Raw genomic sequence first — 57671 nt, 5'->3', positions numbered from 1 at the left:
ATCACCCCCAGCCGCAACATCGACGACATCGCCGCGCGCCATGCCCACCTGCTGCCGCGACCGCTGCGCTTCCTGCTGCGCCGCATCGGCGCGTTTCACGGCCACGGCGCCACCCTGCTGAGTTACCTGCTGTTCGAGCAGGAATACTGCCGCGAGCTGATGCAGCTTGGATACCGCGATGCCATGGACTGCAGCGAGGACATTCTGCGGCTGCTCGATACCGGCGACACATCGGCGCATTCGACCACCGGCCGGCCCTCCGCCGCAACGGCGTAGACAGGCCGCGCTGCACACGTCCGGAGAAGCTTGCTATACTCCGGCCAAATCCCCGGAGAAACCGCCGCCACCGTGCCGACCGCCAATTCGACGCTTCCGTTCAGCAAGATGCACGGACTGGGCAACGATTTCGTGATCATCGACGCCGTCACCCGGCCCGTGGCGCTCACGCACGAGCAGATACGCTTCCTCGCCGACCGCCACACCGGCGTCGGCTGCGACCAGCTCCTGATGGTCGAGCCTGCCACCGACGCGCGCGCAGACTTCCGCTACCGCATCTTCAACGCAGACGGCAGCGAGTCCGGGCAATGCGGCAACGGCGCGCGCTGCTTCGCGCGCTTTGTGCGCGAACGCGGCCTGACCGCCAAAGACCAGCTCGTGCTGGAGACGAGCAGCGGGCTGCTGCGCACGCAGCTGCTGGACGGCAACCTGGTGACGGTGGACATGGGCGCGCCGCGCCTCGAACCCTCCGCCGTGCCGTTCGTCACCGAGCAGACCGGACCCATCTACAGCCTGGAGGTCGGCGGCGACCGGATCGAGATCTGCGCCGTGTCCATGGGCAATCCACATGCCGTGCTGCTGGTGGAAGATGTCACCTCCGCCCCCGTCGATCGCCTGGGACCGCTGATCGAGCATGACGCGCACTTTCCGCAGCGCGTCAACGTCGGATTCATGGAGGTCCAGGACCGCGCCCACATCCGCCTGCGCGTATTCGAGCGCGGCGCCGGCGAAACCCTGGCCTGTGGCAGCGGCGCCTGCGCGGCCGTGGTCGCGGGCCGGCTGCGCGGCCTGCTCGACGAGCGCGTCGCCGTGGAGCTGCCCGGCGGCAGCCTGTTCGTACAATGGGGGGGCGACGGCGCCAGCGTCGCCATGACCGGACCCGCCACCCTGGTATTCGAGGGAACCATCGCGCTATGAGCACTGCACATACCGAACCGGCGGGCGACCTGCAGGCACCCGCCGCGCAGGCCGTCGAAGACTACCTGCGAAGCCATCCGGATTTCTTCCTGGGACGCGACGACCTGATCCGCGCGCTCACCCTGCCGCACCCCACCGGCGGCGCCATTTCCCTGGTGGAGCGCCAGGTCGCGCTGCTGCGCGAGGAGACGCAGCGTTATCGCGCGCAATTGCAGGAGCTGGTGCAGATCGCCCGCTACAACGACGAACTGATCGCGCGCCTGCAACAGCTCACGGTGAAGCTGATGGACAGCGCGACACTGGAGGATGCGCTCGCCCTGCTCGAGACGGGCCTGCGGCAGGATTTCCATGCCGACGCGGCGACGCTGCGCCTGTTCGTCACCGACGGCGAGCTTCGCCTCGACGCCGGCGCGCATGCATTCCTGAATGTCGAGGCAATCGCGGCCGACGCCCTGACCCCTTCGCTGCAGGCGGTGGTAGCAGCCGGCAGGCCGGTGTGCGGACATCTGCCCAACGACCAGCTGGTCCAGCTGTTTCCCACCACGGCGGGCGAGATCGGTTCTGCCGCGCTGCTGCCGCTCGCCGGAAGCTCGGGCATTCCCGTCGTCGGCCTGCTCGCCATCGGCAGCCGCAGCGCGGAGCGCTTCACGCCGGAAATCGGCACCACCTATCTCAACTACATGAACGAGCTGATCGGCCGCAAGCTGGCCGCCTGCCTGCGCGACGCGCCACGCACCTGATAACAATGGACCGCTCCGGCCGGATCGAACGCTACCTGGAGATCCTGCGGGTCGAGCGCCGGTTCTCCCCGCATACCCTGGCTGGCTACCGGCGCGATCTCGCCCGGCTCGATGCGTTCTGCATCGCCGAAGGTATCGGATGCTGGCAGGACCTGACCGTGCATCACATCCGCGGCCTGGTCGCGGCGCAGCACCGGCGCGGCCTCAACGGTCGCAGCCTGCAACGCCTGCTGTCCGCCCTGCGCGGCTTCTTCGCCTGGCTGACCGGCCAGCAGGAGCTGGCGCACAATCCGGCGGTCGGCGTGCGCGCCCCGAAGTCGCCACGGCCGCTGCCGCAAACACTGGACGTCGACCGGATGGGGCAATTGCTCGACGCGCCCGCGAAGGACGATGTCCTCATCCGGCGCGATCGCGCCATCCTGGAGCTTTTCTACTCTTCCGGTCTGCGCCTGGCGGAACTGGTCAGGCTCGACCTCGCCGACCTCGATGCGCGCGACGCCACCGTGCGTGTCACCGGCAAGGGCAGCAAGACCCGCGTCGTGCCGGTGGGGCGCCATGCGCTCGCCGCGCTCGAGGCGTGGCTGGCCGAGCGCCGCACCATCCAGGGACCGGATGCGACCGCGCTGTTCGTCGGGATCGCCGGGCGGCGCGTCACCCCGCGCGGCGTGCAGTCGCGCCTCAAGGTCTGGGCGCGCCGTCAGGGACTGGACCTCAACCTCCACCCGCACATGATGCGCCACTCCTTCGCCAGCCACCTGCTCGAATCGAGCGGCGACCTGCGCGCGGTGCAGGAACTCCTCGGTCACGCCGACATCTCCACCACCCAGGTCTACACCCATCTCGACTTCCAGCATCTCGCCCAGGTCTATGACGCGGCGCACCCGCGCGCGCGCCGGCGCAGTCGCGCCTGATTTACCCGGCGATCCGCCGATGGAGGAGATGGAAACGTCTCCCTGCGGTTACAATCCATCCGCAGAGACGTGATGAATGCATGGCCGGATGCGCCAGGATCACCGGGGACCCCGCAATGAACGATGCAAACCCTGACGGGACGGAAAGCCGGATCTCGGCGCATCTCCATCAGGCCGCGGCCTTCAGCCGGCAGGGCCGGCTGGCGGAAGCGGAGGCATCATTGCGCAGGGCGCTGGCCGCGGAACCCGGCAATTTTGACGCCTTGCACCACCTGGGGATCATCCGCTTTCAACTCGGGGACAAGCACGACGCGCTGAAGCACCTCGCCCTGGCCGCGGCGCGCAAACCGGACAATTGCCTCGCCCGGTACAATCAGGGCATCGTGCTCGAGGACCTGGGGCGTTACCCGGAAGCGCTGGCATGCTACGACACGGCCATCGCCCTGGACCCGAAGCTCGCTGCGGCGCACTTCAATCGCGGCCAGGTGTACAGGAAGCTGGGACGCCTGCAGGAATCCCTGGCGAATTTCGACCGGGCGATTGCCCTGAAGCCCGATTTCGCCGAGGCGCACAACAATCGCGGCAACATCCTGCAGGACCTGGGACGCCACCACGAGGCGCTGGCCAGCTTCGATGAGGCGATCAGGCACAAACCCGACCTTGTCCTTGCGCTGCTCAACCGCGGCGGCGCCCTGCGTTCCCTCAACCGCCTGCAGGAGGCGCTCGCGGGCTTCGACCGCGCGATCCTGCTCACGCCGGGCCTTGCCGAGGCGCACAACAACCGGGGCATCTGCCTGCGCGACCTGGACCGTCCGCAGGAAGCCCTGGCGGGCTTCGACCGCGCACTCGCGCTGAAACCCGGCCTGGTCGAGGCGCATATCAACCGCGGCAACGTCCTGCGCAGCCTGAACCGGCATGAGGAAGCCCTGCTGGGTTTCGACCGGGCGATCGCCCTGAACCCCGGCCTCGCCGAGGCGCACCACAGCCGGGGCGGCGCCCTGCGTTCCCTCAACCGCCTGCAGGAGGCGCTCGCGGGCTATGACCGCGCGATCGCACTCAGGCCGGATCATGCCGAGGCGCACAGCAACCGGGGCATCTGCCTGCGCGACCTGAACCGCCAGCAGGAGGCGCTGGAAAGCCTCGACCGCGCCCTCGCGCTGAAACCCGACTCTGCCGAGGCACACAACAACCGCGGCAACGTGCTGCGCGACCTGAACCGGCCGGCGGAGGCGATCGTCAGTTACGAACAGGCGATCCGCCTCAAGCCGGACTTCGCCGAGGCCGGTATGAACCTCGGCATTCAAAAACTGCTGCTCGGTGATTATGCGGGCGGCTGGCCGCTGTACGAGTGGCGGCGGAAAACCGATCAGTTCGCGGAGTGGAGACGGACGTTCACCCGGCCCGGGTGGACGGGCGAGCAGCCGATCGCCGGCAAAACCCTGCTGTTGTACGCGGAACAGGGGCTGGGCGATGCGATCCAGTTCATGCGTTATGTCCCGCAGGTGGAGGCCCTGGGCGCCACGGTCATCCTGGAGATCCCTTCACCTCTCGCCACGCTGTCGGATACGCTGAATACCAGGGCCAGACGGATCATCAAAGGCGAGACGCCGCCGGACTTCGACCTGCATTGCCCGCTGATGAGCCTGCCGCTGGCATTCGGGACCCGCGTCGATACCATCCCGGCGGATATCCCCTACCTGGGCGTTGACCCGCGCAAGGCGGCGGACGTCCGCGCCCGGCTCGGCGCGAAGTCCGTGACGCGGATCGGTCTGGCGTGGTCGGGATACGCAGGACACCGAAACGACCGCGACCGCAGCCTTGCCCTGCGCGCGCTGGAGCCGCTGTTGCGGCTGGAGTTCGAATATCACTCGCTGCAACGCGACATCCGGCCGGACGACGCGGCCGTTCTCGCCGAATTCGCCCGGGTCCGTTCTCATCAGGACGAACTCAGGGATTTCTCCGACACGGCGGCCCTGATCTCCGAAATGGACCTGGTGATCACGGTCGACACCTCGGTGGCCCACCTGGCAGGCGCCCTCGGCAAGGCCACATGGATCATGCTCTCCACCCGGCCGGACTGGCGCTGGATGACGGCGCGGAGCGACAGCCCCTGGTATCCGTCCGCCCGCCTCTTCAGGCAGAAAAGCGCGGGTGACTGGGGCGGTGTGATCGAAGAGATTATTGCCGAGCTGCGTTCCCGGTGACCGCGTGATGTCCGGCCGGCGCCATCGATAACGGACAATCGCGCGCATGGATTCCGACGGAGACACTGGCTCTACCAGGCAGCCTCTATCCGCTGCAAGCGGCTTCTGCCTCAACCCCCCGGATTGATGCTGCGCACCTCGCTCCCGACCAGGTCGAGCAGTTGCTGCGCACCGAACGACGACAGCGGCTTTCCGTTGACGAAAAACGTCGGGGTCTGCTCCACGCCGCGGGCCTGGGCGTCGGCGATGTCCTGCTTCATGACGAGGTCGATCGCGGGTGAAGAGGCCTGGCCGCGGGCGCGCCCGACATCGAGCCCGGCCGCGCCGGCGATGTTCCACGCCTGGTCCAGGTCGGGCGCGCCGTGGACCGCCCATTCCGCCTGCCGCGCCAGCAGCGCCTCAAGCACCGGCTCAAACTGTCCCTGCATGCGCGCCGCCTCGATGATCCGCACCGCCTCGTCCGAACCCTGATGGAAGGGGGTGTATCTCATGACCAGGCGCACGTCCCCCGGGAACATCGCGAGGATCTGCTTCACGACCGGATGGAAGGCCCGGCACGCCTCGCAGGAGGGGTCGAAGAATTCGACGATGGTGACCGGCGCGTCGACGGGACCGAGCACCGGCGAGTGCGGCCGCACGAGTTCGCCGCCACCGGCTGGCGGCGCGGCCGCGCGATCGGCCCGGTGACGGTCGTAGGCCAGTACGGCGGCCATGACCGCCGCGAGAACGGCGACGATAAAGACGGGGCGCGTGAACATGGGAATCCTCCGGCGCAGGGATCGGGCGGCATGCCTCCGACGGTCCAGTATAATCGAATGGCGCGCCGCGCCCAGCCGCGGATGCCCTCGCCCGCGTGAATCCTGGGGGTGATCGCCCGCGGGGGGCGCATTTTCTGGCCGCCGCCGCCTTGGTGTACAATTGCCGGCTCCACCGCCATTCACAGCAGGGAACGGATCTTGGAACAGTACCACGGCACCACCATCCTCTCGGTACGCCGCGGCGGCCGCGTGGTGATCGGCGGCGACGGCCAGGTCTCGCTCGGCGCCACCATCATGAAGGGCAATGCACGCAAGGTGCGCAGCCTGTACAACGGGCGCGTGCTGGCCGGCTTCGCGGGCGGCACGGCGGACGCCTTCACCCTGTTCGAGCGCTTCGAGGCCAAGCTGGAAAAACACTCGGGCAACCTCGCCCGTTCCGCGGTGGAGCTCGCCAAGGACTGGCGCACCGACCGCATGCTGCGCCGGCTGGAGGCCCTGCTCGCGGTGGCGGACGCGAAGGATTCGCTGATCATCTCCGGCAACGGCGATGTCATCGAACCGGAGCACAGCCTGATGGCGATCGGCTCGGGCGGCTTCTACGCGCTCGCCGCCGCGCGCGCGCTGCTGGAGAATTCGGAGCTGGACGCGCGCGCCATCGTGCAGAAGTCGCTCACCATCGCCGCGGAGATCTGTGTGTACACAAACACAAACCTCACCATCGAAGAGCTGGCCGCAGGCTGACGGCGGGAAGCGAAACCTTATGTCCGAGATGACCCCTCGCGAGATCGTCCAGGAGCTGGACAAGCACATCATCGGCCAGGCCGCGGCCAAGCGCGCCGTCGCCATCGCGCTGCGCAACCGCTGGCGGCGCATGCAGGTGGCGGGCGAACTGCGCAACGAGATCACGCCGAAAAATATCCTGATGATCGGTCCGACCGGCGTCGGCAAGACCGAGATCGCGCGCCGCGTCGCGCGCCTCGTCAACGCCCCCTTCATCAAGGTGGAGGCGAGCAAGTTCACCGAGGTCGGCTACGTCGGCCGCGACGTCGAGTCCATCGTGCGCGACCTCGTCGACGTCGCCATCAAGATGACGCGCGAGCTCGAAATCAGGCGCGTGCGCCGCCGCGCCGAGGATCTGGCCGAGGACCGCATCCTCGATCTTCTGCTGCCCCCGGCGCGCGGCGGCGAGGCCGAGGCCGGCCCTGAATCCGGCGGGGGCGCCACGCGGCAGAAGTTCCGCAAGAAACTGCGCGAAGGCGAGCTTGATGACAAGGAGGTGGACGTCGAGCTGAGCGTGGCCTCCGTCGGGGTGGAGATCATGGCGCCGCCCGGCATGGAGGAGATGAGCAACCAGCTGCAGGGGCTGTTCCAGAACCTCGCCGGCCAGCGCACAAAGAAGCGCCGCCTGCCGATCCGCGACGCCTTCAAGCTGATCACCGACGAGGAGAGCGCCAAACTGGTCAACGAGGAGGACATCAAGACGCGCGCGCTCGAGAGCGTGGAACAGAACGGCATCGTGTTCATCGACGAGATCGACAAGATCACCCGCCGCTCCGACTCCCACGGGCCGGACGTGTCGCGCGAGGGCGTGCAGCGCGACCTGCTGCCGCTGGTAGAAGGTTGCACGGTCAACACCAAGCACGGCATGGTGAAGAGCGACCACATCCTGTTCATCGCCTCCGGCGCCTTCCACCTGAGCAAGCCGTCGGACCTGATTCCCGAACTGCAGGGGCGCCTGCCGATCCGCGTCGAACTCGACGCGCTGACGGCGGAGGACTTCGTGCGCATCCTCACCGAGCCGGACGCCTCGCTCACCGAGCAGTACCAGGCGCTGCTCGCCACCGAGAACGTCACCGTCGAATTCAGTGCGGACGGCATCGCGCGCCTCGCCGAGATCGCCTGGCAGGTCAATGAGCGCTCGGAGAACATCGGTGCGCGCCGCCTGCACACCGTCATGGAGCGGGTGATGGAGACGCTGTCCTACGAGGCTTCGGACCAGCCCGGCCAGCAGGTTCACATCGACGCGCCCTATGTCGACCTCCACCTCGGCAAACTGGTCGAGAACGAGGACCTCAGCCGGTATATCCTGTAATGTCCCGCGCCAAGGAACTGATGACATGACGCAACAGCAGCCCAGGCCGAGCGAGATCCGCCTGCACCAGAAGTCACGCGTGCTCGCGATCGCCTTTGACGACGGCGCCCGCTTCGAGCTGCCCTGCGAACTGCTGCGCGTATACTCCCCCTCCGCCGAGGTGCGCGGGCACGGGCCCGGCCAGGAGGTGCTGCAGGTCGGCAAGGAGGATGTGAACATCAAGGCGATCGAACCGGTGGGCACCTACGCGGTCAAGCTGGTGTTCGACGACGGGCATGACAGCGGACTCTACTCATGGGACCTGCTCTACCGTCTGGGCGCCCGGCGCGAGGAGTTGTGGGACGATTACCTCCAGCGCCTGCGCCAGGCCGGCCATGAACGCAAGGCATCCAGCTAACGCCGGCCCCCGGCGGAGAGACCCGGCCATGAAACATCCGACCGACAAGACCGGCCATACCCACTTCGGCTTCGCGCAGATCCCGGCCGCGGAGAAGAGCGGGCGTGTCCGTGGCGTCTTCGACTCCGTCGCCGGGCGCTACGATCTGATGAACGACCTGATGTCGTTCGGCGTGCACCGGCTGTGGAAGCGCTTCACGATCGAGATCGCCGGTGTGCGCCCCGGGCAGCGCGTGCTCGATATCGCCGCCGGCACCGGCGACCTGAGCCGGCAGCTCTCCGCGCGCGTCGGGGCCGACGGCACGGTGATCGCCGCCGACATCAACGCGGCGATGCTGGGGCTCGGACGCGACCGCCTGCTCGACCGCGGCGTGGCGGGCAACATCGCCTATGTGCAGGCCGACGCCGAGCGCCTGCCCTTCGCCGACAACAGCTTCGATCTCGTCATAATCGGTTTCGGCCTGCGCAACGTGACCGACAAGGCGGCCGCGCTGGCCTCCATGCACAGGGTGCTGCGGCCGGGCGGCCGCCTGCTGGTGCTCGAGTTCACGCGTCCGACGCTGGCGCCGGTGGCGCAGCTCTACGACCAGTACTCCTTCAGGATCCTGCCCCTGATCGGCAGGCTGGTGGCCCGTGACGAGGCGAGCTATCGCTATCTGGCCGAATCGATCCGCATGCATCCCCCCCAGGACGAGCTCAAGTCCCTGATGGAGGGCGCAGGTTTCGCGCGCTGCGATTACCTCAATCTCACCGCCGGCGTCGTTGCGCTGCACCGCGGCTACAAGCTCTGAAGCGCGCCGGGGCCGATACGCGTGAGCCTGAACACGCTCCTGACCACCACGGTACTCGCCCCGCTGCAGGCGGCGCTCAACCGCGGACTGCGGCTCGATCCGTCCACGCTCGACCGGCTCGCCGCCCTGTCCGGCAAGGCGATCGAGGTTCGCCTGCGCCCGTTCGATGTCAGTTTCTATATCCTGCCGGGGACGGCGGGCATTGAGCTCGCTCCCGCGCTCGAACGCGCACCGGACGCCGTCTTCGCGGGTACGCCGCTCGGCCTGCTGCGCGGCGCGCTGGGTCGCGGCGGACGGCGGGAGCTGTTCGGCGACGACCTGCGCATCGAGGGCGACACCGAAATCGGGCGGCGCCTGAAATCCATCCTCGACGGCATCGATATCGACTGGGAGGAGCACGCCTCGCATCTCGTCGGCGACATCGCCGCGCACAAGCTCGGCAACATCGCGCGCAGCCTGGGCCGCTGGTCGCGCGAGACCGGCGCCGGCATGGCGGACAACCTCGACGAGTATCTGCACGAGGAGGCCCGCCTTGTGCCGCAGCGCGCGGAGGTCGAGGAATTCCTCGCCGCGGTGGACCTCCTGCGCACCGATGCCGACCGCCTGGAACAGCGCATCGCGCGGCTGCTGCGCCGTCTGGATAAAGACCGGGGCGGCGAGGCGACATGATGCGGATCCGCCCGGGCCAGGTCCTGCGCCTGCTGCACATCAACCGCGTGCTCATCAGGCACGGCCTGGACGAGATCGTGTTCGCGACCCACCTGTTCCGGCCCGTCCGCTTCGCGCTCTACCTGCTGCCGTGGAACTGGTTCCGGCGCGCGCGCGCGCCGCGCGCCGTGCGCCTGCGCCTGGCGCTGGAGGAGCTCGGCCCCCTGTTCGTCAAGTTCGGCCAGATCCTCTCGACCCGGCGCGACCTGCTGCCGGACGACATCGCCGACGAGTTCGCCCGCCTGCAGGACGACGTCGCGCCGTTCCCCGGCGCGGTCGCGCGCGAACTGATCGAGCGCGCCTACGGGCAGCCGCTCGGCGCCGTGTTCGCCTCCTTCGACGAGACGCCGATCGCCTCCGCCTCGATCGCCCAGGTGCACGGCGCAACGCTGCCAGACGGCCGCTCCGTGATCGTCAAGGTGGTTCGCCCCGGCATCCGCAAGGTCATCCGGCGCGATATCGGACTGCTGCACACGCTGGCGGACCTCGCCGAGCGCTACTGGGCGGAAGGACGCCGGCTGCGCCCGCGCGAGGTGGTGGCCGAGTACGAGAAGACCATCCTGGACGAGCTCGACCTCGTGCGCGAGGCGGCCAACGCCTCGCAGCTGCGGCGCAACTTCGTGGAATCGCCCCTGCTCTACGTCCCCGAGGTATTCTGGCCGCAGACCCGTCCCAACGTCATGGTGATGGAACGCATCTCCGGAATCCCGATCAGCGACATCGACGCCCTGCGGCGCGCGGGCGTCGACCTCAAGGCTTTGTCGGAGCGCGGCGTCGAGATCTTCTTCACGCAGGTGTTCAGCCACAACTTCTTCCATGCCGACATGCACCCCGGCAACATCTTCGTCTCCCCCGAGGGGCGCTACATCGCGGTCGACTTCGGCATCATGGGTACGCTGAGCCCGGAGGGACCAGCGCTATCTGGCGGAAAACTTTCTCGCCTTCTTCAACCGCGACTACCGCCGCGTGGCGGAGCTGCACGTGGAATCCGGCTGGGTGCCGGCCGGCACCCGCATCGACGAGTTCGAGGCCGCGATCCGCACGGTGTGCGAACCGATCTTCGAACGCCCGCTGAAGGACATCTCGTTCGGCCGCCTGCTGCTGCACCTGTTCCAGACCGCGCGCCGCTTCAACATGGTGGTGCAGCCGCAGCTGGTGCTGCTGCAGAAGACCCTGCTCAACATCGAGGGTCTGGGCCGGCAGCTGTATCCGGATCTCGACCTGTGGCACACGGCGAAGCCCTTCCTCGAGCGCTGGATGGTCGTACATGCGGGCGCCTATGCCCTGTTCGAGACGGTGAAGACGCGCCTCCCGACCTGGCTGGGCAGGCTCGCGCAGCTGCCCGATCTGGCATACGACACCCTGAAGCGACTGCACGAGGAGAAACTGGCTCTGGAATGGCGTTCGCCCCAGCTCGATGAGTTGCGCGGCGCGGTCCGGCGCGCCAACCGGCGCACCGTGGCGGCGGTCTCCGGCAGCGGACTGCTGGTCTGTGCCGCAATACTGCTCGGCGGGAACAGCGGGGCATATCATCTCGCCGGACTGCTGAGCGGCGCGCTCGGCGCCGTCATGCTGCTGTGGGTCTGGCTGGGGGCGGGGCGGGAGTAAAAAATAACGGAGGCAGGTGAATTTTACTCGATCACCGGGGACCGATTTTCCAATCGGTCCCCGTCTTAACCGACCCGCTGCAGGCCCGCCTCGACCCGGTCTCGTGTCTCGCGTCCGGCCAGGATCTCGATCAACTGCAGCGCAAAATCCAGTGCGGTACCCGGACCGCGCGAGGTGATGACGTGCCCGTCGCGCACCACCGCTTCTTGCAACAATTCAAGCCGCGGGACATCCAGTCCGTCCAGCGTGCCCGGGTATGCGGTGGCGCGGCGGCCGTCGAGCAGGCCCGCGGCCGCGAGCACCTTGGGCGCGGCACAGATGGCAGCGATATATTTCCCCGCGGCGGCCATGCGCTGCAGCAGGGCGATGACGCGCGCGTCGTCACGCAGGTGGTCTGCGCCGGGCAGGCCGCCCGGCAGCACGATCATGTCGTAGTCGCGCCGTCCCGCCTCGTCCAGCGTCGTGTCCGGAAGCAGGCGGGTGCCGCGGCTCGCGCGCACGGGGCCATCGTCCAGGCCGGCGGTGACCACCTCGATGCCGGCGCGGCGCAGCAGATCGATGACCGTTACGGCCTCGAGTTCCTCGCAGCCCTGCGCCAGCGGAACCAGAACGCTCGCCATGATGGCCTCCTGCGGCGGTGACGGGGACTGATTTTAAATCTGTCCCCGTTCAAACGACAGGGGGACAGAGTTGTGAATGACAGGTGACAGACTTAAGACTGCCCCCCGATCGAAATCAGTTGGCGTTGCTGATCAGACGCGCCGGATATTCGGCGTCGGCCGCGGGCGACAGGTTTCTCGATGCAAGCACCGTGCGCCCCTCCTCATCCAGAAAACGGCGGTAGCGGATAAGCTGGGAAACCGGCAGCAGTTCGATGCCGGCCTCGCGCAGGCGCCCGAGGTTCGCCTCCAGGAAGGCCAGCGTCTGCGGATGCGGATGACCGATGGCGACCGCCGTGCCCTTGCGCTGCGCCACGGCGATCAGCTGGTCGAATTGTCGCGCGATGGCGGCCTCGTCCACCACGTCGTCGAGAAAGACGTCGCGCCGCACGGTCGGCACCCTTTGCTCGGCCGCCACCTTGTGCGCCACGCTCAGCAGCGAGGTGAAGCTGTCGACGAAGTACAGGCCTTCGTAGTGACGCAGCTCCTCCATCAGCCATTCCATGTGGCCGCGGAACTGGGTCAGCAGGCTGCCCATGTGATTGTTGACCCCGCTGACATGAGGCACGGCGAGCAGATCGCGGCGCACCGTGCGCAGGAATTCGCGCCGCGTCATCGTCGCCACCAGACCGCCATCGTCGTGCAGCGGGGCCTCGATCGCCTGCATCGGCAGATGCAGCATGATCTCCTTGCCGGCCTCGTGCGCCTGTGTCGCGAGGCGCCGTGCGTGCGGGGTGTTGGGCAGAAAGGAACAGGTTACGGCGCCGGGCAGTTCCACGGTGCGCATGCCGGCACCCAGGCGGTTACCCAGGTCGTCGATGATGATGCTCACCGCAGGGGGGCGGCGGGGGGCCTCGTCCGCCGCCGCCCCGCCGATGAGGCAGGCGAACGGGAACAGGAAGGTAGCGGCGATTAAGGTGGCGGGTTTCAACAAACCTCGCTCATGCTGTCGTGCATCTCCATGCTCCATGCCGCGCTCGTCTCGTCGCGGTCCGCATTATTGGGCATGCTTGAGGATGGTCAGGCCCTTGAGCAGGTTAAGCGCCTCGTAAAGCTGGTAGTCCTCATTGGCGAGGCTTTCCTTCTTCTGCTCGCCTGCGGGCTCCGCCGCCGGCGTCACGGGAGCGGACTCCTCCGATTTCGTGTCGTCGCCGTTGACCAGGTGACGGCTCAGGTCGGCCTCCTTGATGGCCGCGAACTCGGGTTCCTCCACCGCCGCGAGCCTGACGTTCTCGAGCTGGATGTCGGGCACGATGCCCTCGGCCTGGATCGAACGGCCGGACGGCGTATAGTAACGCGCAGTCGTGAGCTTGAGGGCGCTGCCATCGCTCATCGGCAGCACGGTCTGCACCGAGCCCTTGCCGAAGGTCTTGTCGCCCATGATGATCGCCCGCTTGTGGTCCTGCAGCGCGCCGGCCACGATCTCGCTGGCCGAGGCGGAACCCACGTTCACCAGCACCACGATCGGGGCGCCGTTGAGCAGGTCGCCGGGCGTGGCGGGGAATTCCACCCGCGAATCCTCGGTGCGCCCCTCGGTGTAGACCACCAGCCCCTTGTCCAGGAATGCGTCAGACACGTCCACGGCGGCGTTGAGCACGCCGCCGGGGTTGTTGCGCAGATCGAGCACGAGGCCCTTGAGGGGTCCTTGATTGTCCTTCTTCAGGCTGGCGACGGCCTCGACCAGGGTCTCGCCGGTGGCGGACTGGAACTGGGTGATGCGGAGATAGCCGAAACCGGGCGCCAGCATCCGGCTCTTCACGCTCTTCACCTTTATGACGGCGCGCGTGATGACGGCCTTGATCGGCTTGTCGTGCCCTTCGCGCACGATGGTGAGCGTGATCGACGTGTCCGGCTTGCCGCGCATCATGTCGACCGCTTCCTTGAGGCTCATGCCCTTCACCGGGGTGTCGTCGAGACGGATGATCAGGTCGCCGGCCTCGACGCCGGCGCGCTCCGCCGGAGTGTCGTCGATCGGCGCGATGACCTTGACGAATCCGTTCTCCATGCCGACCTCGATGCCGAGGCCGCCGAACTCGCCGGTGGTGCCGACCTGGAGCTCCTCGTAGGATTCGGCGTCGAGGTAGGCGGAGTGCGGGTCCAGTCCGCCCAGCATGCCGCGCACCGCGTTGTCGATCAGTTCCTTGTCGTCGACGGGCTCGACGTAGTTGTTCTTGATGTTGGCGAACACGTCGGTGAACGTGCGCAGCTCCTTGAGCGGCAGCGGCGCGGGCGCCTCGCGCTCCGCGAACACGCCATGGCCGATGGTGAGCGACACGCCCAGTATCAACCCGATGGCCAGGATCAGCACGTAACGCGCTTCGACTTTCATTTCACTACCTCCATGACCACCGTATCGGCCGCCCCCGCGGCGAAACGAATCCGTGGAATACTTTAGCAGAAAAGGCCACTATTGACCGGAAATAATACCGGCTTCAACGGGTATCGGCACGGCACCAGCGCAAAGGGTTGTCCGGCACACCGTTGTGGCGGATTTCAAAATAGAGTCCGGCCGAATCCTGGCCGCCGCTGTTGCCCACCGCCGCGATCGTTTCCCCGCGCTCGACCCAGTCGCCGACGCCCTTGGCGAGGCTCTGGTTGTGCCCGTACAGGCTCATGTAGCCGTCGCCGTGGTCGACGATGATGAGCAGTCCGAAGCCGCGCAGCCAGTCGGCGAACGCGATGCGCCCGCGATAGATGGCCTTGACCTCGCCCCCCTCCTCGGCGCCGATCACGACGCCGCGCCAGGTCAGCGAACCCATCTGGCGCGCGGAGCCGTAGCGCGTGGTGATCTTGCCGCGCGCAGGCCAGGACAGCTTGCCCTTGTGGCTGGCGAAGGGCGCGGCGTCGCCCGGGCCGGGAGGACTGTCCGCCGGGATCTCCGCCAGCGCCCGGCGCAGCTTGATGAGCAGCTCCGACAGGTTGCGCTCGTCCTGCAGCAGGGTCTCGAGCTTCTGTTGCTTGGTCTTGATCTCGCCGCCGAGCTTGGCCAGGACCTGGCGGCGCGAGCTGCGCGAGTCACGCAGGGCCTGGAGCTGCCGGGACTGCTCGCCGTGCAGCTGCTCCAGCGTTTCCGCCTGCTGGGCGATGGCATGCTCGAGCACGCCGATCTCGGCGAGCCTGCGGTCGATCTCCTCGATGCGGGCCGCGCGCGCGCGGTTGAAATAGTCGTAATAGGTCAGCATGCGGCCGATGGCGGCCGGTTCCTGCTGGCTGAGGATGATCTTCAGGTGTCCTTCCCGTCCCATCGCGTAGCCGGCGAGGATCTGCTGCGCCAGGACCCTGCGCTGCTGCTCGAGCGCTGCGGCCGCCTCGTCGCGGCGGGCGCGCAGGCCGCGCAGTTCCGCGCTCTTCTGCTTCAGCTCCTTGTCCAGCTTTTTGAGCGACTGGCTGAGACTCCCGATGGTCACCTCGGCGGAGCGCAGCTGGGTACGCAGTTCAGCATGCCGGCCGCGCGCCTTGTCGAGCGAGGTGCGCAGTTCCCGGATCGTCCGCCGCAATGCCTCCAGCTTGTCGGCCTTGTCCTTTTCCTCCGTCCCGGCCGCCGCTCCGGCGGAAACCGGCGCCACGACGGACACAGGCGACGTGCCGCACAACAGCAGCACCATCAACGCGCACAGCGCGGAGACCGGCGTGCGCCGGCGGTGACAAGCGGGACGGGGCGTGCCTGCGGAGGATGTGGCGGCGACTGAAGGCGTGCGCATCACCCCGCACTATAATCTCAAGGCGCTGCGAGTTCCACCATGGTGCGGCCGCTCATCTCGGCGGGCGGTTGTATGCCCATCAGGTAGAGCATGGTGGGCGCGATATCGGACAGCGCCCCTTCGTGCACGATGCGCGCCGGACGGCCGACGTAGATGAACGGCACCGGATTGGAGGTATGCGCCGTATGCGCCTGGCCGGTGGACTCGTCGCTCATGCGCTCGGCGTTGCCGTGATCTGCGGTCACGATCATCTCGCCGCCGGCCTTGCGCAGGGCGTCGTACACCTGTCCGAGACAGCCGTCGATGGTCTCGATCGCGCGCACCGCGGCGGGGAGGTTGCCCGTGTGCCCGACCATGTCGGCGTTGGCATAGTTGCAGACGATGACGTCGAAGCGCCCGCTCTCGATGGCGGCGACCAGCCTGTCGGTAACCTCGCCCGCGCTCATCTCGGGCTTCAGGTCATAGGTGGCCACCTTCGGCGAGGGCACCAGGATGCGCTCTTCGCCCGGAAACTCGCGCTCCTCCCCGCCGTTGAAGAAGAAGGTGACGTGGGCGTATTTCTCGGTCTCCGCGATGCGCAGCTGGCACAGCCCGAGCCCGGCGACGTACTCTCCGAAACTGTTGCTGATGGACGAGGCGGGAAAGGCGACCGGGACGTCGAAATCCTTGCTGTACTCGGTGAGGGTGACAAACTCGCCCAGGCGCGGCCGCACCGCACGCTCGAAACCGTCGAAGCCCGGGTCGCAGAAGGCGCGCGTAAGCTGGCGCGCGCGGTCGGAGCGGAAATTCATGAACAGGATGACGTCGCCGTCCTCGACCCGCGCCGGCTGCCCGCCGCGCGGCACCACCAGCGTGGGCTTGACGAATTCGTCGGCTTCGCCGCGCGCGTAAGCCTGTTCCAGCGCCTGGCGCGCCGACTCGGAACTGTACCCGGCGCGGCCCGCGGCGATCAGGTCGTAGGCCTGTTGCGTACGCTCCCAGCGCCGGTCGCGGTCCATCGCGTAATAGCGCCCGACGATCGAGGCCACGCGCCCGCCACCGGCGGCGTCGAATACCCGCTCGACCGCCTCCAGATAGGCGTCTGCGCTTTTCGGCGGAGTATCGCGGCCGTCAAGGAAGGCGTGCAGGCAGACCCGCGCGCCCACGCGCTCGACCGCCAGGCGGATCATTGCGTACAGGTGCTCCTGATGGCTGTGTACACCGCCGGGTGACAGCAGTCCGAGGATGTGTACCGTACGGCCGGTATCTGCGGCCCTGGCGAGTGCGGCATTGATCACCGGGTTGGCCCGGAATTCGCCGGTGGAAATCGCGCGATCGATGCGCGTGATCTCCTGGTACACCACCCGGCCGGCGCCCATGTTGAGGTGGCCGACTTCGGAGTTGCCCATCTGGTCGGCGGGCAGACCCACGTAGTTGCCGGAACCCTGGATCAGTCCGTGCGGATAGTCCCGCCACAGGCGATCCCAGTTGGGCTTGCGCGCGGCGTGGATGGCGTTGTCGTGCGGATCCTCGCTGTAACCCCAGCCGTCGAGAATGATCAGGGCCAGTGGCCGGGGGCGTTTCGTGTGTGCGTTCATGGCTCCGATTTAGACCGGGTTTAACCTGATTCCTACCCGACTATATATAGGCGGATGAACCAAAGGCAATAATCTGTTTGAAAAAACGCACATTATTATACAAGTGCCACTTCAATGGAACGCCCCGCGGACCGCGCGCGGCGGGGCCGGGCGGGTAGCTGCACCGGACGAGATCGACTAAGCTATCTGCCATTTCCGTCCCGGCCGGGACGGACCCGACAACGGATCGTTCTCCACATGGATCAGATAGGCGACTTTATCCTCAACCACTGGCTGCTGTTTCTCTCGCTCGTGATCATCCTGTCCCTGCTGGCGGCGAGCGTCACGAAGGACCGCCTGCTCGGTTTCAAGGAGATCAAGCCGGCCGAGGCCGTCGAGATGATCAATCACCAGAACGCGGCCGTGCTGGACGTGCGGGAACCCGCGGAGTTTTCCGCCGGCCATATCCTCAACTCCGTCAATGTACCGCTGGCCGCGCTGGAGGACCGTATCGGTGAACTCGAGGCATGGCGCGGCCGGCCGGTCATCGTGTACTGCCGCACCGGTTCGCGCGCCGCGCGCGCCAGTGCGCTGTTGCGCAAAAAGGACTTCGCCACCGTCGTCAAGCTCTCCGGCGGCATTCTGGCCTGGGAGAGCGCCGGTCTGCCCTTGAACCGGGCCTAGATAGAACGACGCCGGGTAACATGTTAAGGTAGCCGGACTCGAAGACCGGGCGCCAGCACCGGATTATTGTGGAAAATCACCGAGGAATCCTCCATGTCGGATGCAAACCCCAAGCAGTTCGCCATCAAAAAGATCTACACCAAGGACATCTCCTTCGAGACCCCGAATTCCCCGCAGATATTTCAGGACGAGAAGAAATGGGCGCCCGAGGTTGACGTCAGCCTGAGCAACCGGAGCGCCGCGGTCGGCGAGGACATCTATGAAACCATCCTGTCGATCACCGTCACCTCCAAGCTCGACGAAAAGGTCGCCTATCTGGTCGAGGTGCACCAGGCCGGCCAGTTCTTTATCAAGGGCCTGCAGGAGGAAGAGCTGCGCGAACTGCTGGGCAGCTACTGCCCCAATCTGCTGTTTCCCTTCGTCCGCGAAGCGGTCTCCAGCCTGGTGGTCAAGGGCGGTTTCCCGCAGCTGCTGCTGGCGCCGGTGAATTTCGAGCTGCTGTACGCGCAGCACATGAAGGCCGTGCAGGTACAGCAGCAGAAGACCGCGCAGCCCCAGTCCGGGCACTGAGCGGGGTCGCGCGGCGCAACGACATGGCCGAGGACAACGCCGCCCCAATCCTCGTGATCGGCGCCGGATCGTGGGGGACGGCGCTCGCCATCCTGCTGGCCGGTAACGGCAACCCGGTGCTGCTCTGGGGCAATGATGCGGTGCAGCTCGCGGAACTGGCACGCCGCCGCCGGAACGATGCCTTTCTCCCCGGCATCCCCTTTCCGGACCGTCTCGAGATCGCACCCGACTGCGCCGCGGCGCTGGCGCGCGCGCGGGACGTGCTCATCGCCGCGCCCAGTGCCGCATTCCGGTCCGTAATACAGATGGTGAAACAGCACCGGCCGGAGGATGTGCGTCTGGCGTGGGGGACCAAGGGCCTCGAGCCCGGCCGCGGCCGGCTGCTGCACGAGCTGATCGGCGACGAATTTCCCGCCCGGCCTCCGCTCGCGGTGATCTCGGGTCCGACCTTCGCTGCGGAGGTAGCGCGCGGCCTGCCGACGGCCGTGACCGTGGCGGCGAACGATGCGGTATTCGCCGCCTCGCTCAGCCGCCGGCTCCATAACGAGTATTTCCGTGTCTACACCTCCACCGACATCGTCGGGGTCGAGATCGGCGGCGCGGTCAAGAACGTGCTGGCAATCGCAGCCGGCATCGCCGATGGACTCGGCTTCGGCGCCAACACGCGCGCGGCGCTGGTGACGCGCGGACTCACCGAGATCATGCGCCTCGGGGTCGCGCTGGGTGGCCGCCGCGAAACCTTCATGGGTCTCGCCGGCCTCGGCGACCTGGTGCTCACCTGTACCGATGACCAGTCGCGCAACCGCCGTCTCGGGCTCGCGCTCGGGCGCGGCCGGACCCTCGCACAGGCGGGCGCCGAGATCGGCCAGGTGATCGAGGGTGTCGAGACCGCGCGCGAGGTCGCCGTGCTCGCGCGCGCGCAGGGGATCGAAATGCCCATCGTCACCGAGGTGTACCGTGTGCTGCATGAGGGCAAGGACCCGCATGCAGCCGTTAAGGCCCTGTTCGGACGTGAGCAGAAGGCGGAAAATTTCGCCTGAAGCGGCGCGCACCGGGCGGAGGAGCGCGCGATGAAGGCGCTGCTCCTCGCCGCGGGGCGTGGCGAGCGCATGCGCCCCCTCACCGACGCGGTCCCGAAACCGCTGCTCGAAGCGGGCGGCCACAGCCTGATCGAATTCCACCTGCACGCGCTGGCGCGTTCCGGCATCACCGACATCGTCATCAACCACGCGCATCTCGGCGCGCAGATCGAATCCCGCCTCGGCGACGGCGCGCGCTACGGTGTGCGCATCGTGTATTCGCCCGAAGGGGCGCGCGGACTGGAGACCGGGGGCGGTATCTACCACGCCCTGCCGCTGCTCGGCCCCGGGCCGTTCCTCGTGGTGAACGCCGACATCTGGACCGAGTATCCGTTCGCGCGCCTGCCACAGGCGCCGCGCGCACTGGCGCATCTCGTGCTGGTGCCCAATCCCGACCATCATACTGCGGGGGATTTCACCCTCGACGATGGCCGCGTCGGCAACGGGTCGGAGGCGCGCTACACCTTCAGCGGCATCGGACTGTACCGGCCCGAGTTGTTTGATTCATGCAGGCCCGGGGCATTCCCACTCGCGCCGCTGCTGCGCGCGGCGGCCGCGCGCGGCGCGGTCAGCGGCGAACTGTACACAGGCGGCTGGATGGATATCGGTACACCGGAACGCCTGGCCGCGCTCGATCGGCATCTGCGCACGCGGACATCGGCTTCTTCCTAGACTTTCTCGTTCGGAACAAGGACCGGAGACGGGTCGAAAACCGTATCGTCACGCCGCAGTGACGTCGTGCCATCGTATATAGGGGCCGGGGACAGATTGAACTCTGTCCCATCGTAGCGCGCCTGACTCCGTGCGATGATCGACAAGGACCGGGGACGGACTTAAAATCCGTCCCCGAGTAATCAGATGTACGCCTGGCGGGCCAGCCGCGGGAGGTCGCCGCGCAGTCCCATGGCGCGGCGGATGATCGCATGCTTGAGCGGTGCGGCGGCGTCGGCGAGGTCGAGACCGAGGTTGCGGGCGATGCACAACAGCGGCGCGGCGGATCCGAACAGGCGCTTGAACCCGTCCATCGCCAGCATCATCTGCAGATTATCGCCCTTGCGCCAGCGCTCATAGCGCCGCAGCACGCGCGGCGCGCCGATGTCCGCGCCTGCCGCCGCCGCGTCGAGCACCGCCTCGGCGAGCGCGGCCGCGTCGAGCAGGCCGAGGTTGACACCCTGCCCCGCCAGCGGATGGATGATGTGCGCGGCATCGCCGATCAGCGCCGCGCGCGGCGCGATGTAACTGGCGGCGTGCTGCAGGCGGAGCGGGAACGCACCGCGGCCGCCCGCCGCGGTGATGCGGCCGAGGCGATACTCGAAAGCGGCGGCGAGCCGCTCCATGAACTCCTCCTCGGCAAGCCGCAGCAGCTCCTGCGCCTGCGCCGGTTCCGTCGACCACACGATCGAGCTGCGGCCGTCGCGCAGCGGCAGGAAGGCGAGCGGACCCTGCGGGAGAAAGCGCTGCCATGCCGTCTCCTGGTGCGGCAGCTCCGTCGCCACGGTGGCGACCAGCGCCTCCTGGGCGTAACTCCATCCGCGCGTGCCGATACCGGCGAGCTGCCGCACGCGTGAGGCGGCACCGTCAGCGCCGACCACCAGGCGCGCGTCGAACGCGGTGGCGTCTGACAATTCGATGCGAATCGATGCCTCCATCGGTGTCAGGGTCGCGAGTCCGGCCGGACAGTGCAGAGTAACATTGCCGAATTCGCGCGCGCGCTCCAGCAGCGTGCGCTGGATGACGCGGTTTTCCACGATGTGGCCGAGATGCGGCTCGCCGATCTCGGCGCAGTCGAACCGGATCGAGCCGGCGCCACCCGCATCCCATACCAGCATGCGGTCGAACGGGCTGACGCCGAGTTCGACCATCGCTCGCCAGGCGCCGATCCGGCGGAAGATCTGCCGCGAGGCCGCGGTGAGCGCGGAGACGCGCACATCCACCGAATCGGCGGGCCAGTCCGCCGGCGGCGGAGCGGCCTCCACCAGGGCGACGCGCAGCCCGCCCTCGGCCAGACAGCAGGCCAGCGTCGCGCCGACCATGCCGGCGCCGACGATCGCGACGTCGCAGCCCAGCTCCGTCGCCGCGGCCGTCACAGCGGCAGGCCGCGCGCGAGGCGCGGCTGGCGGCCGGCGAGACCCATGGCGCGGCGCATCAGCGCGCGCTTCACCGGCGGCAGCAGATCGACCAGCACCATGCCGGCGTTGCGCGCCAGCACCAGCGGTGCGAAGTCGTTGGAGAACAGGCGCACCAGGCCGTCGGTCACGCGCAGCACATGCTCCTGGTCGCGCCGGCGCCAATCCTCGTACCGGGCAAGCACGGCACGACCACCGATATCGCCTCCCGTCGCCGCGGCATCGCACACCACTTCGGCCAGCGCGGCAACGTCGCGCAGTCCCAGGTTGAAACCCTGGCCCGCGATCGGATGCAGGGTGTGCGCCGCGTTGCCGATCAGGGCCAGCCGCGCCGCGGAGTAGCGGTGCGCGCGGACCAGCGCGAGCGGGTAGGAGGCGCGTGCGCCGACGCGCAGCAGGCGGCCGAGGCGCATGCCCAGGCGCGCCTGGAGCCGCGCGAGGAATTCCCCGTCGGGGAGCGCCTCGACGGCCGCGCACTGCTCCGTGCGCACGGTCCACACCAGCGCGCAGCGTTCGTCTCTCATGGGGAGCAGGGCGAGCGGCCCGCTGTCGGTGAAGCGCTCATAGGCGATGTTGCGGTGCGGCCTTTCCGGCGTCAGGTTGGCGATGATCGCGCTCTGGCCGTATTCCGCACGCTGCACGCCGATGCCGCTCCAGCGCCGCACGCCCGACTCGGCGCCGTCTGCCCCGACCAGGAGGCGGGTCGTCACGGTGCGCGTCGCGCCGCCCTGTTCGATACGCACGCGCACGTGGTCGGGTGCGGCCTCCATCGCGCTGACCCGCGCCGGACTGATCAGTTCGGCCTGCGGGAGCGCGGCCAGCGTCGCGGAGAAGACCCGGCCCAGCGCGCGGCTCTCGGCCACGTAGCCGAGTGCGTCGAAGCCGTACGCCGCGGCGCGCATGCGCGCGGCGCCGAAATGGCCGCGGTCGGAGACGTGGATCTGCTCGATCGGGGCCGCCGCGGCAGAGATCTCCCGCCACAGCCCCATGCCCTCGAAGATGCGCCGCGTGCCGTAGGCGAGCGCGATGGAACGGTCGTCGTAACTGGGTTGCGCGGTGGCACCGAAGGGGACGGATTCGACCACACCGATGCGCAGGGGGCGGCGCGCGAGGGCACAGGCGAGGCTGGCGCCGACCATGCCTCCGCCCACGATCAGGACGTCGAAATCGCCCGCTGTCCGGTCGGATGTGTCGGCCATGCCGTTCAGGCCGCCATCAGGGACTCGATCTCGGCCACGGTCTTGGGTACGCCGTGGGTGAGCACCTCGCTGCCGCCGCGCGTCACCAGTACGTCATCCTCGATGCGCACACCGATGTTCCACCACTTCTTCGCCACCCCCTTGCTGCCGGCGGGGATGTACAGACCGGGCTCGACGGTCAGCACCATGCCCGGCTCGAGCAGGCGCCAGCTGTCTCCGATCTTGTAATCGCCGACGTCGTGCACGTCCATGCCGAGCCAGTGCCCGGTGCGGTGCATGAAGAAGCGCTGATAGGCGCGCTTCCTGATCAGCGTGCGTGCGTCCCCCTTCAGCAGTCCAAGCCTGACCAGGCCCTGGGTCAACACACGCACGGCGGCATCATGCGGGTCGTTCCAGTGGTTACCCGGCCGCACCTTGGCGATGGCCGCGTGCTGCGCCGCGAGCACCAGTTCATAGACGGCGCGCTGGGCCGGACTGAAACGGCCGTTGACCGGGAAGGTGCGCGTGATGTCGGCGGCGTAGCCGCGGTACTCGGCGCCGGCGTCGATCAGCACGAGATCGCCGTCGGCGAGCACGGCATCATTGTCGGTGTAGTGCAGGATGCAGGCGTTGGGCCCGCCGCCTATGATGGGCGGATAGGCGTGGCTGCGCGCACCGCGGCGGATAAACTCATGGGAGAGTTCTGCCTCCAGCTGGTACTCCAGCATGCCCGGCCGGCACGCCCGCATGGCGCGGCAGTGCGCCTCGGCCGAGATCTCGGCCGCACGACGCATGGTGGCCACCTCGTCGCGGCTCTTGAACAGGCGCATCTCGTGCAGCAGGTGCTCCAGCGAGACGATCTCGTCGGGCGGATGAACCCCGGCGCGCGACTTGCGCCGGATGACCTTCAGCCATTCCGTGATGCGCTGATCGAAATCCGGATTGCTGCCCATCGTGTAATACACCTTGGCGCGATTTTCGAGCAGTCCGGGCAGGAGATCGTCGATCGCATCGACGGGATGCGCCTCGTCCGCGCCGAAATGAACGCGCACGCCCTCCGGGCCGTGGCGCGGACCGGTCCAGAGTTCCATCTTGGGGTCGCGTTCCCGGCAGAACAGGATGAACTCGCCGCCGCTGCGTCCTGGCACCAGCACCGCGACGGACGCCGGCTCCTCGAAACCGGTCAGGTAATAGAAGTCGCTCTCCGGGCGGTAGGGATACTCGACATCGCGGTTGCGCAGCACAACCGGGGCGGTGGGCAGAATGGCGATGCTGTCGCGACCCATCATCTGCATGAGCCGCCGGCGCCGGCGGGCGAATTCTCTAACATCTGTACTCTTCGGTTTGCTCATGGCTTCAATGTATCACCCTGTCGTCGCCTGCCCCGGCGCGCTCGGCCTCCAGCGTCTCGAACACCAGGATGACGCCGACGCGCAGGTATTCTATCAATTCCGCGTACGCCGCCTCGCCGGGCTCGCCTTCATCGTCGTCTGTGGATGCGCTGGATATCTCCACGATGTCCTCGGTGATCTCCCGCACCTCCTCGGGCAGCACATTGGTGTCTTCCACCCCGCCGGCCGCGAGACCGTACAGGAATCCCTGGCACCATTCCGTCATCGCCTCCGCGCGCAACTGCAGGGGCTGGGTATCGTCCGGCAGCAGCAGGGAGAAGGCGAACTCCTCATCGCGCAACTGGCCGAGCGTCTCGCGGTACAGGCGCGTAAGCTCCGTCCACGCCTCCGCACCGGCCGGCTCGGCCGAATCGGCCGCCCGTTCCTCGCGCACCAGGGCCATCCATGCGTCCTCCGCGGCGGGCCCGCGCGCGCACAACAGCCCGCACAGGACGCCGTGGCTTTCCGCGGCGTCGGTGGCGACCCCCAGCCGACGCAAGGCGGCATTGACCAGCGACCAATCCATAAGCTAACCCGTCATACCTTGCACATGATTTTGAAAAATGAACAGAATCGCCGCCGGCCCGCCCAACGACGCGGAGCGGACACCGTATGCCAATGATAAAGAAAAACCCCCGCACAGGCGATGCCTTCGCGCACCGGGGCGTCCGGCGACCATTGACCGTCGGAAGGCTCCGATCTATAGTGCCCGATATGACTTCGAAACAGATCAACTCCCCGCAAAAACTCGATCTCGACCTGCTGACGCTCCGCATCGAGGAGCTCATCAAGCTGTGCGAGCGCCTGCGCGAGGAAAACAACCGGCTCAAGGCCGCCCATGCCCAGCTGCAGGTGACCCAGACCCGCCTGACCGACAAGAACGACTTGTCGCGCGCCAAGATCGAGGCCATGATCTCGCGGCTCAAGACCCTGGAAGTCGAGCTATGAAATCCGACCCGGTCGCGATCACCATCAATATCCTCGACAAGGAGTTCCGCATCGCCTGCCCGGATGAGGAACGGGAGGCGCTGCAGCGCTCGGCCCAGTATCTCAATGGCAAGATGCGGGAGGTGCGCGAATCCGGCAAGGTGGTCGGCATCGACCGCATTTCCGTCATGGCGAGCCTCAACATCGTCCATGAACTGCTGCAGTACCGCGCCGGCATTGCGGATTACGACCGCCAGGTGGCGCCCAAACTGCTCGCCCTGCAAAACCGCGTCGAACAGGTGCTCGACAAGAACCGGCAGATTGAATTTTAAGCCGGAGTGGCGGATGATGGGTTTCGGGTATCCCCTGCGACGTTCGTTAGCGAACCTGTACTACTCTTGAGCCTATTACTAAGCCCGGGGGACTGAGTGTCGATATCTTTGTGCATGTCCGCCAGCGGCGGAAAGCCTGTGATGTCGCCGACGTCCCCACCTGAACCATTGGTTCAAGGGCGAAAGTTCGCAACGGCGCCTGCGGAGGATGCCCCCTTACACCTTTTCCGCGCACACCGGCCTCGACCCTGCTTCCACCCACTGTTTCAACCGTGTCCGAACGCGCGCGCATCCGCCGGGAACTCAGGGACAGGCGCCGCCGGCTGAGCGCGGCCGACCGCCGTGCGGCGGCCCGGCGCATGACGCGCATCGCCGCCGCCAGCCACGTCTTCCGCAACAGCAGGCGTATCGGTCTGTATCTGCCCAACGACGGCGAGATGGATCCGCGCCCGCTGCTGCGGCGCGCCCGGACCATGCGCAAGCAGTGTTACCTGCCGGTACTCGACACCCTCGGATCGAACCGGCTCTGGTTTACGCCCTATCGCGCCGGCGACGCACTGCAAACCAATCGCTTCGGCATCCCCGAGCCCGCGCGCGCGGTGCGCGGGCGGGTGCGGGCGGGTGCGCTCGACCTGATACTCGCGCCCCTCGTCGCCTTCGACCGCCGTGGCAACCGCCTCGGCATGGGCGGCGGCTATTATGACCGCAGCCTGGCGTTCCTCCGCCATCGTCGCCTGTGGCGCCGACCGCACCTGTACGGACTCGCCTTCGAGTTCCAGCAGGTGGACCGTCTGCACGCCGCCGGCTGGGACGTCGCGCTCGACGGCTGCTTCAGCGACGAGCGCCGGCATGTGTTCCGGAATACGCCGCCAGGGGCACGAAGCTCACGATGAATCACTGGCTGCTCAAATCGGAACCCGATGTGTTTTCCATCGGCGACCTGGCGCGGCGGCCCGGCCGCATGGAGCACTGGGACGGCGTGCGCAATTACCAGGCGCGGAACTATCTGCGGGACGGCATGCGGCGCGGCGATCTCGCCTTTTTCTACCACTCCAGCTGCGCCGTACCCGGCATCGCCGGGATCATCGAGATCGTGTGCGAAGGCTATCCAGACAACACCGCCCTGGACCCCGCCAGCCCCTACCATGATCCCGCCTCGACACCGGATACGCCGCGCTGGTACATGGTGGACGTGCGGCTGCGACGCGCATTCAAGCGCATCATCAGCCTGCCGGAACTGAAAGCATGCCCCGCGCTGGCGGGCATGCCGCTGCTCGGGCGCGGCAACCGGCTTTCCGTCATGCCGGTAACTCCGGAGCAATGGAGCGCGATCCTCGCGCTCGAATAGTCGCCGGCTGTCTCGCACGCCGTTCGCTGCGCGCCGGCGGGTAATGCTTGCATCGCGGCGCGCGAGACGATTCTCTCCAGTGATCAAACGCTTTCACCCGGCAGCGAAAGCCTGCGCGACACATGCGAAGCACTGCATTCCGCGGTGAATCTCATGCGCTGAAGACTGCTGTCGAGCGATCGTTCGCACCCGCGCACGCGCGTCGCCGGAAATAAATTCGATGCGAACTCAAGATTACTTCGCGAACGTCGATACACAGAGTCGAATGCAAAATTTTGCACGAGAGACTAGCATTATGTGCAAAGATGTTTATACTACACTTGCGTTTAACACTTGGAGGATTGTCAATGGCCACTAAGAAAGCAGCAGCCAAGAAGAAAACAGTAACCAAGAAGAAGGCAGTAGCGAAGAAGAAAGCGGGCACCAAGAAGAAAGCCGCCCCCAAGAAGAAAGCGGCGAAGAAGAAGGCCGCTCCCAAGAAGAAGAGAAAGGCAGCAGCAAAGAAGAAGTAAGTAACATCAGGACAGGCACGGGCTCTCTATCACGGGGCCCGTGCCCCTGAGAAAGCAAAAAGGCCCGTATTTACGGGCCTTTTTGCTTTCCGGAGTTACCGCGCGGTGAACGCCGGCGGCGCTTCAGTACCCCTCGAGGAACAGCTTGTACACCGGGTTGTCGCTCTCCTCCCAATACTTGTAACCGAGGTTGTCGAGAAAGGTTTGCAGTTCCGGCTTGTCGCGCGCCGGCACCTGCACGCCCACCAGCACGCGACCGTAGGCGGCGCCGTGATTGCGGTAATGAAACAGGCTGATGTTCCAGCGCCGGCCGATGCAACTGAGAAATTCCAGCAGTGCGCCCGGCCGCTCCGGGAACTCGAAACGGTAGAGCACCTCGTCCTTGAGCCCCTGCGTACGTCCACCGACCATATAACGCACATGCAGCTTGGCCATCTCGTTGTCGGTCATGTCCGTCACCGGATAGCCGTGCTCGCGCAGCAGGCGGATGATGGCCTGCCGACCCTCGCCCGCGCGCGCCACATCGATGCCCGCGAACACGTGCGCCCGGCTGGCATCGGCATAGCGATAATTGAATTCGGTGACATTGCGTCGGCCGATCACACGGCAGAAATTCAGGAAACTGCCCGGCTGCTCGGGGATCGTCACCGCCAGCAGCGCCTCGCGCCGCTCACCGACGTCGGCACGTTCCGACACATGGCGCAGACGGTCGAAATTGATGTTGGCGCCGCTATCGATGGCGATCAGGCGCATATTGCTTAGTCCTTCACGCTCAACGTATTTTTTCAATCCGGCCACGGCCAGGGCGCCGGCCGGCTCAGCGATGGAGCGGGTGTCGTCGAAGATGTCCTTGATGGCCGCGCAGATCTCATCGGTGGACACCAGCAGTACCTCGTCGACGCACTTGCGGGCGATGCGGAAAGGTTCCTTGCCGACCTGATGCACCGCCACGCCGTCCGCGAAGATGCCCACCTGGGCGAGCCGCACGCGGCGCCCCTGCCTGAGTGCGTGATGCATGGACGGGGCGTCGTCCGGCTCCACCCCGATCACCTTGATGCGCGGATAAAGCGTCTTAACGTAGGCGGCAACGCCCGCGATCAGGCCACCGCCGCCGACCGGGACAAAGATCGCGTGAATGAGGTCGGGATCGCGGCGCAACAGCTCCTGGGCGATGGTGCCCTGGCCGGCGATGACGTCCGGATCGTCGTAGGGATGGATGAACGTCAGGTCCTGCGCGGCGGCAAGCCCGTACGCATGGGCACAGGCCTCGTCGTAGGTGTCGCCGTGCAGCACGATGCGCGCGCCGAAACTGCGCACGGCGTCGATCTTGATTGCCGGGGTGGTGGCCGGCATCACGATCAAGGCCTTGATGCCGAGCTTGCGCGACGCCAGCGCGACGCCCTGCGCATGATTGCCCGCCGAGGCGGCAATCACGCCGCCCCGGTGCCCGCCGGCAACCAGCCTGGCAAGCTTGTTATATGCGCCGCGCAGCTTGAACGAGAACACCGGCTGCAGGTCTTCGCGTTTGAGCAGTACGGTATTTTTCGTGCGCTTGGACAGCGATGGCATCGGATCGAGCGGGGTTTCGCGGGCCACATCGTAGACCTGCGCCTTTAAAATACGGGTGAGATAGTCTTTGGGCATCGGCATAAAGTATCAATTAAGCAACCTCCTGCCTAGGTCCGAGCCGAAGGGCGTGCGCCCGGCGACGCCCATGACAGCGCGACTGCGGATCGGTATCATCTGAAAACACCCATTGACGAGGACCTGCGATGACGCGCGACGAACAGAAGAAACAGGCCGCCGAGGCCGCCCTCGAATACATCGAAGCGGGCGCCGTAGTCGGCGTGGGGACGGGCTCCACCGCGAACTTCTTCATCGACGCGCTGGCCCGCATCAAACACAGGATCGATGGCACCGTGGCGAGTTCCGAGGCCTCGGCTGCGCGCCTCAAGGGCCATGGCATCCCGGTGCTCGATCTGAACGCGGTCGACGAGATTCCGGTCTACGTCGACGGCGCCGACGAGAGCAACCGCCACCTGCAGCTCATCAAGGGCGGCGGCGGCGCGCTCACGCGCGAGAAGATCGTCGCGGCCGCCAGCCGCAAATTCATCTGCGTGGCGGACGACTCCAAGCTGGTCGACGTGCTGGGCAAATTCCCGTTGCCGATCGAGGTGATACCGATGGCGCGCAGCTATGTCGCGCGCGAGCTCGTCAAGCTGGGCGGCCGCCCGGTGCTGCGCGACAAGTTCGTCACCGACAACGGCAATGTGATTCTCGACGTGCACGGCCTGCAGATCCTGGACGCCGGCCGGCTCGAGGCCGATATCAACAACCTGGTCGGCGTGGTTACCAACGGCCTGTTCGCGCGCCGCCCGGCGGATGTCCTCCTGCTCGGCACACCGGACGGCGTGCGCACGCTGACCTGAGGCTGACCCGGACCGGACGCCGTGGATCCCGCATGTCACGGTTGCTGATCACGCTGGGTGTCGTGCTGGTCGTGCTGGGGCTCGCGTGGCCGTGGCTGCAGAAGAGCGGGCTCGGGCGTCTTCCGGGCGATATCATCATCGAGCGCGACGGCTTCCGCCTCTACTTCCCGCTCACCACATCGCTGATCGTCAGCCTGGCGCTGGGCCTGCTGTTCTGGGTGTGGCGCGGCAAATGACCCGCCCCGCTACAAGAGGACGCGCTCGATCCCGCCGTGACGCGCCTTGTCGATGAAGGCCTGCTGCCAGCCTTCACCGAGTACATGCCGGGCCAGCTCGACCACGATGTAATCGGTCTCCACACCGGTGTCCTCGCCATAGCGCGCGAGGCCCTGCTGGCAGGCCGGGCATGAAGTGAGCAGCTTGACCTCGCCGTTGGCGGCCTGCGGCTTGCCGGTGAGCTTCGCTATCCCCTGGTGCAGTTCTTCCTGCTTGCGGAAACGCACCTGGGTGGCGATGTCGGGGCGCGCGACGGCGAACGAGCCGGCCTCGCCGCAGCAGCGGTCCGACAGCGTGGCCGGCTGCCCGAGCAGGCGGGCGGTGACCTGCAGCGGGTCGTAGGTCTTCATCGGACTGTGGCAGGGGTCGTGATAGAGGTATTGCACGCCTTTCACACCTGTAAGCCGCACACCCTTCTCCATCAGATACTCGTGGATGTCGAGCAGGCGGCAGCCCGGGAAGATCTTCTCGAATTCGTACTTGAGCAGCTGGTCCATGCAGGTGCCGCAGGACACGATCACCGTCTTGATGTCCAGGTAATTCACGGTATTCGCGATGCGATGAAACAGCACGCGGTTGTCGGTGGTGATGCGGCGCCCGCGCACCTCGTCCCCGCTCGACAGCTGCGGATAGCCGCAGCACAGGTAGCCCGGAGGCAACAGTGTCTGCGCGCCGACCTCGTACAGCATCGCCAGGGTGGCGAGCCCGATCTGGCTGAACAGGCGCTCGGAGCCGCAGCCGGGGAAATAGAACACTGCGTCGGACTGCTCGTTCACCCGGGCGGCATCGCGCACGATAGGGATGACCGATTCATCCTCCAGCCCGAGCAGGGCGCGCGTGGTCTTCGCGGGCAGACCCGCCGGCAGCGGTTTCTTGACGAAATGGACGATCTGCGCGGCCACCTTCACCGCGCCGGTGGTGGCGGCCGGGCGCGCCGGCGGCCCCGGCGGGGTGAAGGCCTTCACCACCCTGTGCGCGAGGCGCTGCGCGCGGTAACCCCACTCGATCATGCCCTTGCGCAGCAGCTTGACAGTGGCCGGGTCGGTCACGTTGAGGAAGGCCATCGACAGCCGCGTGCCGAAATTGGAGCGTCGGCCGGCGCGCTCGCGCAGGATGGTGCGCATGCGGATGGTGACATCCCCGAAGTCGATGTCGACCGGGCATGGGGAGAGGCAGCGGTGGCACACCGTGCAGTGGTCGGCAACGTCGTTCATCTCGTCGAAGTGGCGAATCGAGATGCCGCGCCGGGTCTGCTCCTCGTACAGGAAGGCCTCGATGATCAGCCCGGTGGCGAGGATCTTGTTGCGCGGCGAATAGAGCAGATTGGCGCGCGGCACGTGGGTGGTGCACACCGGTTTGCACTTCCCGCAGCGCAGGCAGTGGCGGATGTCGTCGTTGAGCGCGCCGAGCGCGCTGTCCTCCAGGATCAGCGCCTCCTGCTGCACCAGGCGCAGCGAGGGCGTGTAGGCGTTGGCAAGGCCCGAGCCCGGCATCAGCTTGCCGCGGTTGAAGTGTTCCTGCGGATCGACGCGCCGCTTGTAGTCGACAAAATCCGCCAGCGCGGCCGGATCCAGGTAGCGCAGCTTGGTGATGCCGATGCCGTGCTCACCCGAGATCACCCCGCCGAGCTCGCCGGCCAGCGCCATGACGCGGTCCACGATGCGATCGGCCTCCTGCAGCATGGCGTAGTCGTTGGAGTTGACCGGAATGTTGGTGTGGATATTTCCGTCGCCGGCATGCATGTGCAGGGCGACGAACAGGCGGCCTGAACGGATCGCCGCATGGATCTCGTCGATGCGCTTGTGCACCGGCTCGAAGCCGCGACCGCCGAAGATCTCCTTGAGCGGCCGCTCGACCTCGCCGCGGAAGGAGATGCGCAGGTCGCGCCGCAGCAGCAGTTCAAGGACGCGGTCGCCCGGCCGCAGCCGCGCCCGCGCCGCCTCGTCGAACAGGCCGGATTGCATCGCGGCGTCCGCGTCCAGCGAGGCGAGGAGCCCGGACCAGCGCCGCTCCACCTGCTCCAGCAGCGCGCGCGCGGCGGCGCGCTTCGAGGCCACGATGGCATCACCTTCGCGGCTGCGCTCGGCGTCGTCCCCCAGCCGCAGCGCGGGAAACTCCTCGGCGAGGAAGCGCGCGAGCGCCTGGACAATGCGCAGCTTGTTGCCGATGGATTGCTCGATGTTGATGCGCTCCACACCGGCGGTGTACTCGGCGAGGCGGTCGAGGGGAATCACCACGTCCTCGTTGATCTTGAAGGCGTTGGTGTGGGCGGCGATGGCGGCGGTACGCGTGCGGTCCTCCCAGAAGCGCCGGCGCGCCTCCGGGCTGGCGGCGATGAAGCCCTCGCCCTCGCGCTGGTTGGCCAGCCGCACGATGCCCGAGGCGGCCTCGGCGACGGCGCGCTCCTCGTCGCCGGCGAGGTCGATCAGCAGGATCATCTTGGGCAGCTCGCGGCGCGGCGCCTTGGTGCTGTAATTGACCGCGCGCAGATAGCGCTCGTCGAGGTGCTCGAGCCCGGACAGCAGCACGTCGCCCTGCCCCTCTACGTAGGCCTTGATGTCGACAATGGCGCGCACCGCAGGACCGATGTCGCTGCCGAAGAACTCAAGGCACAGCGTGCGCTGGTGCCTGGGCATGCGGTGGAGGATGAATATCGCCGAGGTGATCAGCCCGTCGCATCCTTCCTTCTGCACACCGGGCAGGCCGCCGAGGAACTTGTTCGTCACGTCCTTGCCCAGGCCCTGCTTGCGAAACAGCGCCCCCGGCATCCGCAGGACCTCGGTCTCGCCGTGCGGCGTCCTGCCGTCGGCCTCGAAGCGCCGCAGGAGGAATTCCACCGTCTGCTGGTCGTGGATTTTGCCGAGGTTGTGGTTGATGCGCTCAACCTCCAGCCAGCGTGCGTCCGGCGTCACCATGCGCCAGGACACCAGGTTGTCGACCGCGGTGCCCCACAGCACGGCCTTCTTGCCGCCCGCGTTCATGGCGATATTGCCGCCGATGGTGGAGGCGTCCTGCGAGGTCGGATCGACGGCGAACACAAGCCCCGCGCCGTCCGCCCGCTCCATCACGCGCCTGGTGACGACGCCGCACTCGGCGCGCACCGTGGGTACCTGGCCGGGGACGCCCGGGAGCGCGCGATCCTCGACCTTGCCCAGTCCTTCGAGCTTCTCGGTATTGATGACGGCGGTATTCTCGTGCAGCGGCACTGCGCTGCCGGTGTAGCCGGTGCCGCCGCCGCGCGGGATCAGCGTCAGCCCGAGTTCGATGCAGGCCTCCACCACGCCCTGCACCTCGGCCTCGGAATCGGGGGATATGACCACGAAGGGGAATTCAACGCGCCAGTCCGTGGCATCGGTGACGTGGGCAATACGGGCAAAGCCGCTGAAGTCGATATTGTCGCGGCGCGTAACGCGGGCCAGCCGCTTCAGCGCCTTGCGGCGCAGCGCGCGCTGCTTCGACAGGCCGGAGGCGAAGCGGTCGACCGCCGCACGCACCGCGCGTGACAGCGTGGCGGCCAGCTCGTTGCCCTCGGTGCGCGCCTCGACCTGGTCGAGCCGCTGATAGAGCGCGCGCACGAGCGAATCGCGCCGCCCGGGATTTTCCAGCAGATCATCCTGGATATACGGATTTCGGCTCACCACCCACATGTCGCCCAGCACCTCGAACAGCATGCGGGCCGAATGCCCGGTGCGGCGGGAGGCGCGCAGGTGGTTGATCACCTCCCACATCGGGCTGCCCAGGAAGCGGGCGACGATCTCCTGGTCCGAAAATGAGGTGTAGTTATAGGGAATTTCGCGTAGGCGTGCCGACATGAATAGGGGCCTTGAGCCCTGCGTTGTGAAGAATTCCGGATAAATGCCGATGACAATGCCAAGCCCGGGAATAAGACCGCAGTCTAGCACGGCCGCCGCGGCGGCTGCAGCACCCGGCCGCGACCGCAAAGGCCCTGCTGCGAGCCGGGACAACACCGTGGACACGGCGCTCCCCGATGCGGGTGCGCGAACAGAGCAGAACGGGACTACATCATGAGCGCGGCGAGAAAGATCACGGACATCGAGCGTGTCCGACAACTCGAACCGATTTCATCGCTGCCCGCGGACCAGATCCGCGAGCTGCTGGAGGGCGCGCGCCTCGAACGCCTGGAGCCCGGACAGATGCTGTTCGCGGCGGGGGACTCCGACACCCAGGCCGTGTACCTGCTCGAGGGCAGCCTGGAGCTGCGCCCGGACGGGACGGATGGAACGCATCCGGTCAGCGCCGGCAGCGAGGAGGCGCGCCATCCGATCGCCAACGAACATCCGCGGCGCGTGACGGCGGTCGCCCTCACGCCCGCCGAGATCGTGCGCATCGACAAGGAACTGCTCGACACCCTGCTGACCTGGGGCCAGATCTCCGCCCCGGAGGAGGACGTGGTGATGAGCGAGGACGGCATCATCACCATCAACAAGGCGGGCTGGCTCAAGACCATGATCAAGTCGCCGACCTTCCGCAGGCTGCCGTCGCCCAATATCGAACAGCTGCTGCACCGCCTGGAGCCCATCATCGTGCGCGCGGGCAACGTGGTCATCCGCCAGGGTGACGCCGGCGATTACTTCTACATGATCGACCAGGGCATCGCGCTGGTCATGCGCAACCCCGACAACGACGAGGACAGCATCGAGATGGCGGAGCTCAACCCGGGCGCCTCCTTCGGCGAGGCGGCGCTGATCTCCGACAATCCGCGCAATGCGACCGTATCGATGATGAGCGACGGGATCCTGCTGCGGCTGTCCAAGGAGGATTTCAATACCCTGCTCCGGCAGCCTACCCTGCAGGCGGTGGAGTACGCGCGCGCCGCCGCGGACGTGGCGGCCGGGAGCGCGGCCTGGATCGACGTGCGCCTGCCGAGCGAGTACGCGCACGCGCACCTGCCGCAGGCGCGCAATATACCGATGCGCGCGCTGCACAAGGAGGCGCACGGCCTCGACAGATCGATCGGTTACGTCTGCTACTGCCAGACCGGCAGCCGGAGTTCGGCGGCGGTCTTCGTGCTGAAGAACTACGGGCTCGATGCGCGCGTACTGCGGAACGGCCTGCAGGGCGTGCCGCCGGAGGTCTTGCGTCCGGAGTAGCCCGCAGGAAGCGGAAGCGGGTGGAAAAAAAATGCGGCCGGCAGCCGCAAATCTGGGTAATGCATCTACTTGTTGTTATACCTGCGGGAGGCAAGGATGCGTCCCCCTCTCCACGTGCAGCTAAATCTAATTGACGCCCACCCGCAAGTCAAGCAAACAGCGCGCGACGCAGTCGTCCGGGCGCATACGCCGCGAGGCGTTGTCAACGCGCGCCGTGCGCCAGTATAGTGTGCCGACCCATCCTCACCGACTGAACCGGAACTCGCGCATGCCGTGGCTGAAGGCCCTGCACATCATCTTCATGGTGACCTGGTTTGCCGGGTTGTTCTATCTGCCCCGCCTGTTCGTCTATCACGCGCAGTGCGAGGACACGCCGGGCCGCGAGCGCTTCAAGATCATGGAGCGCAAACTCTTCTACGGCATCATGACGCCGGGCGCGGTGCTCACGGTGACGTTCGGCCTGTGGATGGTGTTTGCCTATGCATGGGAGCTGTACTCTTCCATGGCATGGCTGCACATCAAGCTGACCCTGATGCTGGGACTGGTCGCCTATCATGTCTACTGCGGAAAGCTGCTCATCGATTTCAGGCACGACCGCAACCGCCACGGGCACGTGTTCTATCGCTGGCTGAACGAGGTACCGGTACTCTTCCTGATCGTCATCGTCCTGCTGGCGACCCTGAAACCGTTTTAGGGCGCGGGACAGGAACATTTTCCCGTTTACCACTTGCTTTTTTCGCTGCGCGTGCACCATCTTTATACACAAGAGCGAAAGGGGCGCCGCGGGGACACCCCACGGGCGCCCGGACCGTACCCCGGCGCGGAGGTCAATACCCAACGCACTGTTTATCAAAGACATTTCCAAAGGCTATTTTATCGCCACCGAAACAAAATGCTAATGGCGATGGCCATTAATCTGATAATGCCCCATGTCGTCCACAGAGTTATCCACAGGTTTTGTGGACAAGCCTCCGATTGCCACGTTCGACAAGGAGTTAGAGTTTATACATTACCCCCCATCTCAGGCGGCATGCACGCGGGCCTTATAAACTCCCCGGTATCGGTCCCGGCCACCTCCCTGTTGCCTGCCCCATGACCGCCGGCGTCCGGTTCTGGCAAGTCGCCGTACCCTCACCCGTTTATCGGGTTTTCGATTACCTGCCGCCGAAGGACATTGATCCGGGCACCGCCGTGGCGGGTGCGCGGGCGCGCGTGCCCTTCGGTCGCGGCACCCGTGTCGGGATAATCACCGCCACAACCGCATCGAGCAGCGTCGCCGTCGCCCGGTTGAAACGGGCACATGCGCTCATCGACACACAGCCGGTACTCCCTCCGGACGTATTCCGTCTGCTGCTCTGGGCGGCGGACTATTATCATCATCCGGCAGGCGAGGTACTGCTCGGCGCGCTGCCCGCGCTGCTGCGCCGCGGCGAAGCCGTTGCCGCGCGGACGGAACGGCGCTGGTGCCTGAGCGCGGAGGGTCGCACCCTCGCGGCAGACTCCCTGCGCCGCGCACCGCGGCAACTGGCGCTGATGCAGACACTGGCCGCGGCGCCGGATGGTATCACGGCCCAGGAAGTGCTCCGCCTGCCCGGCGGAGGCGATACGCTGCGCAGGCTGCGCGCGAAAGGCTTGGTGGAAAGCCGCGAGATCGCCGGCGAAAAGGCCGTTGCGGCGGAGTACGCCATCACATCCGCCGCAACGGCGCCCGTATTGAACGACTCCCAGCGCGCCGCCGCCGCGGCGATCGATGCCGCGCTCGACCGCTTCCAGCCGTTCCTGCTCGACGGCGTCACCGGCAGCGGGAAGACCGAGGTCTATTTCCACGCCGTCGAAGGCGTGCTGCGCAAGGGGCGCCAGGCACTGCTTATGGTGCCGGAGATCGGCCTCACGCCGCAGATGATCGAGCGCGTCCGTCACCGCTTCGCCGCCCCGCTGGCGGTGCTGCATTCGGGTTTGTCTGACCGCGAACGCCACGCCGCCTGGCGCGCGGCTGCAGACGGCAGCGCGCCGATCGTCATCGGCACCCGCTCCGCGGTGTTCGTCCCGCTTGCGCGTCCGGGTGTCATCATCGTCGACGAGGAGCACGACGCCTCCTACAAACAGCAGGAGGGATTCCGCTATCACGCGCGCGACCTCGCCGTCGTACGCGCCCGCTTGCTCAATGTGCCGGTCGTGCTCGGCTCGGCGACGCCCGCGCTGGAGAGCCTGCACAACTGCCGTCAGAACCGTTATCGTCATCTCATCCTGGCGACGCGCGCGGGCGCGGCGGTGCAGCCCGAGATCCGCCTGGTCAGCCTGCGCGACCAGGTGGCGGAAAGCGGCATCTCCCCCGCCCTGGCCCAGGCGATCGAGCGCCATCTGGCGCGTGATCACCAGGTGCTGCTGTTCCTGAACCGGCGCGGCTACGCGCCCACGCTGCTGTGCCACGACTGCGGCTGGGTCGCCTCCTGTCCGCGCTGCGATGCGCACCTGATCTATCACCACGCGCAGCGCCAGTTGCGCTGCCATCACTGTGATGCCCAGCGCGCCGTGCCTGCGGGATGTCCCGGGTGCGGCAGCCCCGACCTGCGGCCGCTCGGGCAGGGTACGGAACGGGCGGAAGAGGTGCTGGCAGGTCGCTTCCCAGCCGCCGAGATCGTGCGCATCGACCGCGACAGCACGCGGCGCAAGGGCAGCCTCGATGCGCTCATGCGGCGGGTGCAGGAAGGGCGGCGCCAGATCCTGCTCGGCACGCAGATGCTGACCAAGGGACATCATCTGCCGCACGTCACCCTGGTCGGCATCCTTGACGCCGACCAGGGCCTGTTTGGCGCGGATTTCCGCGCGAGCGAACGTATGGGCCAGCTGATCGTCCAGGTCGCCGGACGCGCCGGACGCGCCGACAACCCCGGCGAGGTGCTGATACAGACCCACCATCCGGACCATCCCCAGCTCGCCGCCCTGCTGCGGCACGACTACCAGAATTTCGCCCTCAGCCTGCTCGACGAGCGCCGCCAGGCCGGATTGCCGCCATACGGCTGTCTGGCGCTGTTGCGCGCGGAGTCGGTCCATGCGCGGGCGCCGCGGGATTTTCTCGCGGCCCTGTGCGCAGGCCTTCCGGAATCCGTCCGCGCCGGGGTGGAGATACTCGGCCCGGCGCCGCCGCCGATGGAGCGGCGCGCCGGCCGGCACCGCGCGCAACTGCTGTTTCACTCCGGCCGTCGCGCGCCGCTGCATCACGCGCTCGCAGCGGCGCTGCAGCGGCTGAGTGAGCTGCCCCAGTCCGGCAAGGTGCGCTGGACGCTCGACGTCGACCCGATCGACGAGTATTAGACAGTATGCAAGAATTGCCGCACCGGGGATAATAGGCGCGCCGGCGCCGCCGTCCGTACCGACACCTACTCAATCCGATCCGATGCCATGAAAAACCAGCTGCGTGAACTCCTCACCCGGGCCGTGCTTGCCCTGCAGAACGAGGGTGCGATCGCCAGGGACGTGCCCGTCGACATCCAGATCGAACGCGCCCGCGACAGGCAGCACGGCGATTTCGCCTGCAATATCGCGCTGATCCTCGCCAAGCACCTGCGCGGCAATCCGCGCCGTCTCGCCGGGCAGATAGCCGGCGCCATGCCGGCGGCGGATTACGTGGAACGCATCGAGATCGCGGGTCCCGGCTTCATCAATTTCTTCCTGGCCGCGGACGCCTTCCGCCGCGTCATCCCGCAGATCCTCGAGGCGGGCGACGCCTTCGGCCACAGCACGGTCGGCCAGGGGCGCAGCGTCCAGGTCGAATTCGTGTCGGCGAATCCGACCGGGCCGCTGCACGTCGGCCACGGCCGCGGGGCCGCCTACGGCGCCGCGGTGGCCGACCTGCTGGTCGCCGCCGGCTTCAAGGTGCATCGCGAGTATTACATCAACGATGCCGGGCGCCAGATGGACATCCTCGCCGCGAGCGTCTGGCTGCGCTACCTGGAACTGCACGGCGAAAACCTGGCCTTCCCGAGCAACGGCTACCGCGGCGACTACGTGAACGACATCGCGGGATCGCTGTTCCGCGCCCACAGGGACGAGCTGCACGCCTCCGCCGCGGTCGTCATGGCGAACCTGCCGCCCGACCTCGCCTCCGACGGGAGCGGCGACAAGGAGGCGCACATCGACGGGCTGATCGCGCGTGCGAAGGAGGTACTGGGCGACAGGCGCTATCGCACCGTGTTCGATGCCGGTCTGCGCACCATCCTGAAGGATATCCGGGAAGACCTGCAGGAGTTCGGTGTGGTGTACGCTGAATGGTTCTCCGAGCGCTCGCTGATCGAGAGCGGAGCGGTTGACCGCGTCATCGAGCGCCTGCGCGCGGGCAATCATCTGTACCAGCAGGACGGCGCCTGGTGGTTCCGTTCCACCGCCTTCGGCGACGAGAAGGACCGCGTCCTCGTGCGCGAGAACGGCCAGGCCACCTACTTCGCGCACGATATCGCCTATCACGCCGGCAAGTTCGAGCGCGGCTTCGAGCGCATCATCGACATCTGGGGCGCCGACCACCACGGCTATGTCCCGCGCGTCCGGGCAGCGTTGAGCGCACTCGGCTGCGACGCCTCACGCCTCGACGTGCTGCTGGTGCAGTTCGCCATACTCTACCGCGGCGACAGCCGGGTCCAGATGTCGACCCGCAGCGGCCAGTTCGTCACCCTGCGCGAGCTGCGCGGAGAGGTCGGCAACGATGCCGCGCGCTTCTTCTACGTGCTGCGCAAGTGCGAACAGCATATGGATTTCGACCTCGACCTCGCCAAGTCGGAATCGAGCGACAATCCCGTCTACTACATCCAGTACGCCCATGCGCGCATCTGCAGCGTGCTCCGCCAGCTGGCGGAAAAGGGGATGACCGAGGACCCGGTCATGGGCCTGGCCAGCCTCGACCGTCTCGCCGAGGAGCATGAACAGCGGCTGATCGCCCGGCTCGGACAGTATCCCGAGACGATCGAAAACGCCGCCCTGGCCCACGAGCCGCATCAGCTCGCCTATTTCCTGCGCGAGCTCGCGAACGATTTTCACACCTACTATAACGCGCACCAGTTCCTGGTCGATGACGCCGCCGTGCGCAACGCGCGCCTCGCGCTGATCAGGGCCGCGCGCCAGGTGTTGAAGAACGGGCTGCAGTTGCTCGGCGTCGGCGCGCCGGACTACATGTAGCATGCCGCGCGACTACAAGCAGCCGTCCCGGAAACGGCGCGCCTCCCGCACGCGCGCGCCGAAGCGCTGGCCGTGGCTGTTCGGCGGGCTTGCCGCCGGCTTCCTGGCCGGATACGCGGTCTATTTTCTCTCCACCCGGCCCGACACCGCCAAAGCCGCGCCGGAGCTCGCCCAAAAACCCGCCGCCAGCGCACCCAAACCGGCGACCAAGGCGGTAGAGGAAAAGGAGTCCAAGGAGAAGGACCGCTTCGAATTCTACCGGATGCTGCCGGAGATGGAGGTGAAGGTCCCGCACGACGCGCCCGCCTCAGCGCGTGCCGATGCGCGCAAGCCGGAAACGGACGGGCCCTATATCCTGCAGGTAGGTTCTTTCAGCAGCTACGGCGAGGCTGACAACCTCAAGGCGCGCCTGGCGCTGATCGGCGTGGAGGCCTCGATCCAGACGGTGATCATCAGCGACGACACCACCTGGTACCGGGTGCGGGTCGGCCCTTACAAGGCCCTCAGGGATGCGCAGCAGACGCGCGCCACCCTGCAGCGCAACAACATCGAGTTCATGCTGCTGGCGTTGAAACCCGAGGCGTGAGGCGTGAGGCGTGAGGCGTGAGGCGTGAGGCGTGAGGCGTGAGGCGTGAGGCGTGAGGCGTGAGGCGTGAGGCGTGAGGCGTGAGGCGTGAGGCGTGAGGCGTGAGGCGTGAGGCGTGAGGCGTGAGGCGAGGCGTGAGGCGTGAGGCGTGAGGCGTGAGGCGTGAGGCAGAAAAGCATGTTCGCTTCATTTTTCCTGTCAAGCGCTTTGTATATATTTATTTATTCTCTTCCCGCCTAACGCCTCACGCCTAACCTTCAATCCTCCAGATACGTATACCCCGTAATACCGTCCTGCAGGGTTTCATGACAGAGGGCCTGCTGCTGCTTGCCGAGGCGGCTTTCCGCCACCGCGCGGCGCAGGCGTTCGAGCAGCACCTCGGGGCTGAATCGCACGTAGCGGAGCACGGAATCCACCGTATCGCCCTGCTGCGCCTGGCTCAGGCGGTAGCCTCCGCGGCCATCGAGCTCGACGTTGATCGCGTTGGTGTCGCCGAACAGGTTGTGCATGTCGCCCAGGATCTCCTGGTAGGCACCGATCATGAAGATCCCGAGCAGATAGGGTTCACCCGGGCGCGGGGTGTGCAGCGGAAGCGTCGTCTCCACGCCCTCCCGGTCCACGTAGTAATCGATGCGGCCGTCCGAGTCGCAGGTGATGTCGAGGATCACCGCGCGGCAGTCGGGGCGCTCGTCCAGCCGGTGCAGCGGTATGACCGGAAAGATCTGGTCGATCGCCCACACATCCGGAATGGACTGGAACACGGAAAAATTGCAGAAGAACTTGTCCGCCAGTTTCTCGTTCAGCTCGTCGAGCACCTCGCGGTGGGCGCGCGAGGCGGCCTGCAGCAGCGGATGGATGCGGCGGCAGGTCGCATAGTAGATCTGCTCCGCGCGCGCGCGCTGCGCAAGAGTCAGCAGGCCGTGGATGTACATGTCCTGCGCCGTGGTAAGCCAGTGTATGGCGTCGTGATACACCTCTACCGGTGGACGCACGGTGGCCTCGTCAAAGGCCGCCCGCAGGTTCTTCAGCACCGGCGCTTCCGCATCCTCCTCCCCGCCGGCACGCATCTCGCCCCTGGGCACCTGTTCGACGTCGATCACGTTGGTGATCAGCACCGCGTGGTGCGCGGTCATGCCGCGCCCGGACTCGGTGACGATGGCGGGATGCGGCAGCCCGTGCTCGTGGCAGATCTCCCACAGGGTGTGCACCACGTTGTGGGCGTATTCCTCCACGCTGTAGTTCATCGAGCAGGCGCTGCGCGAGCGCGTGCCCTCGTAGTCCACGCCGAGGCCGCCGCCGACGTCCATGCAGTCGAGCGGGGCGCCCATCGCGCGCAGCTCGGCGTAATAACGCGCCGCCTCGCGCATGCCGCGCTGGATGTCGAGGATGTTCGCGATCTGCGAGCCGAGATGGAAATGGAGCATGCGCAGCGTCTGCAGCAGGCCGGTCTCGCCCAGGCGCCGCACCATATCGAGCACGTGCGGCGCAGGCAACCCGAACTTGGACTTCTCGCCGCCCGTGTTCTGCCACTTGCCCTTGCCGATCGAGGCCAGCCGCACGCGCATGCCTATCAGCGGCTCGATGCCGAGCGCACGCGACTCCTCGATCACCAGCTCCAGCTCGGAGAGCTTCTCCACCACGATGTAGACCCGGTTGCCGAGCAGGCGGCCGATCAGCGCCAGGCGGATATATTCACGGTCCTTGTAACCGTTGCATACCACCAGGCGGTTGCCGGCGTCGGACATGCCGAGCACGGCCATGAGCTCCGGCTTGCTCCCCGCCTCCAGGCCGACCCGCCCGTTGCCGTGGCGCTGGATCTCCTCCACCACGCTGTGCTGCTGGTTCACCTTGATCGGATACACAGGGGAATACTCTCCGCGATACCCGTCCTGCCTCATCGCGGCGGCGAAGGCGCTGCACAGCACGTCGATGCGGTCGTGCAGGATGTCGGTGAAGCGCACCAGCACGGGCGTCGACAACCCCAGCTCGCGTATGCGGCCGGTCAGTTCAAAGAGGTCGATCGCGGCACCGGCGCGGTCCCGGCCCGGACGGGCGAGCAGGCGCCCGCGCTCGTCGATGTCGAAGTAGCCGTTGCTCCAGTGCGGAATGTTGTAGGCAAGCCGCGCCTGCTGCAGGTCCCAGTCTGTGTCTTTCATGATTACGCCGCCGCCCGCGGGAGAAATCCGCCCGCCCTCGATGTCCATCGTCATATTCGCCTGTTCATCAGGTCGAAACCCTGTTTATAATAGGCGCGCATCGGATATTTTGAAACCCTGTCTATACACGGATAAGGCGCCATGGGCCTGGATCAGAACTGGTTTACCGAAGTGGGCGAAAGCACCGGCATCGCCTTTTCGCTCCGTATCACCGGAAAGCTCCACGAGGAGCAGACCGAATACCAGCGCATCGAAATCTACGAGACCACGGATTTCGGCCACCTGATGACGATCGACGGCTACATCATGCTCTCCCAGCGCGACAACTTCCTCTACCATGAGATGCTAACGCATCCCGTGCTGTATACCCACGTCAACCCGAAAAGCGTGCTGATCATCGGCGGCGGGGACTGCGGTACGCTGAGCGAGACGCTCAAGCACGAATCGGTCAAGTCCGCGGTGCAGGTGGAGATCGACGAACGCGTTACGCGACTCTCCGAGCGTTTCTTCCCGGAACTGTGCCGCGCCAACAACGATCCGCGCGCGCGCCTGATCTTCGGCGACGGCATCAAGTGGGTGGCGGAATCCGAGCCGGAGAGCTACGACGTCATCATCGTCGACAGTACCGATCCAATCGGGCCGGCGGCGGGGCTGTTTTCCGAGCCGTTCTACCGCGACTGCTTCCGCGCACTGCGCCCGGGCGGCATCATCGCCCAGCAGAGCGAATCGCCCCTGTTGCACATGAAGCTGATCAGCGCAATGCGCAAAGCCATGCGCAACGCCGGCTTCAACGATTTTCTCACGTTGAATTTCCCCCAGTGCGTCTACCCGTCCGGCTGGTGGAGCACCACGCTGGCGGGCAAGGGGTCTTCCCTCAGGAACATCCGGGATCAGGACATCGCGGACAAGTCGTTCGCGACGCGTTACTACAACCTGGCCATGCACCAGGCCTGCATGGCGCAGCCCGAGTTCTTCCGCGGCGAGCTCGGGCAGTAGCCGCGGCAGCGCGCGCCGCTAGTGCTCAATCACACCACTTCTTGACATCCTCGCCCGACCTGGCGAGGACCATCTCGCGCTCCTCATCCGACAGGAACACGCGCTCCCCGCTGGCATCCACCCGGTACATGCGCTCGATGCTCTCATTGTGCTGCAGTGTCTGGCGCGCGATCTGGCAGTTCTGCTCGCGGATCTTCCGCTGCTGCTCCTCCTCCGCGGCCTGGCGTTCCTCCTTGGATGCCGGCGTATCCGCCTCCGCGTCGTCCTCGTCCGCGCCAGCCTCTTCCTCGTCCGGTTCGGTGAAGGACGGTCTCGATGGCGTCACCCTCATCTCCTCCGCCTCGGCGTTGGGCACCGGGCGGTCGCTGAAATGCACCACGCCTGATTTGTCCGTCCACTTGTAGACGGTCTCCGCGGCGATGCTGGTAAAGCCGGTGGCGCCAAGCAGCAGCACCGCCAAGGACAGGATTATCTTCATCGGTAAGCCCCATGCACGGTTTGGGAGGTATGCCGAGGATATCGGCCAACCGCCGCTGTTTCCTTACCGCAGGCCGTGCCCGCCGGTGCCCAGGAAAGGTATAATCAGCCGGATTTTAATGACAATTACCGCCATTGAGGAGACCCCATGTCCGATGAACCCGTAGTTGCGCAGAAATCCCCCTACGTCATGAGCCTGGCGCCCGGCACCTATTTTTGGTGCGCCTGCGGCCGCTCCTCGAAACAGCCTTTTTGCGACGGATCGCACAAAGGCACCGGGTTCACGCCCGTGCAATTCACCGTTACCTCCCGCGCCCCGCTGGCCCTGTGCGGCTGCAAGCACAGCCAGGACAAGCCGTATTGTGACGGTTCGCACAGTCATCTGTAAGGCGCCCCCGCTCCGCCGGGATCTATCGCACCCGGGCGGGAATCGCGCCGGGCCGGAGCCGGCGCAGCAACCGCGCCAAAAAAGAAGGGCGCCTTACGGCGCCCTTGCTTAAGATACAGCCTGAATCGTTGTTAGAGGTTGTAGCCGCGCTCATCGTGCAGCGAGAGGTCGAGGCCTTCAGTCTCCTGTTCCTCGTTCACGCGCAGGCCCATGATCACATCCAGGACCTTCAGGATGATGAATGTGGCGACGGCGCAGTAGATCACCGTAATCGCCACGCCCTTCACCTGGATCATGAACTGGCCGAAGCTGCCCGCGTAGCCACCGATGGACTCCACGGCCAAGAACCCGGTGAGCAGGGCGCCGACGATGCCGCCGACCGCATGCACGCCGAACACATCGAGCGAGTCATCGTACTTCAAGGCGCGCTTGAGCTTGGTGGAGGCCAGGAAGCAGATGATGCCGGCCGCGATGCCGATGATGAGCGCACCCGTCGGTCCAACGAAGCCCGAGGCCGGGGTGATGGCGACCAGGCCGGCGATCGCACCGGACACGATACCCAGCACGCTCGGCTTGCCGTGCGACAGCCACTCGCTGAACATCCACGCCAGCGCCGCGGCCGCCGTGGCGATCTGGGTCACTGCCATCGCCATGCCCGCACGACCGTCGGCCGCCACCGCGGAACCCGCGTTGAAGCCGAACCAGCCGACCCACAGCATGGCGGCGCCGATCACCGTGAGCGCCAGATTATGCGGCGCCATCGGGGTGGTCGGCCAGCCCTTGCGCTTGCCCAGCACCAGGGCCGCGACCAGGCCCGCAATACCGGCGTTGATATGCACCACGGTGCCGCCGGCGAAGTCCAGCACGCCCATGTCCCAGAAGTAGCCGCCGTCGCCGCTCCACACCATGTGTGCGATGGGGGCGTATACGACCAGCGACCAGATGCCCATGAACCACAGCATGGCCGAGAACTTCATGCGCTCCGCGAAGGCGCCGACGATCAGCGCCGGCGTGATGATGGCGAAGGTCATCTGGAAGGTCATGAACACGCTCTCGGGGATGGCGAGCACCAGACTCTCCTTCTCCATGCCGGACAGGAAGGCCTTGCCCAGGCCGCCAACAAAGGAGCTGAAGTTGGTCACACCCTTTTCCATACCGGTGGTGTCAAATGCCAGGCTGTAACCGAACATCATCCACAGCACGCTGATCATGCAGGTGATGGCGAAACACTGCATCATCACCGACAGAACGTTCTTCGAGCGCACCATGCCGGCGTAGAACAGGGCCAGGCCGGGGATGGTCATGAGCAGCACGAGCGCGGTGGATGTCAGCATCCACGCCGTATCGCCCGAGTTCAGGGTCGGACCCGCTTCCGCTGCCGGCTCCTCGGCCGGGGCGGCTTCCTCCACAGCGGCCTCCATTACAGCCTCCATGGCGGGTTCCGGCGACATCGTCTCGTCTTGGGCCCATGCGCCGAAGGCCACCGCCAGCAACAGCAGCGTCAGCAGGGCGCGTACCAGATTCTTATATTGCTTCATTTCGATTCCTCCCAGTGTGTCACAGTGCGTCGGTGCCGGTTTCACCCGTACGGATGCGCACCGCCTGCTCAAGGTTAAATACAAAGATCTTGCCGTCACCGATCTTGCCGGTCTGGGCAGATTTGGTAATTGCTTCGATCACCTGTTCATACAGACCGTCATCGACGGCCACCTCGATCTTCACCTTGGGGAGAAAATCGACCACGTACTCGGCGCCCCGATACAGCTCGGTGTGCCCCTTCTGGCGCCCGAAACCCTTGACCTCGGTCACGGTGATGCCTTGCACGCCGATGTCGGACAGGGCTTCGCGAACATCGTCGAGCTTGAACGGCTTGATAATCGCGCTGACTAGCTTCATGACATTTCCCTCTTTTGAATGCACATAGGATTGCTGCCGCGGGATGGAAAATCCCTGGGTCGACTTACGGACAGACAGTGAAGTGCAGCATCCATGCCATAGAAAATATTTCATTTATAATCAAAGTATTGACGATATTTTCCCCACATTCCGGCCACGGGTTGCGCACCAAAATGAACTGGCTCCGATCGACAAATGCACCTTAATTGTGCGCATCGACGGGTTTAATCAGACCGGCCGGATCACGTACACTCTCTCCATCCCCCGGCTTGCGACGGAACCCGCGATGCTAGACCCCAAGATCATCGAAGACCTCAGCCACCGCCTGAGCAACGCGGTCCCGGAGGGCGCGCGTGCCCTCAAGCAGGACCTCGAGCGAAACTTCCGCGCCGTGCTCAACAGCGCCTTCACCCGTCTCGACCTGGTGACGCGCGAGGAACTGGAGGTACAGGAAAATCTGCTCGCGCGCACGCGGGAGAGACTCGACGAACTGAAGGTGCGCGTGGACGAACTGGAACAGAGGCTGCAGGGAGGGACGTAGCCCCGCGGTTATACAAATAGACACGCCGCCCGGCGCCACTCCGGGTGTCGGACAACGGGATTTCAAGGATGAGATACGGTGTCGCTGGCAGTCATATATTCCCGCGCCCAGACCGGCGTTGACGCTCCGCTGGTCACGGTCGAGGTCCACATCTCCAACGGCCTGCCCGCGCTCGCGATCGTCGGCCTGCCCGAGGCCGCGGTCAAGGAGAGCAAGGAGCGCGTGCGCGCCGCGCTGCTCAACGCCAACTTCGAATTTCCGGCCCGCCGCATCACGATCAACCTGGCACCGGCCGACCTGCCCAAGGAGGGCGGCCGCTACGACCTCGCCATCGCGCTCGGCATCCTCGTCGCCTCGGGTCAGTTGCCGCCCGCCGCGTGTCGGCACCACGAATTCATTGCCGAGCTGGCGCTGACCGGCGAATTGCGCGGGGTCCGCGGCATACTGCCGGCCGCGCTCGCCGCGACGGACGCGGGACGTGCCCTCATCGTTCCGGCGGCGAACGCCGCGGAAGGCGCCCTGGCCGAGGCAGCGACGCTCCATGCCGCGCATCACCTGCTCGAGGTCTGCGCCCATCTGAGCGGCGCGCGCGAACTGCCGCCCATGATCATGCCGGCAATTCCGGCACGCATCGTCACTGAGGATCTTGCCGATGTACGCGGACAACATCACGCCAGGCGCGCGCTCGAGATCGCGGCGGCGGGCGGACACAGCCTGTTGATGATTGGACCACCCGGGACCGGCAAGACCATGCTCGCGAGCCGCCTGCCCGGCATTCTGCCGCTGATGACGGATCAGGAAGCATTGGAGACCGCCGCCATCGCCTCCATAAGCGGCAATGGCTTCGAGATCCGGCACTGGCGGGAACGACCGTTCCGCGCCCCGCATCACACCGCCTCCGGCATCGCGCTGGTCGGCGGCGGCAGCTCGCCCCGCCCCGGAGAAATCTCGCTGGCGCACAATGGCGTACTGTTTCTGGACGAGCTCCCCGAATTCGACCGCCGCGTGCTCGAGGTGTTGCGCGAACCGCTGGAATCGGGCCGCATCATGATCTCGCGCGCGGCGCGCCAGTGCGAATTCCCCGCCCGCTTCCAGCTCGTCGCGGCGATGAACCCCTGCAACTGTGGACACCTGGGTGATTCCTCGGGCCGATGTCGTTGCACCGCGGAACAAATCCAGCGTTACCGCGCGCGGGTCTCGGGGCCGCTGCTCGACCGCATCGACATGCACATCGAGGTGCCCGCGCTGCCGCGCGCCGCATTGCGGCAGGACACGAATGAATCAATGCCCACCAGCGCGCAGGTGCGCGAGCGCGTCGTGCATGCACGCGCACGCCAGATCGCGCGTGACGGGAAACCCGCACATCAACTTGCGCCGAGGGAAATCGAGAAGAGCTGCGCCATCGATAGACGAGGAACAGATCTGCTCGAAAAAGCGGCGGAGCGGCTGGGCTTATCGGCGCGCGCCTATCATCGAATTCTCAAGGTGGCGCGCACCATTGCGGACCTCGACTCCGCTGAGCACATCGGTCACACGCACCTTGGCGAGGCGATAAGTTATAGAACACTGGACCGTAGATGGACTACATAAGCTACGTTTTCAAGTACTCTGACCCCTTGATCCAAATCTAAATTAAGACGACTTGGATAGTCTCTATAAACCAACTCTTTGAGAGTGATTAGCTATCAGTTGGGCTCATGGATTTCTAACGATAGATCTATTTTATGATTAGCTAACTCACTTAAAATTTTCCACCCAAATTTTTCTCCAAATGTTAGCTCTTTAGGTGCTGAAAGAATATAAAACTCCAAAGTACCACCGGTTGAATGAATTTCTTCAATCTCACTTCTTCGACGTTTTAAATTGTTTAACATATTTTCGAGACACATTGGAATTGAGTCTCCTTCTTTCTTTGGCACATCAAAACCACAGTAAGTTTCTTTCCATACTCCTGGCAATGGCTTCCCTTTTGAATTAACTCTGGCGTCTCCCACATTCCTTTTAACGTCTGTGTTCATGGAAAGTAGGGTACAAATAGCATCAGGCGACATAGATGGGTGCGTAACGCGAAACGAAATCTCAAACTCATATTCATTCATGAATCACCTAATTAATTCAAAAAGTCTTTATAATTACCCCAATTTTCAGCGCTACCATCAGGATTTGTAGTAATAACATCTCCATTTGGCGCTATTCCAACCCAATCTTTTGGCCCACTTTTCGTGCCGCTTCGGCCCTTGATTTTGTTATGATCCTCACCCTTTAAACCAAATTTTTTCTTGGCTTTATCAAGTGGCACGGTGTCTGTTGGGCAGTTGTCTGGTTTTGACTGAGTTCGAGATTTATCTTCCTTATTACGGTAGGGATCAGTTAAATCACGTATCCATTTGGGCCAGAATGGCGCGCTCCAGTCATAACCGCCAATACTTGTATTTTGTCCGCCTGGAGGTATAGCTGGAGTTGTTATGGGGATAGCAGTAAGCCCCAGGGGATCAATGAATTCCAGTGGAGTATTACCCACATAGGCGTAGGTATTGAATCCACCGGCTAACCCAATCGGATCACTCTCATTGTACCGTCCGGTGACCGGGTCATAATCCCGGAAGTAATTGTAGCTGAGTCCAGATTCCTGATCATAGTACTGCCCCGGGAAGCGCAAATTGTAGGTGAAGGTCACACTGTTGGTATCCGGGTCCTCGTTCGCGACCGTAGTACCAAAGGGATCGCTGTCCCAGCGCCAGATCATGGTGTTCGAGGTGTCGCTGATTGCCCGCGGGGTGTTGAGATGATCGGTATGGACGTAGTAGATCGCGCTCGACTTCAGAACGCCCACCGGCTGGTCTTCGAGGTAGACGGTCTCATTGATGGCTGTGCCAGCGTTGTCGTACTCCCCGATCAGTCTTCCTTGCTCGTCGTAGATAAACAGGGTACTGGTGCTGGAGACCGTCTTCTTGATGCGCTGACCGAGGCCGTTGAGTGTGTAGATGGTGGTGCCGTCGACGCCGGTGAGGCGGTTCCTGGGGTCGTAGGTGTAGGTGTGCGTACTGTCCCCGGTAACGTTACCGTTGTTGGCGTAACTGTAGCTCCGGTTGTGGATCCCGCTGATGCTCGTGATCCGGTTGTTGGTCGAGACGATGCTGTAGGTGTCGCTGTTGGCACCTTCCGTGAACAGGGTGCGGTTGCCGGTGGCGTCATAGCTGAAAGCCTGGCTAGCGATTCCAGAGTAGCTGGTCAACCGATCCAGTACGTCGTAGCCGTAGCTCTGACTGCCGACGGCGGTGATCCGGCTCGCATCGTCGTAGGTCAGGTTGGTGGCCGTGCCGCCCAGGGTGTAGGAGGCGACTCGTCCATCCTCATCGAGCGGTCGGCTGTAGGTGCTGCTGTTACCCCAGGTCCAGCCAACTGCCCCGCCCAGCGGGGCATACGCGACATCCTCGAGCAGGGTCGTGCTGTCGACCTCGATGGCTGCTATACGTCCCTGCAGGTCGTAGTCGTAGCTCACCACCTTCCCGGAGGGGTAGGTCATCTGGGTCAGGTGGCCGTCGCTGTCGTAGGTGTATCTCGTGGTTAGATTGACCGATCCGAGGGTCTGGGTTTTGGACGTGAGCCGACCCTTGATGTCATAGGTGTAGCTGGTTGTGCTGGTGGCATCGCTCATGCCCGTCAGATGCCCGATCCCGTAGGTCCCGGTGTCGTAGGTGAAGGTCGTCGTCACCGTGTTGCCGCTCAGGACGGAACTGACCTGGGTGATGCGATTCAGGGCATCGTAGGTGGAGGTGGTGACGGCGCCGCGGGCGTCGGTGCTGGTCAACAGGTTCCCGGCGGCATCATAGGTGTTGTTGGTAGTGCCGGTATCGGGGCTCACGATCTGCTTCAGGTTGTCGAGGGCATCCACGGTGTAGCTGGTGCTGTGGCTGCGCGCGTCGGTCACCTGGGTCAGTTGGTCACGGGCATTGTAGGTGAAGCCGGTGACTCCGGAGTTGGGATCGGTGACCTGAGTAATCCGGTTCAGCGCATCGTAGGTCCGGCCGGTGGTATGGCTGAGAGGGTCGGTGCTGCTGGTCAGATTGCCGTTGTTGTCGTAGGCGTACTCGGTGGACTGGTCGTCGGCGCCGAGGTCTTCCAGCAGGCGGTTCATGGTGCTGTAGACCCGGGAGCGGGTCTGGGTCAGGGTGTCGTTGGGATCAAAGACATCCTCCTGGAGGCGGTTGCCCATGGCGTCAAGGGTGTAGGTGATGTAGTTCCCAAGTCGGTCAGCAATGCCGGTCAGGCGGTGGGCTTCATCGTAGGTGAAGTCCAGATAGCTGTCGTCTGGCAAAGTAACTCGAGTCAGCTGACCCACGTTGTCGTAGGTGTAGGTCGTGGTCTCGCCCCCGGTGGTGCGGCTCGTCAGGCGGCCGCGCAGGTCGTAGGTCAGGGTGGTGGTGAGACCGTTGGGATCGACGATGGTCAGAGGATGGCCGTGATCGTCGTAGCTGGTGATCTGGGTCACCTGGCTTAAGGCATTGGTGATCGAGGAGATATTGCCGGCGCTGTCGTAGGCGAAGGTGGTGATGTCGGAGACGTCGGTGCGCGGGCCGTTGATCGTGTAGAGCTGACCGTTTCCGGTATAGGCGTAGGTCCAGGTGCGGCTAATGCCGAGACTCGTGTCTGTGATGGTCTTCTGGGTCAGCAGGCCGTTGCTGTCGTAGGTGAAGGCGGTGGTCTTGCCCGATTCCGTGATCAGCGTGGGTAACGCCAGGGTCGAGTGCCAGGTCGTCGTAATACTGCGTGGCTGGCTAGTACCGTAACCCTCAGTAGTGTTGGTTACTAAGCCTCGACTGTCATAGCTGTACCTATGTTGAATACCATTCCAGTCGTATCTCTTCCACAGCGTACCATTTGAATTGTAGGTCATCGATTGACCATTTCCGCACCCGCAATTTACACAGGGACTCCCCGAGATCGATGTCAATAATTTGCGATGGCTTTGGGCGAGGTAGTTATAGGTATTCACGCCGCCCAGGGCGTTGGTGATCTGGACTGATCCATTGGAATTGTATTGAAGATCGAAACGGTCTGCGTTACTCGCGTGGGTAGTTACGGACGGCCGACCTTCGGTGTCGTACTCCCAAGTAGCATACCGATCACCGTTTTCATCAATAATTCCTGTTAGGGGCCTAAGATGGTTCTCGCCCAATAAAGCAGTGTAGTTTTCTAGTGGTATCGTGGCTTCATCATCAACCGATCCACTTACACCACTTATATAACCAGAAAGAGCGTTAATTTCCGCTGAGCTTAGCGGCACTGGTTCTTCGTCGTTGATATAGTACGAGAGAGAACTCAACTCTGTTTCATATTTATATTCTCGAACAGAATTATCGGGGTATTGAACGGATTTGAGATAATCTTCCGGTAAACTATCGCCATCACCATAGGCATAGGAATACGTTTGTCCTGCCGGGTCTTCCATTTCGACAAGACGGCCCTCAGAATTGTATGACAACTCAATCGCGGCGCCACTACTTGCCTCAATCTCAATCAGAAGCCCGGGATAGGGTGCAATACCACTGGGTGTATTGCTGTCGCTGTAGTGTAAAACGTAACTGTCCCCGTTAAGTTGTTGGACACGGAGAAGGACGCCATTTGAATCATAAAATTCATAAGCCTGACGCTCGGCATCGTAGTAACGCCACGCACTGCCATTGCCATCGTTGAACGCTACGAGAATGTCGGGTGTGGGGCTGCGGGCCACCCAATTACCCGATGACAAATCGAAACTTTTTGCGCCCCCTACAGCACGTACAGCGACAATAAAGCTGGTATCTAGTGTTAGATATCGCCCGAACACATGAATAATCCAATGACCTCCAACAGAGCTGCTGTACGGCATGAAATGCCAGGAGGCGTATTGACGAGCGAAAAATAGTGGGCTGCGGCTTGCGGAACTTTGATAATCGTACTCAAGCTCTATCTTGTAGCCACGAGCTGGGTATACCGGGTTACCAACTGGACAACTGCTTTCTTCGACTGCACGAATGCGACGACATTCACCTGTGGATGTGTTGTAGCTAAATCCTAGTGCGCAAACCCGATACTTGCTGACCCAGTTTTGTCCAAATATGTCAGCATCAACATTAACCTGCTGAGTATAATTGTTAACCTCATACAGGTGGTACCAGCAGCCCATACTCCCACCGTTATGGCCAGCATGTACATTGGAATAGGTTGACGTGTACTGACCTTGAACAAAGGTGCCCTCAGGCCTCTTCGCTAGACAAGCATCTCTTGATTTTGGATAGAAAATGGATTGATTGGTGGGCTTATAATAGTAGGTCGGATCTTCTGTCTCATATAGCCAATCATCCACCAACGTAGCGGGCACATTGAATGATAGGAAACACAGCATAAGAAAGAGAGAGCAAACTGAAAGAACTTTAAAATTCCGACCCATGACGGACACTCTCCTTGTTTATTTCGCGATATTTCTCGGCGTTGTTGTATAAACCCAGCCCTCTATCAGTTTTGAATCACCATAAGACTTTCCTTTCGGATATTTCTTTCCCACAAGTTGAGTTGAGTGGTTCAATTAGAATTTATCATTGCTCTTCATTGTGAAGATTGTATGAAGGCAGTTGTGCTCATTAGGATGGTCAACTACGAGTGACATTCGTAACAAATATCCGATCGTGCGTATAGTTCTCAATTGGACTAATTATGTAGCCAGAATTAGCTACCAAAATAACTGCGCCAATCTCCTAGACGAATTATGTTCAGAATAAATTTTATAAGGCTACTAGTCCACACAACGAGTGTTAGCATCGATGATGGAGGTGCATTCCTATAGATTCAGCTCAGCGAATAACGCTTCTACCTTCGTCCGATACCGCCTCCATTTGATCGACCCCCTGTGCTCCCAGGATTGCCAGGTACATGGATCTACTCCAAGGGCCTGAGCAGCCTCTTTCATGGTCCACCCCCTTATCCGCCGGGCAGCCAGCATCCGTTCGGATAGAGTGGCTGGAACGGGAAACGGGTTGTACCCCAGGAATGCAAGGATCGACGGGAGAACCTTGATGGGAGGCGCTGTCGTTTTCCCATTCTCCCAGTTAAATACGGTGATCGGATCGACACCGAGACGCTCGGCTACCTCTCGCTGGTAGAGCTTGAGGGTGAGACGACGTTTCTTGATGTGTTCCCCAAGTGTCTGGGGCTCAAAATCAGTTTCCTTGGATTTCAATGCCTTAAGGCAAATCGGGACGAATTGCAAAAAGGCAACGCGGAGATGCGCCACTAGACATTTAATGAATTGAAAAATCGCGTGAAAATAACAATCAATTCGAGAAAGGTTTAGTACTAACGCAAACTCATAGCGTCCGAGGCCAGCACCTCAAGGAACGCTTGGCTGTTCCTGATGTTGGCAAACCTCGCTCTCATTATCCCACCGGCCACCGCTATCGAGGCACGCATCGACCGAAAAATAGTCAGTCGCAACGAAGGCGAACACGATCACTCCGGCCAAGCCAAGCAACACCACAGCAACGCCCAATCGGTGACGCGCAACCAACTCCCTAAAACGCTGGTTGACGCCCAATGCGACCAAGAACAGAAGGATCAGGCAGGCGGCGATAAGCAGCATTGGTTTGTCCCTCAGTAGTTGGACGGAAGTCCGTTCGGACGGAACGGGCTACAGATTTGTTGGCAGCTCGAGTTGGCTGAGTTGTTAGCTCCACCCTGCCGACCTTGATTATTAGCTCGCCGGTCAGCGTTACATGCCTGCGGCGAATCGCCCTTGATGTGCTCGTCCGTCAGTTCACGAAGCTCGCTCAGGATGCTGGATTCGAATGCACCGCCAGGCCCGCGGCTCGCCGCCTCGCAGTTGGCCTTGCAATGGAAATACTTATCGGCGCCGATCGTCTTCGCTCGACGCATGTCGAAATAGTTCTGCGAAAAGTCGATGTCCGCGCCGATCGCATCAGGAATGAACTCAATGATGTCCTCGCCTGGATACAGCCCATAAGGATCGGCAAAGCTGATGGTATTAGCGTTCACGTAGAGATACGTATTGACTCCGCCCCACTGTCCAATCGGATCACTCTCAACATATCGTCCCGTAACTGGGTCGTAATCCCGGAAGTAGTTGTAACTGAGTCCGGACTCTTGGTCATAATACTGCCCTGGGAAACGTAAATTGTAGGTAAAGGTCACACTGTTCGCATCCGGATCCTCATTCGCGGCTGTGGTACCAAACGGATCGCTGTCCCAACGCCAGATGATGGTGTTCGCGCTGTCGGTGATCGCCCTTGGGGTGTTCAGTTGATCCGTATGGACATAGTAGGCGGCGCTTGATCTCAAGATACCGACTGGCTGGGTATCGAGGTAGACAGTCTCATTGATCGCGGTACCGGTGTTGTCGTACTCCCCGATCAGCTGGCCCTGTTCATCATATATATAGAGTGTGCTGGTCCCCGAGACCGTCTTCTTGATGCGCTGCCCGAGTCCGTTGAGTGTGTAGGTAGTGGTGCCATCAACACCGGTAAGGCGGTTCCGGGGATCGTAGCTGTAGGTGTGAGTACTGTCCCCGTTGACACTGCCGCTGGTGTTGTAACTGTAGGTCCGGTTGTGGATCCCACTGATGCTCGTGATACGGTTGTTGGTCGAGACGATGCTGTAGGTGTCGCTATTGGCGCCTTCCGTAAACAGGGTTCGGTTGCCGGTGGCGTCATAGCTGAATGCTTGGCTGGCGACCCCGGTGTAGCTGGTCAACCGGTCCAGGCTGTCATAGCCGAAACTTTGACTGCCGATGGCGGTAATCCGGCTTGCATCGTCGTAGGAAAGCGTAGTGGTTGTGCCGCACAAGGTGTAGGAGGCTACCCTACCGTCATCATTGAGCGGCCGGCTGTAGGTGCTGCTGTTGCCCCAAGTCCAGCCTGTGGCACTACCCAAGGGTGCGTATGCAACATCATCGAGCAAGGTCGTGCTGTCGACCTCGATGGCGGCAATCCGGCCCTGCAGGTCGTAGTCATAGCTCACCACCTTGCCGGAGGGGTAGGTCATCTGGGTCAGGTGGCCGTCGCTGTCGTAGGTGTAGCTCGTGGTCAGATTGACCGAACCGAGGGTCTGGGTTTTGGACGTGAGCCGGCCCTTTATGTCGTAGGTAAAGCTGGTGGTGCTGTTGGCATCGCTCATGCCCGTCAGATGCCCAATACCGTAGGTACCGGTATCGTACGTGAATGTCGTGGTCACCGTGTTGCCGCTCAGGACGGTACTGACCTGGGTAACTCGGTTGAGCGCATCGTAGGTGTAGGTGGTCACGGCGCCCCGGGCATCGGTACTGGTCTTGAGATTGCCCGCGGCGTCATACGTGTTGGTGGTGGTGCCGGTATCGGGGCTCACGATCTGCTTCAGGTTGTCGAGCGCGTCCACGGTGTAGCTGGTGCTGTGGCTGCGGGCGTCGGTAACCTGGGTCAGCTGGTCGCGGGCGTTGTAGGTGAAGCCGGTGACTCCGGAGTTCGGGTCGGTGACCTGGGTCAGGCGATTGAGCGCATCGTAGGTCCGGCCGGTGGTATGGCTTAAGGGATCGATGCTACTGGTGAGGTTACCGTTGTTGTCGTAGGCGTACTCGGTGGACTGGTCGTCGGCGCCGAGATCTTCCAGCAGGCGGTTCATGCTGCTGTAGACCCGCGAGCGGGTCTGGGTCAGGGTGTCGTTGGGATCAAAGATATCCTCCTGGATGCGGTTGCCCATGGCGTCCAGGGTGTAGGTGATGTAGTTCCCGATACGATCTGAGATCCCGGTCAGGCGATGGGCTTCATCGTAGGTGTAATCCAGGTAGCTGTCGTCCGGCAGGGTGATCCGCGTCAACTGACCCACATTGTCGTAGGTGTAGGTTGTGGCTTCGCACCCAGTGGTGCGGCTCGTCAGGCGGCCGCGCAAGTCATAGGTCAGGGTGGTGGTGAGACCGTTGGGATCGACGATGGTCAGGGGGTGGCCGTGATCGTCGTAGCTTGTGATCTGGGTCACCTGGCTCAGCGCATTGGTGATCGAGGAGATATTACCGTCGCTGTCGTAGGCGAAGGTGGTGATGTCGGAGACATCCGTGCGCGGGCCGTTGATCGTGTAGAGCTGGCCATTTCCGGTGTAGGCGTAGGTCCAGGTGCGGCTCGTGCTCGTCCCGGTGTCGGTGATGGTCTTCTGGGTCA

51 protein-coding genes, 1 other RNA gene and 1 pseudogene (2 of these 53 running past the window's edge) are annotated in these 57671 nt (G+C 64.5%); 32 read left to right on the top strand and 21 right to left on the bottom strand.

Features of this window, described 5'->3' with window-relative positions; all coding sequences use genetic code 11:
- The 5 genes from IPK65_14230 to IPK65_14210 all read left to right on the top strand — a co-directional run.
- Nucleotides 1-276: the 3' end of a patatin-like phospholipase family protein gene (locus IPK65_14230; GenBank protein MBK8164243.1), read on the top strand. The gene continues 933 nt to the left of window position 1, outside the view; only the last 276 of its 1209 coding nucleotides appear in the window; its start codon lies beyond the left edge, outside the window; its stop codon occupies nt 274-276.
- A 108-nt stretch (nt 277-384) separates the two neighbouring features.
- Nucleotides 385-1194 carry a diaminopimelate epimerase gene (gene dapF / locus IPK65_14225; protein MBK8164242.1) on the top strand — a complete coding sequence of 270 codons (810 nt, stop codon included), beginning with the start codon at nt 385-387 and terminating at the stop codon, nt 1192-1194.
- A complete protein-coding gene (locus IPK65_14220; GenBank protein MBK8164241.1) occupies nt 1191-1934 on the top strand; it encodes a DUF484 family protein in 744 nt (247 codons plus the stop codon). The genes dapF and IPK65_14220 overlap by 4 nt, the downstream gene beginning before the upstream one ends.
- A gap of 5 nt (nt 1935-1939) precedes the next feature.
- Complete coding sequence (gene xerC / locus IPK65_14215; GenBank protein ID MBK8164240.1) at nt 1940-2845, top strand: tyrosine recombinase XerC; 906 nt, start codon at nt 1940-1942, stop codon at nt 2843-2845.
- 116 nt (nt 2846-2961) lie between these two features.
- On the top strand, nt 2962-5049 hold the full coding sequence (locus IPK65_14210) for a tetratricopeptide repeat protein (protein ID MBK8164239.1): 2088 nt from the start codon (nt 2962-2964) through the stop codon (nt 5047-5049).
- Between the two features lie 110 nt (nt 5050-5159).
- On the opposite strand, the gene IPK65_14205 is transcribed toward IPK65_14210, so the two are convergent.
- Complete coding sequence (locus tag IPK65_14205; GenBank protein ID MBK8164238.1) at nt 5160-5807, bottom strand: thioredoxin domain-containing protein; 648 nt, start codon at nt 5805-5807, stop codon at nt 5160-5162.
- 198 nt (nt 5808-6005) lie between these two features.
- Here IPK65_14205 and hslV point away from each other — a divergent pair, with 198 nt between their 5' ends.
- From hslV to ubiB, 6 genes and pseudogenes are all read left to right on the top strand, one after another.
- Nucleotides 6006-6548: an ATP-dependent protease subunit HslV gene (gene hslV, locus IPK65_14200; protein ID MBK8164237.1), complete on the top strand. Its 543-nt coding sequence runs from the start codon at nt 6006-6008 to the stop codon at nt 6546-6548.
- A 19-nt stretch (nt 6549-6567) separates the two neighbouring features.
- Nucleotides 6568-7899 (top strand): ATP-dependent protease ATPase subunit HslU, encoded by a 1332-nt coding sequence (hslU, locus tag IPK65_14195; protein MBK8164236.1) that lies wholly within the window; start codon nt 6568-6570, stop codon nt 7897-7899.
- Nucleotides 7900-7924: 25 nt separating this feature from the next.
- A complete protein-coding gene (locus IPK65_14190) occupies nt 7925-8296 on the top strand; it encodes a DUF971 domain-containing protein (GenBank protein MBK8164235.1) in 372 nt (123 codons plus the stop codon).
- 28 nt (nt 8297-8324) lie between these two features.
- A complete protein-coding gene (gene ubiE / locus IPK65_14185; GenBank protein MBK8164234.1) occupies nt 8325-9086 on the top strand; it encodes a bifunctional demethylmenaquinone methyltransferase/2-methoxy-6-polyprenyl-1,4-benzoquinol methylase UbiE in 762 nt (253 codons plus the stop codon).
- Nucleotides 9087-9107: 21 nt separating this feature from the next.
- Nucleotides 9108-9755 carry an SCP2 sterol-binding domain-containing protein gene (locus tag IPK65_14180; protein ID MBK8164233.1) on the top strand — a complete coding sequence of 216 codons (648 nt, stop codon included), beginning with the start codon at nt 9108-9110 and terminating at the stop codon, nt 9753-9755.
- Nucleotides 9755-11402, top strand: a pseudogene (gene ubiB, locus IPK65_14175) (ubiquinone biosynthesis regulatory protein kinase UbiB). The gene IPK65_14180 and the pseudogene ubiB overlap by 1 nt, the downstream one beginning before the upstream one ends.
- A gap of 65 nt (nt 11403-11467) precedes the next feature.
- Here ubiB and IPK65_14170 read toward each other — a convergent pair.
- The 5 genes from IPK65_14170 to IPK65_14150 all read right to left on the bottom strand — a co-directional run bounded on the left by IPK65_14170 (nt 11468) and on the right by IPK65_14150 (nt 17339).
- Complete coding sequence (locus IPK65_14170) at nt 11468-12022, bottom strand: DJ-1/PfpI family protein (protein MBK8164232.1); 555 nt, start codon at nt 12020-12022, stop codon at nt 11468-11470.
- 115 nt (nt 12023-12137) lie between these two features.
- Nucleotides 12138-12992 carry a divergent polysaccharide deacetylase family protein gene (locus IPK65_14165; GenBank protein ID MBK8164231.1) on the bottom strand — a complete coding sequence of 285 codons (855 nt, stop codon included), beginning with the start codon at nt 12990-12992 and terminating at the stop codon, nt 12138-12140.
- Nucleotides 12993-13058: 66 nt separating this feature from the next.
- Nucleotides 13059-14390: a S41 family peptidase gene (locus tag IPK65_14160; GenBank protein ID MBK8164230.1), complete on the bottom strand. Its 1332-nt coding sequence runs from the start codon at nt 14388-14390 to the stop codon at nt 13059-13061.
- Between the two features lie 103 nt (nt 14391-14493).
- Nucleotides 14494-15762 (bottom strand): peptidoglycan DD-metalloendopeptidase family protein, encoded by a 1269-nt coding sequence (locus IPK65_14155; protein ID MBK8164229.1) that lies wholly within the window; start codon nt 15760-15762, stop codon nt 14494-14496.
- Between the two features lie 17 nt (nt 15763-15779).
- Nucleotides 15780-17339 carry a 2,3-bisphosphoglycerate-independent phosphoglycerate mutase gene (locus tag IPK65_14150; GenBank protein MBK8164228.1) on the bottom strand — a complete coding sequence of 520 codons (1560 nt, stop codon included), beginning with the start codon at nt 17337-17339 and terminating at the stop codon, nt 15780-15782.
- Between the two features lie 237 nt (nt 17340-17576).
- Between IPK65_14150 and IPK65_14145 the strand changes: the two genes are divergently transcribed.
- From IPK65_14145 to IPK65_14130, 4 genes are all read left to right on the top strand, one after another.
- A complete protein-coding gene (locus IPK65_14145; GenBank protein MBK8164227.1) occupies nt 17577-18002 on the top strand; it encodes a rhodanese-like domain-containing protein in 426 nt (141 codons plus the stop codon).
- Between the two features lie 93 nt (nt 18003-18095).
- The gene (secB, locus tag IPK65_14140) at nt 18096-18572 is read left to right on the top strand and encodes a protein-export chaperone SecB (protein ID MBK8164226.1); all 477 of its coding nucleotides are present in this window, start codon (nt 18096-18098) and stop codon (nt 18570-18572) included.
- Between the two features lie 23 nt (nt 18573-18595).
- Entirely contained in the window at nt 18596-19612 is a 1017-nt protein-coding gene (locus IPK65_14135) for an NAD(P)-dependent glycerol-3-phosphate dehydrogenase (GenBank protein MBK8164225.1), read from the top strand.
- Nucleotides 19613-19642: 30 nt separating this feature from the next.
- Nucleotides 19643-20323 carry a nucleotidyltransferase family protein gene (locus IPK65_14130; GenBank protein ID MBK8164224.1) on the top strand — a complete coding sequence of 227 codons (681 nt, stop codon included), beginning with the start codon at nt 19643-19645 and terminating at the stop codon, nt 20321-20323.
- Nucleotides 20324-20505: 182 nt separating this feature from the next.
- Here the strand turns inward: IPK65_14130 and IPK65_14125 are convergent, their stop codons facing one another.
- Genes IPK65_14125 through IPK65_14110 form a run of 4 tightly spaced genes read right to left on the bottom strand, consistent with a single transcriptional unit; the run spans nt 20506 to nt 24872 of the window.
- Nucleotides 20506-21684, bottom strand: a complete 1179-nt coding sequence (locus IPK65_14125) for a UbiH/UbiF/VisC/COQ6 family ubiquinone biosynthesis hydroxylase (protein MBK8164223.1) — start codon at nt 21682-21684, stop codon at nt 20506-20508.
- Between the two features lie 50 nt (nt 21685-21734).
- Nucleotides 21735-22976, bottom strand: coding sequence for a 2-octaprenyl-6-methoxyphenyl hydroxylase (ubiH, locus tag IPK65_14120; protein ID MBK8164222.1), 1242 nt, complete (start codon nt 22974-22976; stop codon nt 21735-21737).
- Nucleotides 22977-22981: 5 nt separating this feature from the next.
- Complete coding sequence (gene pepP, locus IPK65_14115; GenBank protein MBK8164221.1) at nt 22982-24307, bottom strand: Xaa-Pro aminopeptidase; 1326 nt, start codon at nt 24305-24307, stop codon at nt 22982-22984.
- A gap of 4 nt (nt 24308-24311) precedes the next feature.
- On the bottom strand, nt 24312-24872 hold the full coding sequence (locus IPK65_14110; GenBank protein ID MBK8164220.1) for a UPF0149 family protein: 561 nt from the start codon (nt 24870-24872) through the stop codon (nt 24312-24314).
- Nucleotides 24873-25060: 188 nt separating this feature from the next.
- Here IPK65_14110 and IPK65_14105 point away from each other — a divergent pair, with 188 nt between their 5' ends.
- From IPK65_14105 to IPK65_14080, 6 genes are all read left to right on the top strand, one after another.
- Nucleotides 25061-25294 carry a TIGR02449 family protein gene (locus IPK65_14105; protein ID MBK8164219.1) on the top strand — a complete coding sequence of 78 codons (234 nt, stop codon included), beginning with the start codon at nt 25061-25063 and terminating at the stop codon, nt 25292-25294.
- The gene (locus IPK65_14100) at nt 25291-25605 is read left to right on the top strand and encodes a cell division protein ZapA (protein MBK8164218.1); all 315 of its coding nucleotides are present in this window, start codon (nt 25291-25293) and stop codon (nt 25603-25605) included. Before IPK65_14105 ends, IPK65_14100 begins: the two co-directional genes overlap by 4 nt.
- A gap of 28 nt (nt 25606-25633) precedes the next feature.
- A non-coding RNA gene (gene ssrS / locus IPK65_14095) (6S RNA) lies at nt 25634-25817 on the top strand.
- A gap of 60 nt (nt 25818-25877) precedes the next feature.
- Nucleotides 25878-26498: a 5-formyltetrahydrofolate cyclo-ligase gene (locus IPK65_14090; protein MBK8164217.1), complete on the top strand. Its 621-nt coding sequence runs from the start codon at nt 25878-25880 to the stop codon at nt 26496-26498.
- The gene (locus tag IPK65_14085; GenBank protein ID MBK8164216.1) at nt 26495-26953 is read left to right on the top strand and encodes an EVE domain-containing protein; all 459 of its coding nucleotides are present in this window, start codon (nt 26495-26497) and stop codon (nt 26951-26953) included. The genes IPK65_14090 and IPK65_14085 overlap by 4 nt, the downstream gene beginning before the upstream one ends.
- A gap of 347 nt (nt 26954-27300) precedes the next feature.
- On the top strand, nt 27301-27465 hold the full coding sequence (locus tag IPK65_14080; protein ID MBK8164215.1) for a hypothetical protein: 165 nt from the start codon (nt 27301-27303) through the stop codon (nt 27463-27465).
- A gap of 123 nt (nt 27466-27588) precedes the next feature.
- On the opposite strand, the gene ilvA is transcribed toward IPK65_14080, so the two are convergent.
- Nucleotides 27589-29109: a threonine ammonia-lyase, biosynthetic gene (ilvA, locus tag IPK65_14075; protein ID MBK8164214.1), complete on the bottom strand. Its 1521-nt coding sequence runs from the start codon at nt 29107-29109 to the stop codon at nt 27589-27591.
- Between the two features lie 128 nt (nt 29110-29237).
- Here ilvA and rpiA point away from each other — a divergent pair, with 128 nt between their 5' ends.
- Nucleotides 29238-29894, top strand: a complete 657-nt coding sequence (gene rpiA, locus IPK65_14070; protein MBK8164213.1) for a ribose-5-phosphate isomerase RpiA — start codon at nt 29238-29240, stop codon at nt 29892-29894.
- Nucleotides 29895-29926: 32 nt separating this feature from the next.
- A complete protein-coding gene (locus IPK65_14065) occupies nt 29927-30130 on the top strand; it encodes a DUF2905 domain-containing protein (protein ID MBK8164212.1) in 204 nt (67 codons plus the stop codon).
- A gap of 9 nt (nt 30131-30139) precedes the next feature.
- On the opposite strand, the gene IPK65_14060 is transcribed toward IPK65_14065, so the two are convergent.
- The gene (locus IPK65_14060) at nt 30140-33982 is read right to left on the bottom strand and encodes a DUF3683 domain-containing protein (protein MBK8164211.1); all 3843 of its coding nucleotides are present in this window, start codon (nt 33980-33982) and stop codon (nt 30140-30142) included.
- Nucleotides 33983-34195: 213 nt separating this feature from the next.
- On the opposite strand from IPK65_14060, the gene IPK65_14055 reads away from it, so the two are divergent.
- From IPK65_14055 to IPK65_14035, 5 genes are all read left to right on the top strand, one after another.
- Nucleotides 34196-35281 (top strand): cyclic nucleotide-binding domain-containing protein, encoded by a 1086-nt coding sequence (locus IPK65_14055; protein ID MBK8164210.1) that lies wholly within the window; start codon nt 34196-34198, stop codon nt 35279-35281.
- A gap of 268 nt (nt 35282-35549) precedes the next feature.
- Entirely contained in the window at nt 35550-35975 is a 426-nt protein-coding gene (hemJ, locus tag IPK65_14050; GenBank protein MBK8164209.1) for a protoporphyrinogen oxidase HemJ, read from the top strand.
- 398 nt (nt 35976-36373) lie between these two features.
- Nucleotides 36374-38596 carry a primosomal protein N' gene (locus IPK65_14045; GenBank protein MBK8164208.1) on the top strand — a complete coding sequence of 741 codons (2223 nt, stop codon included), beginning with the start codon at nt 36374-36376 and terminating at the stop codon, nt 38594-38596.
- A gap of 87 nt (nt 38597-38683) precedes the next feature.
- The gene (locus tag IPK65_14040) at nt 38684-40450 is read left to right on the top strand and encodes an arginine--tRNA ligase (GenBank protein MBK8164207.1); all 1767 of its coding nucleotides are present in this window, start codon (nt 38684-38686) and stop codon (nt 40448-40450) included.
- Between the two features lies 1 nt (nt 40451).
- The gene (locus tag IPK65_14035; GenBank protein ID MBK8164206.1) at nt 40452-41036 is read left to right on the top strand and encodes an SPOR domain-containing protein; all 585 of its coding nucleotides are present in this window, start codon (nt 40452-40454) and stop codon (nt 41034-41036) included.
- A 257-nt stretch (nt 41037-41293) separates the two neighbouring features.
- On the opposite strand, the gene speA is transcribed toward IPK65_14035, so the two are convergent.
- Nucleotides 41294-43192 carry a biosynthetic arginine decarboxylase gene (gene speA / locus IPK65_14030; protein ID MBK8164205.1) on the bottom strand — a complete coding sequence of 633 codons (1899 nt, stop codon included), beginning with the start codon at nt 43190-43192 and terminating at the stop codon, nt 41294-41296.
- Between the two features lie 141 nt (nt 43193-43333).
- Between speA and speE the strand changes: the two genes are divergently transcribed.
- Nucleotides 43334-44188, top strand: a complete 855-nt coding sequence (gene speE, locus IPK65_14025; GenBank protein MBK8164204.1) for a polyamine aminopropyltransferase — start codon at nt 43334-43336, stop codon at nt 44186-44188.
- A 25-nt stretch (nt 44189-44213) separates the two neighbouring features.
- On the opposite strand, the gene IPK65_14020 is transcribed toward speE, so the two are convergent.
- Entirely contained in the window at nt 44214-44666 is a 453-nt protein-coding gene (locus IPK65_14020; protein MBK8164203.1) for a DUF4124 domain-containing protein, read from the bottom strand.
- Nucleotides 44667-44813: 147 nt separating this feature from the next.
- Here IPK65_14020 and IPK65_14015 point away from each other — a divergent pair, with 147 nt between their 5' ends.
- Nucleotides 44814-45053 carry a CDGSH iron-sulfur domain-containing protein gene (locus IPK65_14015; protein ID MBK8164202.1) on the top strand — a complete coding sequence of 80 codons (240 nt, stop codon included), beginning with the start codon at nt 44814-44816 and terminating at the stop codon, nt 45051-45053.
- A 131-nt stretch (nt 45054-45184) separates the two neighbouring features.
- On the opposite strand, the gene IPK65_14010 is transcribed toward IPK65_14015, so the two are convergent.
- Both IPK65_14010 and glnK read right to left on the bottom strand, forming a co-directional pair.
- The gene (locus tag IPK65_14010) at nt 45185-46486 is read right to left on the bottom strand and encodes an ammonium transporter (GenBank protein ID MBK8164201.1); all 1302 of its coding nucleotides are present in this window, start codon (nt 46484-46486) and stop codon (nt 45185-45187) included.
- Between the two features lie 124 nt (nt 46487-46610).
- Complete coding sequence (gene glnK / locus IPK65_14005) at nt 46611-46949, bottom strand: P-II family nitrogen regulator (GenBank protein ID MBK8164200.1); 339 nt, start codon at nt 46947-46949, stop codon at nt 46611-46613.
- A gap of 286 nt (nt 46950-47235) precedes the next feature.
- On the opposite strand from glnK, the gene IPK65_14000 reads away from it, so the two are divergent.
- Complete coding sequence (locus IPK65_14000; protein ID MBK8164199.1) at nt 47236-47490, top strand: accessory factor UbiK family protein; 255 nt, start codon at nt 47236-47238, stop codon at nt 47488-47490.
- A 78-nt stretch (nt 47491-47568) separates the two neighbouring features.
- Entirely contained in the window at nt 47569-49080 is a 1512-nt protein-coding gene (locus tag IPK65_13995) for a YifB family Mg chelatase-like AAA ATPase (GenBank protein MBK8164198.1), read from the top strand.
- A gap of 95 nt (nt 49081-49175) precedes the next feature.
- On the opposite strand, the gene IPK65_13990 is transcribed toward IPK65_13995, so the two are convergent.
- The 5 genes from IPK65_13990 to IPK65_13970 all read right to left on the bottom strand — a co-directional run.
- Entirely contained in the window at nt 49176-49589 is a 414-nt protein-coding gene (locus IPK65_13990; GenBank protein ID MBK8164197.1) for a hypothetical protein, read from the bottom strand.
- Nucleotides 49590-49600: 11 nt separating this feature from the next.
- Nucleotides 49601-53659 carry an RHS repeat protein gene (locus tag IPK65_13985; protein ID MBK8164196.1) on the bottom strand — a complete coding sequence of 1353 codons (4059 nt, stop codon included), beginning with the start codon at nt 53657-53659 and terminating at the stop codon, nt 49601-49603.
- A 651-nt stretch (nt 53660-54310) separates the two neighbouring features.
- On the bottom strand, nt 54311-54739 hold the full coding sequence (locus tag IPK65_13980) for a helix-turn-helix transcriptional regulator (protein MBK8164195.1): 429 nt from the start codon (nt 54737-54739) through the stop codon (nt 54311-54313).
- Nucleotides 54740-54859: 120 nt separating this feature from the next.
- Complete coding sequence (locus IPK65_13975) at nt 54860-55108, bottom strand: hypothetical protein (protein ID MBK8164194.1); 249 nt, start codon at nt 55106-55108, stop codon at nt 54860-54862.
- A gap of 11 nt (nt 55109-55119) precedes the next feature.
- Nucleotides 55120-57671, bottom strand: partial view of a hypothetical protein gene (locus IPK65_13970; GenBank protein ID MBK8164193.1) — the 3' portion only. 1144 nt of this gene lie beyond the right edge of the window; the window shows 2552 of its 3696 coding nt (coding positions 1145-3696); its start codon lies beyond the right edge, outside the window; the stop codon is at nt 55120-55122.

The organism is Gammaproteobacteria bacterium (assembly GCA_016712635.1).
In the GTDB taxonomy this organism is placed as follows: domain Bacteria; phylum Pseudomonadota; class Gammaproteobacteria; order SZUA-140; family SZUA-140; genus JADJWH01.
The sequence above is the reverse complement of the archived record's forward strand: the minus strand, read 5'-3'. Positions and strand labels throughout refer to the sequence as shown.

Coding starts and splice junctions, on each gene's coding strand:
- IPK65_14000 (MBK8164199.1), top strand. CDS start 47,236: ATGCTAGACCCCAAGATCATCGAAGACCTCAGCCACCGCCTGAGCAAC.
- IPK65_14170 (MBK8164232.1), bottom strand. CDS start 12,022: ATGGCGAGCGTTCTGGTTCCGCTGGCGCAGGGCTGCGAGGAACTCGAG.
- secB (MBK8164226.1), top strand. CDS start 18,096: ATGTCGGATGCAAACCCCAAGCAGTTCGCCATCAAAAAGATCTACACC.
- IPK65_14145 (MBK8164227.1), top strand. CDS start 17,577: ATGGATCAGATAGGCGACTTTATCCTCAACCACTGGCTGCTGTTTCTC.
- IPK65_14080 (MBK8164215.1), top strand. CDS start 27,301: ATGGCCACTAAGAAAGCAGCAGCCAAGAAGAAAACAGTAACCAAGAAG.
- ubiE (MBK8164234.1), top strand. CDS start 8,325: ATGAAACATCCGACCGACAAGACCGGCCATACCCACTTCGGCTTCGCG.
- IPK65_14040 (MBK8164207.1), top strand. CDS start 38,684: ATGAAAAACCAGCTGCGTGAACTCCTCACCCGGGCCGTGCTTGCCCTG.
- IPK65_14105 (MBK8164219.1), top strand. CDS start 25,061: ATGACTTCGAAACAGATCAACTCCCCGCAAAAACTCGATCTCGACCTG.
- IPK65_14160 (MBK8164230.1), bottom strand. CDS start 14,390: ATGAAAGTCGAAGCGCGTTACGTGCTGATCCTGGCCATCGGGTTGATA.
- speA (MBK8164205.1), bottom strand. CDS start 43,192: ATGAAAGACACAGACTGGGACCTGCAGCAGGCGCGGCTTGCCTACAAC.
- IPK65_14190 (MBK8164235.1), top strand. CDS start 7,925: ATGACGCAACAGCAGCCCAGGCCGAGCGAGATCCGCCTGCACCAGAAG.
- ilvA (MBK8164214.1), bottom strand. CDS start 29,109: ATGCCCAAAGACTATCTCACCCGTATTTTAAAGGCGCAGGTCTACGAT.
- IPK65_14060 (MBK8164211.1), bottom strand. CDS start 33,982: ATGTCGGCACGCCTACGCGAAATTCCCTATAACTACACCTCATTTTCG.
- rpiA (MBK8164213.1), top strand. CDS start 29,238: ATGACGCGCGACGAACAGAAGAAACAGGCCGCCGAGGCCGCCCTCGAA.
- IPK65_14135 (MBK8164225.1), top strand. CDS start 18,596: ATGGCCGAGGACAACGCCGCCCCAATCCTCGTGATCGGCGCCGGATCG.
- dapF (MBK8164242.1), top strand. CDS start 385: ATGCACGGACTGGGCAACGATTTCGTGATCATCGACGCCGTCACCCGG.
- IPK65_14155 (MBK8164229.1), bottom strand. CDS start 15,762: ATGCGCACGCCTTCAGTCGCCGCCACATCCTCCGCAGGCACGCCCCGT.
- hslU (MBK8164236.1), top strand. CDS start 6,568: ATGTCCGAGATGACCCCTCGCGAGATCGTCCAGGAGCTGGACAAGCAC.
- ubiH (MBK8164222.1), bottom strand. CDS start 22,976: ATGGCCGACACATCCGACCGGACAGCGGGCGATTTCGACGTCCTGATC.
- IPK65_13975 (MBK8164194.1), bottom strand. CDS start 55,108: ATGCTGCTTATCGCCGCCTGCCTGATCCTTCTGTTCTTGGTCGCATTG.
- IPK65_14015 (MBK8164202.1), top strand. CDS start 44,814: ATGTCCGATGAACCCGTAGTTGCGCAGAAATCCCCCTACGTCATGAGC.
- speE (MBK8164204.1), top strand. CDS start 43,334: ATGGGCCTGGATCAGAACTGGTTTACCGAAGTGGGCGAAAGCACCGGC.
- IPK65_13990 (MBK8164197.1), bottom strand. CDS start 49,589: ATGAATGAATATGAGTTTGAGATTTCGTTTCGCGTTACGCACCCATCT.
- IPK65_14020 (MBK8164203.1), bottom strand. CDS start 44,666: ATGAAGATAATCCTGTCCTTGGCGGTGCTGCTGCTTGGCGCCACCGGC.
- pepP (MBK8164221.1), bottom strand. CDS start 24,307: ATGAGCAAACCGAAGAGTACAGATGTTAGAGAATTCGCCCGCCGGCGC.
- IPK65_14210 (MBK8164239.1), top strand. CDS start 2,962: ATGAACGATGCAAACCCTGACGGGACGGAAAGCCGGATCTCGGCGCAT.
- xerC (MBK8164240.1), top strand. CDS start 1,940: ATGGACCGCTCCGGCCGGATCGAACGCTACCTGGAGATCCTGCGGGTC.
- IPK65_14100 (MBK8164218.1), top strand. CDS start 25,291: ATGAAATCCGACCCGGTCGCGATCACCATCAATATCCTCGACAAGGAG.
- glnK (MBK8164200.1), bottom strand. CDS start 46,949: ATGAAGCTAGTCAGCGCGATTATCAAGCCGTTCAAGCTCGACGATGTT.
- IPK65_14205 (MBK8164238.1), bottom strand. CDS start 5,807: ATGTTCACGCGCCCCGTCTTTATCGTCGCCGTTCTCGCGGCGGTCATG.
- IPK65_13985 (MBK8164196.1), bottom strand. CDS start 53,659: ATGGGCTGCTGGTACCACCTGTATGAGGTTAACAATTATACTCAGCAG.
- IPK65_14130 (MBK8164224.1), top strand. CDS start 19,643: ATGAAGGCGCTGCTCCTCGCCGCGGGGCGTGGCGAGCGCATGCGCCCC.
- IPK65_14055 (MBK8164210.1), top strand. CDS start 34,196: ATGAGCGCGGCGAGAAAGATCACGGACATCGAGCGTGTCCGACAACTC.
- IPK65_14110 (MBK8164220.1), bottom strand. CDS start 24,872: ATGGATTGGTCGCTGGTCAATGCCGCCTTGCGTCGGCTGGGGGTCGCC.
- IPK65_14045 (MBK8164208.1), top strand. CDS start 36,374: ATGACCGCCGGCGTCCGGTTCTGGCAAGTCGCCGTACCCTCACCCGTT.
- IPK65_14125 (MBK8164223.1), bottom strand. CDS start 21,684: ATGGTCGGCGCGACGCTGGCCTGCTGTCTGGCCGAGGGCGGGCTGCGC.
- IPK65_14085 (MBK8164216.1), top strand. CDS start 26,495: ATGAATCACTGGCTGCTCAAATCGGAACCCGATGTGTTTTCCATCGGC.
- IPK65_14035 (MBK8164206.1), top strand. CDS start 40,452: ATGCCGCGCGACTACAAGCAGCCGTCCCGGAAACGGCGCGCCTCCCGC.
- IPK65_14010 (MBK8164201.1), bottom strand. CDS start 46,486: ATGGAGGCTGTAATGGAGGCCGCTGTGGAGGAAGCCGCCCCGGCCGAG.
- IPK65_14220 (MBK8164241.1), top strand. CDS start 1,191: ATGAGCACTGCACATACCGAACCGGCGGGCGACCTGCAGGCACCCGCC.
- hemJ (MBK8164209.1), top strand. CDS start 35,550: ATGCCGTGGCTGAAGGCCCTGCACATCATCTTCATGGTGACCTGGTTT.
- IPK65_14065 (MBK8164212.1), top strand. CDS start 29,927: ATGTCACGGTTGCTGATCACGCTGGGTGTCGTGCTGGTCGTGCTGGGG.
- IPK65_14150 (MBK8164228.1), bottom strand. CDS start 17,339: ATGAACGCACACACGAAACGCCCCCGGCCACTGGCCCTGATCATTCTC.